Origin of the sequence: Marinobacter antarcticus (genome assembly GCF_900142385.1) — a bacterium.
GTDB lineage: Bacteria > Pseudomonadota > Gammaproteobacteria > Pseudomonadales > Oleiphilaceae > Marinobacter > Marinobacter antarcticus.
The window spans coordinates 915,872-973,542 of record NZ_FRAQ01000001.1 but is presented as its reverse complement, the minus strand read 5'-3'; the positions used below and the strand labels follow the sequence as shown (position 1 = coordinate 973,542).

The 57,671-nt window shown below is 56.0% G+C and carries 52 protein-coding genes (1 of these 52 cut by a window edge); 28 read left to right on the top strand and 24 right to left on the bottom strand.

Annotated features, from left to right (window positions below):
- Positions 1 to 78 precede the first annotated feature (78 nt).
- The gene (gene yihA / locus BUA49_RS04535; RefSeq protein WP_072795881.1) at positions 79 to 717 is read left to right on the top strand and encodes a ribosome biogenesis GTP-binding protein YihA/YsxC; all 639 of its coding nucleotides are present in this window, start codon (positions 79 to 81) and stop codon (positions 715 to 717) included.
- Between the two features lie 195 nt (positions 718 to 912).
- Here the strand turns inward: yihA and BUA49_RS04530 are convergent, their stop codons facing one another.
- On the bottom strand, positions 913 to 1,593 hold the full coding sequence (locus tag BUA49_RS04530; protein ID WP_072797660.1) for a TetR/AcrR family transcriptional regulator: 681 nt from the start codon (positions 1,591 to 1,593) through the stop codon (positions 913 to 915).
- A 177-nt stretch (positions 1,594 to 1,770) separates the two neighbouring features.
- Here BUA49_RS04530 and BUA49_RS04525 point away from each other — a divergent pair, with 177 nt between their 5' ends.
- Genes BUA49_RS04525 through coaD form a run of 4 tightly spaced genes read left to right on the top strand, consistent with a single transcriptional unit; the run spans position 1,771 to position 6,081 of the window.
- Complete coding sequence (locus BUA49_RS04525) at positions 1,771 to 3,216, top strand: coniferyl aldehyde dehydrogenase (RefSeq protein WP_072795879.1); 1,446 nt, start codon at positions 1,771 to 1,773, stop codon at positions 3,214 to 3,216.
- A gap of 53 nt (positions 3,217 to 3,269) precedes the next feature.
- Positions 3,270 to 3,905, top strand: coding sequence for a hypothetical protein (locus BUA49_RS04520; protein WP_072795877.1), 636 nt, complete (start codon positions 3,270 to 3,272; stop codon positions 3,903 to 3,905).
- A 55-nt stretch (positions 3,906 to 3,960) separates the two neighbouring features.
- Positions 3,961 to 5,553 carry a GMC family oxidoreductase gene (locus BUA49_RS04515; protein ID WP_072795875.1) on the top strand — a complete coding sequence of 531 codons (1,593 nt, stop codon included), beginning with the start codon at positions 3,961 to 3,963 and terminating at the stop codon, positions 5,551 to 5,553.
- Positions 5,554 to 5,598: 45 nt separating this feature from the next.
- Positions 5,599 to 6,081, top strand: coding sequence for a pantetheine-phosphate adenylyltransferase (gene coaD / locus BUA49_RS04510; RefSeq protein ID WP_072795873.1), 483 nt, complete (start codon positions 5,599 to 5,601; stop codon positions 6,079 to 6,081).
- Positions 6,082 to 6,139: 58 nt separating this feature from the next.
- Here coaD and BUA49_RS04505 read toward each other — a convergent pair whose 3' ends face one another.
- From BUA49_RS04505 to BUA49_RS04485, 5 genes are all read right to left on the bottom strand, one after another.
- Entirely contained in the window at positions 6,140 to 7,426 is a 1,287-nt protein-coding gene (locus BUA49_RS04505; protein WP_139248737.1) for a DUF945 family protein, read from the bottom strand.
- Positions 7,427 to 7,448: 22 nt separating this feature from the next.
- Entirely contained in the window at positions 7,449 to 9,590 is a 2,142-nt protein-coding gene (gene ppk1, locus BUA49_RS04500; protein WP_072795871.1) for a polyphosphate kinase 1, read from the bottom strand.
- Between the two features lie 62 nt (positions 9,591 to 9,652).
- Complete coding sequence (gene hemB / locus BUA49_RS04495; protein ID WP_072795869.1) at positions 9,653 to 10,669, bottom strand: porphobilinogen synthase; 1,017 nt, start codon at positions 10,667 to 10,669, stop codon at positions 9,653 to 9,655.
- A gap of 173 nt (positions 10,670 to 10,842) precedes the next feature.
- Positions 10,843 to 11,874, bottom strand: coding sequence for a lipase secretion chaperone (locus BUA49_RS04490; RefSeq protein ID WP_072797657.1), 1,032 nt, complete (start codon positions 11,872 to 11,874; stop codon positions 10,843 to 10,845).
- Between the two features lie 160 nt (positions 11,875 to 12,034).
- The gene (locus tag BUA49_RS04485) at positions 12,035 to 12,256 is read right to left on the bottom strand and encodes a hypothetical protein (RefSeq protein ID WP_072797655.1); all 222 of its coding nucleotides are present in this window, start codon (positions 12,254 to 12,256) and stop codon (positions 12,035 to 12,037) included.
- A 268-nt stretch (positions 12,257 to 12,524) separates the two neighbouring features.
- On the opposite strand from BUA49_RS04485, the gene BUA49_RS04480 reads away from it, so the two are divergent.
- From BUA49_RS04480 to panP, 4 genes are all read left to right on the top strand, one after another.
- A complete protein-coding gene (locus BUA49_RS04480) occupies positions 12,525 to 13,157 on the top strand; it encodes a TetR/AcrR family transcriptional regulator (RefSeq protein ID WP_072795868.1) in 633 nt (210 codons plus the stop codon).
- Positions 13,158 to 13,159: 2 nt separating this feature from the next.
- Entirely contained in the window at positions 13,160 to 14,860 is a 1,701-nt protein-coding gene (locus BUA49_RS04475) for an acyl-CoA dehydrogenase family protein (RefSeq protein WP_072795866.1), read from the top strand.
- 102 nt (positions 14,861 to 14,962) lie between these two features.
- On the top strand, positions 14,963 to 15,403 hold the full coding sequence (locus tag BUA49_RS04470) for a DUF503 domain-containing protein (RefSeq protein ID WP_228704401.1): 441 nt from the start codon (positions 14,963 to 14,965) through the stop codon (positions 15,401 to 15,403).
- A gap of 174 nt (positions 15,404 to 15,577) precedes the next feature.
- Positions 15,578 to 17,254 carry a pyridoxal-dependent aspartate 1-decarboxylase PanP gene (panP, locus tag BUA49_RS04465; RefSeq protein WP_072795864.1) on the top strand — a complete coding sequence of 559 codons (1,677 nt, stop codon included), beginning with the start codon at positions 15,578 to 15,580 and terminating at the stop codon, positions 17,252 to 17,254.
- A gap of 169 nt (positions 17,255 to 17,423) precedes the next feature.
- Here the strand turns inward: panP and BUA49_RS04460 are convergent, their stop codons facing one another.
- On the bottom strand, positions 17,424 to 17,690 hold the full coding sequence (locus BUA49_RS04460) for a hypothetical protein (RefSeq protein ID WP_072795863.1): 267 nt from the start codon (positions 17,688 to 17,690) through the stop codon (positions 17,424 to 17,426).
- Positions 17,691 to 17,787: 97 nt separating this feature from the next.
- A complete protein-coding gene (locus BUA49_RS04455; RefSeq protein ID WP_072795861.1) occupies positions 17,788 to 19,347 on the bottom strand; it encodes an inorganic phosphate transporter in 1,560 nt (519 codons plus the stop codon).
- A gap of 202 nt (positions 19,348 to 19,549) precedes the next feature.
- Between BUA49_RS04455 and BUA49_RS04450 the strand changes: the two genes are divergently transcribed.
- The 3 genes from BUA49_RS04450 to BUA49_RS04440 all read left to right on the top strand — a co-directional run bounded on the left by BUA49_RS04450 (position 19,550) and on the right by BUA49_RS04440 (position 23,807).
- Positions 19,550 to 20,653 carry a GGDEF domain-containing protein gene (locus BUA49_RS04450; RefSeq protein ID WP_072795859.1) on the top strand — a complete coding sequence of 368 codons (1,104 nt, stop codon included), beginning with the start codon at positions 19,550 to 19,552 and terminating at the stop codon, positions 20,651 to 20,653.
- A 77-nt stretch (positions 20,654 to 20,730) separates the two neighbouring features.
- Positions 20,731 to 21,183, top strand: coding sequence for a flavodoxin domain-containing protein (locus tag BUA49_RS04445; protein WP_072795857.1), 453 nt, complete (start codon positions 20,731 to 20,733; stop codon positions 21,181 to 21,183).
- A gap of 62 nt (positions 21,184 to 21,245) precedes the next feature.
- The gene (locus BUA49_RS04440) at positions 21,246 to 23,807 is read left to right on the top strand and encodes an EAL domain-containing protein (RefSeq protein ID WP_072795855.1); all 2,562 of its coding nucleotides are present in this window, start codon (positions 21,246 to 21,248) and stop codon (positions 23,805 to 23,807) included.
- 6 nt (positions 23,808 to 23,813) lie between these two features.
- Here BUA49_RS04440 and tesB read toward each other — a convergent pair whose 3' ends face one another.
- The 3 genes from tesB to rd form a co-directional block, all read right to left on the bottom strand.
- On the bottom strand, positions 23,814 to 24,668 hold the full coding sequence (gene tesB / locus BUA49_RS04435) for an acyl-CoA thioesterase II (RefSeq protein ID WP_072795853.1): 855 nt from the start codon (positions 24,666 to 24,668) through the stop codon (positions 23,814 to 23,816).
- Between the two features lie 92 nt (positions 24,669 to 24,760).
- Positions 24,761 to 25,915, bottom strand: a complete 1,155-nt coding sequence (locus BUA49_RS04430; protein WP_072795850.1) for an NAD(P)/FAD-dependent oxidoreductase — start codon at positions 25,913 to 25,915, stop codon at positions 24,761 to 24,763.
- 19 nt (positions 25,916 to 25,934) lie between these two features.
- The gene (gene rd / locus BUA49_RS04425) at positions 25,935 to 26,102 is read right to left on the bottom strand and encodes a rubredoxin (protein ID WP_072795848.1); all 168 of its coding nucleotides are present in this window, start codon (positions 26,100 to 26,102) and stop codon (positions 25,935 to 25,937) included.
- A 269-nt stretch (positions 26,103 to 26,371) separates the two neighbouring features.
- Between rd and BUA49_RS04420 the strand changes: the two genes are divergently transcribed.
- The 5 genes from BUA49_RS04420 to phoR all read left to right on the top strand — a co-directional run bounded on the left by BUA49_RS04420 (position 26,372) and on the right by phoR (position 30,616).
- The gene (locus BUA49_RS04420; protein ID WP_072795846.1) at positions 26,372 to 26,929 is read left to right on the top strand and encodes a hypoxanthine-guanine phosphoribosyltransferase; all 558 of its coding nucleotides are present in this window, start codon (positions 26,372 to 26,374) and stop codon (positions 26,927 to 26,929) included.
- Positions 26,910 to 27,497 carry a chorismate--pyruvate lyase family protein gene (locus tag BUA49_RS04415; protein WP_072797652.1) on the top strand — a complete coding sequence of 196 codons (588 nt, stop codon included), beginning with the start codon at positions 26,910 to 26,912 and terminating at the stop codon, positions 27,495 to 27,497. Before BUA49_RS04420 ends, BUA49_RS04415 begins: the two co-directional genes overlap by 20 nt.
- Before the next feature lie 108 nt (positions 27,498 to 27,605).
- Positions 27,606 to 28,493 (top strand): 4-hydroxybenzoate octaprenyltransferase, encoded by an 888-nt coding sequence (gene ubiA, locus BUA49_RS04410; protein WP_072795845.1) that lies wholly within the window; start codon positions 27,606 to 27,608, stop codon positions 28,491 to 28,493.
- 80 nt (positions 28,494 to 28,573) lie between these two features.
- A complete protein-coding gene (gene phoB, locus BUA49_RS04405) occupies positions 28,574 to 29,266 on the top strand; it encodes a phosphate regulon transcriptional regulator PhoB (RefSeq protein ID WP_072795843.1) in 693 nt (230 codons plus the stop codon).
- Positions 29,267 to 29,308: 42 nt separating this feature from the next.
- Entirely contained in the window at positions 29,309 to 30,616 is a 1,308-nt protein-coding gene (phoR, locus tag BUA49_RS04400) for a phosphate regulon sensor histidine kinase PhoR (protein WP_072795841.1), read from the top strand.
- A gap of 24 nt (positions 30,617 to 30,640) precedes the next feature.
- Here the strand turns inward: phoR and BUA49_RS04395 are convergent, their stop codons facing one another.
- Positions 30,641 to 31,495 (bottom strand): response regulator, encoded by an 855-nt coding sequence (locus tag BUA49_RS04395; protein ID WP_072795839.1) that lies wholly within the window; start codon positions 31,493 to 31,495, stop codon positions 30,641 to 30,643.
- 246 nt (positions 31,496 to 31,741) lie between these two features.
- Between BUA49_RS04395 and BUA49_RS04390 the strand changes: the two genes are divergently transcribed.
- The 4 genes from BUA49_RS04390 to BUA49_RS04375 all read left to right on the top strand — a co-directional run bounded on the left by BUA49_RS04390 (position 31,742) and on the right by BUA49_RS04375 (position 35,750).
- Positions 31,742 to 32,995, top strand: a complete 1,254-nt coding sequence (locus BUA49_RS04390; RefSeq protein ID WP_072795838.1) for a lytic murein transglycosylase — start codon at positions 31,742 to 31,744, stop codon at positions 32,993 to 32,995.
- A 150-nt stretch (positions 32,996 to 33,145) separates the two neighbouring features.
- A complete protein-coding gene (locus BUA49_RS17850; protein WP_217650397.1) occupies positions 33,146 to 33,829 on the top strand; it encodes a THxN family PEP-CTERM protein in 684 nt (227 codons plus the stop codon).
- A gap of 191 nt (positions 33,830 to 34,020) precedes the next feature.
- Positions 34,021 to 35,052 carry a metal-dependent hydrolase gene (locus BUA49_RS04380; RefSeq protein WP_072795836.1) on the top strand — a complete coding sequence of 344 codons (1,032 nt, stop codon included), beginning with the start codon at positions 34,021 to 34,023 and terminating at the stop codon, positions 35,050 to 35,052.
- 5 nt (positions 35,053 to 35,057) lie between these two features.
- The gene (locus tag BUA49_RS04375) at positions 35,058 to 35,750 is read left to right on the top strand and encodes a pseudouridine synthase (RefSeq protein ID WP_072795834.1); all 693 of its coding nucleotides are present in this window, start codon (positions 35,058 to 35,060) and stop codon (positions 35,748 to 35,750) included.
- Positions 35,751 to 35,752: 2 nt separating this feature from the next.
- Here BUA49_RS04375 and BUA49_RS04370 read toward each other — a convergent pair whose 3' ends face one another.
- From BUA49_RS04370 to ilvD, 3 genes are read right to left on the bottom strand one after another with little or no spacing between them, the layout of a single operon-like run.
- Positions 35,753 to 36,232, bottom strand: coding sequence for an asparaginase domain-containing protein (locus BUA49_RS04370; protein WP_072795832.1), 480 nt, complete (start codon positions 36,230 to 36,232; stop codon positions 35,753 to 35,755).
- 47 nt (positions 36,233 to 36,279) lie between these two features.
- Entirely contained in the window at positions 36,280 to 37,224 is a 945-nt protein-coding gene (gene pbpG, locus BUA49_RS04365; protein WP_084063488.1) for a D-alanyl-D-alanine endopeptidase, read from the bottom strand.
- Positions 37,225 to 37,248: 24 nt separating this feature from the next.
- A complete protein-coding gene (ilvD, locus tag BUA49_RS04360) occupies positions 37,249 to 38,925 on the bottom strand; it encodes a dihydroxy-acid dehydratase (protein WP_072795828.1) in 1,677 nt (558 codons plus the stop codon).
- A gap of 127 nt (positions 38,926 to 39,052) precedes the next feature.
- Between ilvD and BUA49_RS04355 the strand changes: the two genes are divergently transcribed.
- A complete protein-coding gene (locus BUA49_RS04355; protein WP_072795826.1) occupies positions 39,053 to 41,452 on the top strand; it encodes a phosphoketolase family protein in 2,400 nt (799 codons plus the stop codon).
- Between the two features lie 3 nt (positions 41,453 to 41,455).
- Here the strand turns inward: BUA49_RS04355 and BUA49_RS04350 are convergent, their stop codons facing one another.
- The 7 genes from BUA49_RS04350 to cysZ form a co-directional block, all read right to left on the bottom strand.
- Positions 41,456 to 42,892 carry an alkaline phosphatase D family protein gene (locus BUA49_RS04350; RefSeq protein ID WP_084063487.1) on the bottom strand — a complete coding sequence of 479 codons (1,437 nt, stop codon included), beginning with the start codon at positions 42,890 to 42,892 and terminating at the stop codon, positions 41,456 to 41,458.
- 182 nt (positions 42,893 to 43,074) lie between these two features.
- Positions 43,075 to 43,650: a glutathione S-transferase family protein gene (locus tag BUA49_RS04345; RefSeq protein WP_072795825.1), complete on the bottom strand. Its 576-nt coding sequence runs from the start codon at positions 43,648 to 43,650 to the stop codon at positions 43,075 to 43,077.
- A gap of 151 nt (positions 43,651 to 43,801) precedes the next feature.
- Positions 43,802 to 44,008 (bottom strand): cold-shock protein, encoded by a 207-nt coding sequence (locus BUA49_RS04340; RefSeq protein WP_071265711.1) that lies wholly within the window; start codon positions 44,006 to 44,008, stop codon positions 43,802 to 43,804.
- A gap of 236 nt (positions 44,009 to 44,244) precedes the next feature.
- A complete protein-coding gene (gene crcB, locus BUA49_RS04335; protein WP_072795823.1) occupies positions 44,245 to 44,625 on the bottom strand; it encodes a fluoride efflux transporter CrcB in 381 nt (126 codons plus the stop codon).
- A 17-nt stretch (positions 44,626 to 44,642) separates the two neighbouring features.
- The gene (locus BUA49_RS04330) at positions 44,643 to 47,093 is read right to left on the bottom strand and encodes an acyl-CoA dehydrogenase (RefSeq protein ID WP_072795821.1); all 2,451 of its coding nucleotides are present in this window, start codon (positions 47,091 to 47,093) and stop codon (positions 44,643 to 44,645) included.
- 125 nt (positions 47,094 to 47,218) lie between these two features.
- Positions 47,219 to 50,119: an RNA polymerase-associated protein RapA gene (gene rapA / locus BUA49_RS04325; RefSeq protein ID WP_072795819.1), complete on the bottom strand. Its 2,901-nt coding sequence runs from the start codon at positions 50,117 to 50,119 to the stop codon at positions 47,219 to 47,221.
- 16 nt (positions 50,120 to 50,135) lie between these two features.
- Positions 50,136 to 50,885: a sulfate transporter CysZ gene (gene cysZ / locus BUA49_RS04320; protein WP_072795817.1), complete on the bottom strand. Its 750-nt coding sequence runs from the start codon at positions 50,883 to 50,885 to the stop codon at positions 50,136 to 50,138.
- A 97-nt stretch (positions 50,886 to 50,982) separates the two neighbouring features.
- Between cysZ and BUA49_RS04315 the strand changes: the two genes are divergently transcribed.
- The 6 genes from BUA49_RS04315 (at position 50,983) to BUA49_RS04290 (ending at position 56,485) form a co-directional block, all read left to right on the top strand.
- On the top strand, positions 50,983 to 51,387 hold the full coding sequence (locus BUA49_RS04315) for a VanZ family protein (RefSeq protein WP_072795815.1): 405 nt from the start codon (positions 50,983 to 50,985) through the stop codon (positions 51,385 to 51,387).
- A gap of 516 nt (positions 51,388 to 51,903) precedes the next feature.
- Entirely contained in the window at positions 51,904 to 53,007 is a 1,104-nt protein-coding gene (gene mnmH / locus BUA49_RS04310) for a tRNA 2-selenouridine(34) synthase MnmH (protein ID WP_072797650.1), read from the top strand.
- Between the two features lie 132 nt (positions 53,008 to 53,139).
- On the top strand, positions 53,140 to 53,973 hold the full coding sequence (locus BUA49_RS04305; RefSeq protein ID WP_072795813.1) for a mechanosensitive ion channel family protein: 834 nt from the start codon (positions 53,140 to 53,142) through the stop codon (positions 53,971 to 53,973).
- A gap of 172 nt (positions 53,974 to 54,145) precedes the next feature.
- On the top strand, positions 54,146 to 54,700 hold the full coding sequence (locus tag BUA49_RS04300; protein ID WP_072795811.1) for an aminoacyl-tRNA deacylase: 555 nt from the start codon (positions 54,146 to 54,148) through the stop codon (positions 54,698 to 54,700).
- A gap of 85 nt (positions 54,701 to 54,785) precedes the next feature.
- Positions 54,786 to 56,081, top strand: a complete 1,296-nt coding sequence (locus tag BUA49_RS04295) for an FAD-dependent monooxygenase (protein ID WP_072795809.1) — start codon at positions 54,786 to 54,788, stop codon at positions 56,079 to 56,081.
- A gap of 38 nt (positions 56,082 to 56,119) precedes the next feature.
- The gene (locus BUA49_RS04290; protein WP_072795807.1) at positions 56,120 to 56,485 is read left to right on the top strand and encodes a histidine triad nucleotide-binding protein; all 366 of its coding nucleotides are present in this window, start codon (positions 56,120 to 56,122) and stop codon (positions 56,483 to 56,485) included.
- Between the two features lie 2 nt (positions 56,486 to 56,487).
- On the opposite strand, the gene phoU is transcribed toward BUA49_RS04290, so the two are convergent.
- Together phoU and pstB are read right to left on the bottom strand one after the other, a co-directional pair.
- Positions 56,488 to 57,210 carry a phosphate signaling complex protein PhoU gene (phoU, locus tag BUA49_RS04285; RefSeq protein ID WP_072795805.1) on the bottom strand — a complete coding sequence of 241 codons (723 nt, stop codon included), beginning with the start codon at positions 57,208 to 57,210 and terminating at the stop codon, positions 56,488 to 56,490.
- Positions 57,211 to 57,243: 33 nt separating this feature from the next.
- Positions 57,244 to 57,671: the final stretch of a phosphate ABC transporter ATP-binding protein PstB gene (gene pstB, locus BUA49_RS04280; protein ID WP_072795804.1), read on the bottom strand. Its footprint extends 463 nt past the window's final position; only the last 428 of its 891 coding nucleotides appear in the window; its start codon lies off the right edge, out of view; the stop codon is at positions 57,244 to 57,246.

The window sequence follows — 57,671 nt, the reverse complement described above, 5'->3', positions numbered from 1 at the left end:
CCAAGCGTACCGCCCGGAATTGGTGTAGCATTATACATTAATCCCTGATAACTGAAATCCAAAGGAAAGCCAACCGCTGTGGACTCTGATCTGACTCAAAAAAGCCTCTCTTTTAACAGCGCCCGGTTCCTTGTCAGCGCGCCCAGATTGGAAGACTGCCCGCCAGACACGGGCGCTGAAGTCGCCTTTGCCGGGCGCTCGAACGCCGGAAAATCCAGCGCTCTGAACGCAATCACTGCGATTGGCAAGCTGGCCCGAACCAGTAAAACCCCAGGGCGCACACGCCTGATTAACTTTTTCTCCCTGAACCGTGAGCATACCCGACTGGTGGATCTGCCCGGATATGGCTACGCGAAAGTATCCCGGGATATGAAAGACGACTGGCAGAAACACCTCGGGCATTACCTGAACGACCGCCGTTGCCTGCGAGGCCTGGTTCTGGTTATGGATATTCGCCACCCGCTTACTGATTTTGACCAAATGATGGTGGAATGGTGCGAGCATAACAAGCTGCCACTGATGATTTTGGCAACCAAAGCCGACAAACTCAAATTCGGTCAGGCGAAAAACAGCATGCTGGACATTACCCGCAGGCTTGAGGCATTCACCTGTGTTAAACACCTTATCATGTTTTCATCCACCTCAAAGCGCGGCGTTGATGAGTGCCGGGCGGCGCTGATCAATTGGCTGGAAGGTTCCGAAGAGGCGCGGGGATAACACAGAAAAAACCGGCCTGTGAAAAAACAGGCCGGTAAAACGTCAGGGTTTGCGACGTGCTAAAACCTGAGAACTCACTCAGGGGACGCCAGAAATGTCCGGATTGCCGGCGCCACTCAATATGACAGGCTCTCCCGCAAAAGGTTCCGGGCCAGTTAAATTGTCACCTGCGTTTCGGCCCGGAAAGTGGCGTTTTCAGAACACCGAGACATCACGCTCCTCTTCTTGCTCCGGCATTGTTGGCCGGTACTTCTCCCGCAGCACCATAACCTGTTCACGGTAAGCCGGTGTCAGGTACGGAACCTCAAGCGTCAGCACCTGATAAATTCCCTGCTTCAGTTCATGAAGGGTCAGGCTGGCGGAGGCTTTCGCCGCATGGGCGGTCTTCAGAAATGCCATCCAGTTGGTGATCACAAGCCAGACATTCAGCGACATAGCCGCCCGGAGAGATTCCGGCTGCGGTTCTATGATGCCTGCATCTGCCAGCTTCTCGAATATCCGGCTTATAGCCGCGAGACATCGGTTGGTAAATTCCCGATAGTCGTTGCGCAGGCGCGGATCTCTGTCCAGCAGGTATTCCAGATCCCGGTGGAAAAACCGGTAGCTCCAAAGCCCATCAAACACCGACTCCAGATAAAACGTCATATCGTCCAGCGTCATGGTCCGGTTTTCCGGGATATCCAGATAAAAATCCACCAGTTTTTCGTATTCCTGGAATATCTCGTAAATAATGTCGGACTTGTTGCGGAAGTGGTAATAAAGATTGCCCGGCGAAATTGCCAGGTACGCAGCTATATGGTTCGTTGTAACGTCTCGCTCGCCCTGTTCATTAAACAGCTCAAGGCTGGACAGCAGTATCTTGTCTCTGGTCTTCATAAGCTCATCGGCGTTTGTTGTTTTACAGGTCACACATGGCCTGACTCGCCATTGGGTCCCGCTTGACTACCTAGAGTATATACTCTAATAATACTCCCCAGTGCAAATTGAGCGTTTTTCCGCCAACATAAAACAAAGGCTGCCGCCGCGGAGCGACGGCGCCGAAAGGAGGACACCATGGGTGCCAGCGTTGTTCAGCTCACTGAGAGCAAAAAACACATTCAGCATACTCACCGGGTGTTCGAGGATCAGAAAAAGGCGTTTCACAATAACCCGGCGCCGTCGCTGACGGAACGCCAGGAAAACCTGAAGCGCCTCAAGCAGGCTCTGCTGACTTACCAGGATCGCCTTCTGGAAGCCATAGACCGGGATTTCTCATGCCGCTCGCGGGACGAGTCCCTGATTGCAGAAGTCATGCCTTCAATTCAGGGCATCAACTACACCCTGAAAAACCTTGAAGGCTGGATGAAACCTTCCCGCCGGCACGTTTCCATACTGTTCCAGCCCGCCAGCAACAAGGTCTGTTACCAGCCAAAAGGCGTTGTGGGCGTGATTGTGCCGTGGAACTACCCGCTTTACCTGGCGGTCGGGCCGCTGATTGCATCGCTTGCCGCAGGCAATCGCACGATGATCAAGATGTCCGAATTCACACCTCACACCTCTGCGCTGTTCAAAGAGCTTATTGCGGCAAGCTTCCCGGAAGATCTGGTGTCGGTTATCAATGGCGAAGCCGATGTTGCTGCGGACTTTTCCTCCCGGCCATTCGATCACATGCTGTTCACCGGCTCCACTTCCGTTGGCAAACTGGTGATGCGCGCGGCTTCCGAAAACCTGACACCGGTTACCCTGGAGTTGGGCGGCAAATCACCGGCCATCGTTTCTCCCGATGTCCCTATGGAGGACGCGGCTCAGCGCATTGCTTTTGGCAAGGCATTCAACGCCGGCCAGACCTGCGTGGCACCGGATTACGTGCTCTGCCCTGCTGATCGCACTCAGGCCTTCGTAGACGAGTTCCGCGCCCAGTTCTCGGAGATGTACCCTTCGCTGCGCGATAACGACGACTACACAGCCATTATTAATGAGCGCCAGTACAGCCGCCTGCAAGGCTACCTGGAGGATGCCAGAGCCAAGGGCGCAGAGCTGATCGAAATCAACCCGGCGCAGGAAAACATGGGCGACGGTACCCATAAGATCCCGGTGACACTGGTACTGAAAACCACACCAGACATGAAGCTCATGCAGGATGAGATCTTCGGTCCTATCCTCCCGATCGTGAGCTATGACAGTCTCGATGAGGCAATCCAGTACATTAATGATCGCCCGCGCCCACTGGCACTGTATTTTTTCGGCTACGATCGCAGCCAGCAGCATCAGGTAATCGATAGCACACTCTCGGGCGGCATGTGCATTAACGATTCGCTGATGCACGTCGCTCAAGACGACCTGCCATTTGGTGGTGTAGGCGATTCCGGCATGGGCCACTATCACGGCAAGGAAGGCTTCCTGACCTTCTCGCATCAGCGCGCCATTTTTGCCAAACAGAAGTTCAACAGCGGAAAGTTCGTCTATCCTCCTTACGGAACATCCGTCCACAAAATGGTTTACAAATTCTTTATCCGCTAAGCCTCCTGCGTCGCGCCGGCGCTCGCCACAAACAGAACAAGAACGAGCCAATTATGACCGACTACCTCGACCCTCCCGAAGGACAGGATCCTCTATCCCTGAACCGGCGCAGCTTTCTGCGCACCGGGCTGGGTGGCGCCTTATTTCTGGGCACCGTCAGTGTAACCGCCGGCCTTAGCGGATGCTCAACAGCTCCGGCCGGCCGGCTTGGCGCCGTTGAAACGCGGATGGACGCCCGTTATCAGTTCCGGTTTCTGACAACTGATGATATCGATCTGTTTGAAGCTCTGCTTCCGGCCATCCTCGGTTCCGCGCTTCCAGAGCAACCCAACGCCAGGCGCATGGTTATTGCCGGCACGGTCGAGCGCATTGATGCAGGCATTCACAAATTCGGGCCGGCCAACCAGAAAGAGCTCAGACAACTTTTTGATCTGCTCAACTTCGGCTTTACCCGGATCACCATCGCACGGGTCTGGTCATCCTGGCCCAACGCCACCACAGAGCAGGCTAATGCATTTCTGGAGCGCTGGCGCTCAAGCAGTATCGGGCTATTCAATAACGGCTACATGGCCCTCACTAAAATCAGCAACGTGGCGTTTTACGGCTACCAGGAGAACTGGCACCTTACTGGTTATCCCGGGCCGCCTGAGTGGGCGGTACAAGCCCTGCCACAATTCCGCGACGCCTGATTTTCAGCCTGCAGCCTTGCCCTGCTGTTTTAGCCTTATAACGGAGCCACCAACCATGTCCTTCAAAGATCGTATTGCCCAAGGCCTGGAATCCGGCTGGAAAGTCACCGATGGCGCCACCCTTACCGAAAACATTACGGCTGAAGCCGATGTCGTTATCGTCGGAACAGGCGCCGGCGGCGGCACAACGGCCGAAATTCTCGCCAAAAGCGGTCTCTCCGTCATCCTGGTAGAAGAGGGCCGACTGTATTATCAGAAAGACTTCAAAATGGACGAACTCACGTCCTATGCAAATCTTTACCAGGAAGGTATGAGCCGCGTCACCAAAGACGGTGCCATTGCTATTCTGCAGGGCCGATGTGTGGGAGGTTCAACAACGGTCAACTGGACCAGTAGCTTTCGCACTCCAGACGCAACTCTCAACTACTGGGGCAAGCGTTTTGGCCTTGAGGCGCTGAGCCCGGACGCCATGGCGCCCTGGTTTGACGGCCGTGAAGTGCGCCACTCCATGTCGCCCTGGGAGATGGACCCGAACCTCAACAACGACGCGTTGCGCCGGGGCTGTGAAAAGCTCGGCTACAGCTGGCAAATTATCCCGCGCAATGTGAAAGGTTGCTGGAATCTCGGGTACTGCGGCGTGGGTTGCCCGACCAACGCGAAACAGGGCGCGCTGATGACCACCATTCCCGGAGCACTGGACAACAACGCCCGGCTGTTTCATGGTCTGCGCGCCGAACGACTGGTAATGAATCAGGATCGAATTGACTCCCTGCAGGCCAGCGCCATGGCCAGCGACGGCATTACTCCGACGGGCATTCAGGTCACGCTGAAAGCAAAGCACTTTGTGGTAGCCGCCAGCGCCATAGGCTCGCCTGGCTTGCTATTACGCTCCAAACTGCCCGACCCCTATGAGCGAGTGGGCAAGCGTTCGTTTCTGCACCCGGTTAACGCCAGTGTTGCGCACATGCCGAAGCTGGTAGATCCGTTTTATGGCGCGCCCCAATCCATCTATTCCGACGAGTTCAACTTCCGTAACGGCGTGGATGGTGAGGTAGGCTACAAGCTTGAAGTGCCACCGCTGCACCCGGCCATGTCTGCCGGTGTTATTCCCGGCCACGGCGACACCCAGGCAAAAAACCTGGCCGGCCTGCCGTGGATGCAGTCTGTTATCGCGCTGTTACGGGACGGTTTTCACGAGGACAGTCCCGGCGGCACCGTATCGCTTCGTGATGACGGCAGCCCGGTGCTGGATTACCCGATCACTGACTACCTCTGGAAAGGCCTCCGTAACGCTTTTTACACCATGGCTGAAATTCAGTTTGCAGCTGGCGCTGATCGGGTTCGCCTGATGCACCTGGACTCCGACTGGTATTCCAGCTGGGCCGCTGCCAAAGCCGCTATTAACGGCTTTGCCATGGAGCCCCATCGGGTTCGCCTGTTCACAGCACACCAGATGGGCGGCTGCGGTATGGGAAGCAACCCGGAGGAATCGGTGGTCAACGGTTTTGGCGAGCACCATCACGTCAGCAATCTCAGCGTACACGACGCTTCGGTTTTCCCGACCAGTATTGGCGCCAATCCGCAGCTGTCGGTTTATGCATTAGCCGCAAGGAATAGCACCCACCTGGCACAGCGCCTACAGAAATAGCTGGAATACTGATATTCTCGACGCCTGTTAAATAAGGAGCTGTACATGCCTAAAGTCATTTACCCGGGCACCTTTGACCCCATCACCAATGGGCATACGGATCTCATCGAACGTGCCAGCCGCATGTTTGATGAGGTCGTCGTTGCTGTTGCCTACAACTCGAAGAAGCAGCCATTGTTTAATCTGGAGGAGCGCTGTGAGCTGGTTCGGAAGGCAACGGCCCACATCCCGAACGCCAGCGTGACCGGCTTCAGTTATCTGCTCGCCGATTTCGTCCGTGATCAGGGTGCTACGGTTATTCTCCGTGGCCTGCGGGCAGTTTCCGATTTCGAGTATGAGTTCCAGCTTGCAGACATGAATCGCCGCCTGGCACCGGAACTGGAAAGCGTGTTCCTGACTCCTTCCAATCATCTCTCCTATATTTCCTCAAGCCTGATCCGGGAGATCGCTTCTCTGGGGGGGGACGTGTCCGAGTTCGTTGACCCCGTTGTAGAAGCGGCCCTGAAAAAGAAATTCAGCGAAGCCTGAAACATCCGCTGGCAATAAAAAAAGCCCCGGCCGGGGCTTTTTTTAGCTTGAAGCCGCCTTAAAATAACGGTGGCAACGGGATTTCCTGACCGTTAACGTTTACTACCATGTCGTTCAGCCGCGCCGACAATACCAAGCGATCACCCTCCGGCACTAGCAGTCCCTGCTTGATCAAAGGCGCAAGCTGCATACGCACAGCGGGATAATCTTCGGCCAGTACCGAAGGCACACTCAGGTTCATTTCTCCGGTTAGCTGCTGCATCACCATCAGCATTTCCGCTTTCTGATCTTCTGGAAGCTCGGGATGGCTGATTATTACGTTGCCGGTTACCTGCCCTTCAGGCGTATCCAGGGTTAATTCAGGGAATCCGACCGAAAACCCAGCGGCTGCCATATCGCGCATGGCTGTATTAACCTGCCCCATGGCCGCCATCTGCCGCTCAAAAGCCTCGCGGCTACCAGCATCCGGTGCCAGCGCCATACCTTGCATCTCTGCCATACTGGTTGTCAGCAAGCTCCAACTCGCCACGTCCAGGTTTTCCAGAGCGAACGCCAGTTTATGCGGACCATAGGCCTGGTCTTCAAAACGGACTTGCCCGGCCTCAATCGACAGCTGCGAATCCATGCGCTGCCCGTTGGCATTTGCCTCAGTGCTGCTGCGCACCAGCAATTCCTCGATCGTTACCGGGGATACCTCCGGGGACATCAGCGCGACAGAGGCAATCGACGCTTCCATGGTTCCCGTCCAGACATCGCCATTCAGATGAGACATACTCTGCTCAATACGGAAATCATTGATGCGGATGTTCATATCGGGCCCGGAGAGGCTCAGCTGCGGCCAGACTATCAATGCTTCAGCCTGCGAACCGGCGTCACTGATTTCAATCCGGGCAACACCACCACTGGTGCTGAGTGACTCACCGCTTTCGGGGCTTGTAATGGCCATTGCCGGAGCTTCCAGCTCAAGCACAGCAGTACCCCAAAGGCGTGTTTCCAAAGTCAGCCTTGGTCGCTCCTGAAACCAGTCGGAACCTTCAGGCGCCCAGCCTTCAACCGGTTCAAAATCCATAAAACTGCCGGTCAGACCGTGAGTCACATTGGCTCGGTACTCAATCCGGCGGGTTTCACCGTTCTCCGGGTTCAGCACCGTTGCAGTACCGTCCAGTTCCGCGCCGAAAAAGCCCCGGCGATAGTCTTCTGTTTGCATCTGTACGAACGGCTGCGCCTGATTCAGCTCACGGGTTACCTCTTGCCACTGCTGCTCCGTTACGTAACCCACTGCCCAAGGCATTGCGCCGGCGACAACCACTATGCCGGCGCCGGCAATTATCCATTTTGCTTTCAAAAATTCTCTCCGTCTGAAAATGTCAGGATTTGCCGGTCAGGCGTTCCAGCAATACCAGTTGCGATGCCACACGCTCTTCGCCTTCGGCCGGCTGGTTCTGAATATAGCTGCCATCCGGCTGCAACATCCAGGACTGGCAATTGTCCGAAAGGTAAGTATCCAGATCTTCGCGCACCCGCGCTATCAGCTCCGGATCTTCAATCGGAAACGCCGTCTCAACCCGGCTCAGCAAGTTACGCTCCATGCCGTCGGCGCTTGAGCAGTAAACATCGGGTTTACCATCGTTTCCAAAGTAATAAACCCGGGTGTGCTCCAGGAATCGTCCCAAAATGGAACGCACCCGGATGGAGTCCGACAGACCGGGCACCCCGGGCCTGAGGCTGCATATGCCACGAACAATGAGATCAATTTCCACACCGGCCTGAGAGGCCCGGTACAGAGCCTTGATGAGCTGAATTTCAGTTAGCGCATTGATCTTGATAATGATGCGCCCTTTATCGCCCAGCTCGGCTTCACGCTCAATCAGGCTGAGCAATCTTTTGTGGAGCGTAAACGGCGCATGGAACAGTTTCTTGATCTTCAGCGCCTTGCCCATACCGGTTAACTGCTGGAACAACTTGTTAACGTCGTCCCCAATGGACTCGTCACAGGTCATGAAGCTGTAATCGGTATAAAGGCGCGCGTTGTCCGCATGATAGTTGCCGGTTCCCAAGTGAACATAGCGGCGCAGACGACCTTCCTCACGGCGCACCACCAGGATCATCTTGGCGTGGGTTTTATACCCCACAACGCCATACACCACGATTACGCCGGCTTCCTGCAGCCGGCTTGCCAGCTCCAGGTTCTCAGCCTCGCTGAATCGTGCCCGCAACTCAACAACGGCGGTTACCTCTTTGCCACGCCGGGCTGCGTCTGCCAGGGCTTCAACAATCTCCGAATTGGCGCCGGAACGATAAAGAGTCTGCCGGATCGCCAGAACCTGCGGATCCTTAGCTGCCTGGCGCAGCAAATCCACTACCGGACTGAAGTTCTGGAAGGGATGGTGCAGCAGGATCGGCCGTTTGCGAATGGCATCAAATATGGTTTCCTTACTGCGGATCTGCTTGGGTATGGTGGGCGAGAAGCCCGAATAGGTCAGATCAGGACGATCCACAAGGCTGTTAACCGCCAGCAATCGGGTGAGGTTCACCGGCCCGTTGACCTGATACACATCTTTTTCCGCCAGGCCGAATTCCGTTAGCAGGAACTGTACGAGCTCCTGCGGGCAGTTATCCGCCACTTCCAGCCGCACACCGTCGCCAAACCGGCGGCTGAGCAACTCGCCGCGCAGGGCGGATGCCAGATCTTCAAAGTCGTCTTCCAGCTCCAGGTCAGCATTGCGGGTGAGCCGGAACTGGTAGCAGCCCTTGATTTCCATACCGGGGAACAGCTCATCGGTGTGGGCGTGAATCATCGAGGACAGAAAAACCAGATTCTCTCCACCGTTGCAGATCTCATCCGGCAGGCGCACCAGTCTTGGCAGTGAGCGCGGAGCCGGCACTATGGCCATGCCGGTCTCACGACCAAAAGCATCTTTGCCGTCGAGTTCAACAATAAAGTTAAGGCTTTTGTTCACCAGGCGCGGAAACGGGTGTGACGGATCCAGCCCGATGGGACTCACCACCGGAAGAATTTCGTCCTCGAAATAATTTCGCACCCACTCCGCCTGCTCCGGAGTCCACTCCCGGCGCCGCACAAAGTGAATGTTCTCTTTTTCCATCTCCGGGATCAGGACATGGTTCAGAATGTCGTACTGCTCATCGATATACTCATGAGCAACACGGCTGATTTCACCCAGCGCCTGTTCCGGCATGATGCCGTCGGCACCCAAGGTCTCCCGGCCGTACTTGATCTGCTGGCGCAGGCCAGCCACCCGTATTTCAAAGAACTCATCCATGTTACTGCTGAAGATACAGCAGAAAATCAGCCGGTTAATCAGCGGATGGGTAGTATCAAGCGCTTGTTTCAGCACCCGGTAATTGAACTGAAGCTGGCTCAGCTCACGATTGAAGTAATTTTCACTGGCCTCCAGGTTGATCACTTCACCCACGGGCGGGACTTCAACCGGAGCTGGAACACTATGCTCCCCGTCCCCAGTCAGTTTCGTGCCGATTTCCGTTGTCATGACTTTCTATTCCTGTCTGATTTACCGCCAGCCGATCCCCGGCGGATGATCCGTTAGCGGCTTCAGCGCCCCTGATTCCGCATCAGGCGGGCAGCACGCACTGCGTAATACGTAAGAATTCCATCAGCTCCGGCTCGCCGCATGGCCATCAGGCTTTCCATCATAACCGTGTCACCATCAAGCCAGCCATTCTGCTCCGCTGCCATATGCATGGCGTATTCGCCGCTGACCTGGTACACAAATGTTGGCACCTGCAACTCGGTTTTCACCCGGTGCACGATATCCAGATACGGCATGCCGGGTTTGATCATTACCATATCCGCGCCCTCAGCCAGATCCATCATCACTTCATGAATCGCCTCGTTGCTGTTGGCCGGATCCATCTGATAAGTGGCCTTGTTGCCCTTACCCAGGTTTGCGGCCGAACCAACCGCGTCCCGGAACGGCCCGTAATAGCCAGATGCGTACTTGGCAGAATAGGCCAGAATGCGAGTATTCACATGCCCTGCAGACTCCAGCGCATCACGCATGGCGGCAACGCGCCCATCCATCATATCGGAGGGCGCAACAATATCTGCACCGGCGTCCGCGTGGGACAGCGCCTGATTCACCAGCGCCTCTACGGTGATATCGTTCAATACATAACCATCGTTATCGATGATGCCATCCTGGCCATGGGTGGTGAACGGATCCAGTGCTACATCGGTGATTACACCCAGCTCAGGGTAGGCCTTTTTCAGCGCCCGGACGGTTCGCTGCGCCAGCCCGTCAGCATCCCAGGCACCGGAGCCGGACAGGTTTTTCTTCTCCACCGAGACCACGGGGAACAGAGCAATCGCGGGAATGCCCAGCTCAACCACTTCTGCCGCCTGCTCAACCAGCAGATCAATACTCAGACGATCCACGCCCGGCATGGATGGCACCCGCTCACGCTGCCCTTCACCTTCCAGTACAAAAACCGGGTAGATCAGGTTGTCCGGCGTCAGCTGGTTTTCCCTCACCAGCCGACGAGAAAAATCACTGGCCCGGTTACGACGCAGACGGGTAGCGGGGAAAGAGCGGGGTATTGATAACGACACAGAAAACCTCCTGAATAGCACTGCAAAGCGTTGGATCAGAAATCCTGGCGCACTGGCGCCTCCGTTTTCACCATCATACACCTCAGAGGCCTCTGGTTGCAGGATTCCGCCGGATACAGGTACAGAATCAGGAGCACAAGGAGGCCGCAGCCGGGGCTTTCCGGAAGACTCGATTACTGAATGGAATCCAGCGCTTTGGCCCGGACACGCTCGGTTTCACTGAAATACTTCTCGCGCAACCGGGCCAGGCTCTCTTCGCGCTCAGGCTCCGCCAAGCCGGATGCCTTCAGAGCATCACGCTCCTTTGCATAAGACTGCCAGCGCAGGCGCCAGTCCTTCTGCTCGGCATCCAGGTCCGCCAGCCTTTGCGCGGCCTCATCGCCAAATTCTTTCTGGCGCCAGGCGCGCAGGGCTTCCGGATCACTAGCCAGGGCCTCACGTGCCTGTTCGTAGCGTGAGAACTTGCGAGTGTCCTGGCGGGCCTGCCGCATGGGCTCAGGCAAAGCCATTTCTGCCGCGGAAAGGGCCTCCTCGCGCTCTTGCTCAGTCAGGCCCTTGTCTCTGCCAATGCTCAGTTTTTTGAGCTGATAACGGTCTATCGCCTCTTCATCGGCAAAGAAAGCCTCGGCGGTACCCGCGTCCATCCAGATTCTGCGCAGTGCTTGTATCTCTGCCATTCGTCGCTCAATCTCATCCGGCCCGGAAGCTCCTGCACCCCCATAAGCCGCCTCCAGATCCGACAACGCAAGCTTGTAATCCAGATATCGGCCAAGGGTGCCAAGTGCCTGCCCTCTTGCAGGCTCTTCCAGAGCCGACAGCGCAAGCCGGATTCTGGCCACCAGTTGCGACAGCGTTTCTTCGCCCAGAGCAGACAGGTAGTATTCAAACAGCTGCCGCAACTCGCCCGAAGGAACAAGGTTGCCAAAGCGATCCGTTTTCGCCCAGCCGTCCGGTTCTGACGTTCCCACCAGAGACGATGGCTGCTGATCCGGCACACTGGACTCAGCGGAATCAACGACCAATTTTGAAGGCGATTGCTGGCGCGCTGCTGAAACACCATCGCCACCTGTCGTTACATCTGCAGAGTCGTCAGAAGGGCGGGGGGAGACGGGTTGATCCTGAGCACCACCGGCAAGCAGCCAGAGTGCAATCACTACAGCTATAATCACCGGTACGATAAAGGAGAGCCTGGAAACAGATTTCATGATAATTGGCAGATCCGGCATGTCGGTGGCTTGACTGCAGTCCCGGAAACCGGGAGTGAGACGCATTGCACAGGCAATAATAGACAGCACCGGAGCGTTTTACCGAGACAGACCGCAAAAACAGGCCGGGCTTTACAGCCCCGGCCTGTAAAAACAATGTTCAGAGAGAGCGATGGTTAAAGTCCGCCTCCACCTTGCGTGGCGAATCCGCACGGAAAGATGTCTCAACTTCCTGGATTCTGCCACCCTGGCTCAGGAACGCTTCGATATCCTGCTGTAACTGCGCCCGCACCCGCGCCCGGCCTGCGATCGAATGGGCATCGTCACCCTCGTTACCCCAGTTCCCGGATTGCTCCAGGTTGCTTTCGTCGAGCTCACTCATGGTTTTCTCCTTCAACGAAAACGGTGTTACAAGTGCTGTCATCCCGCTAGGGGCCGCACTCCGTCTCGACCAGCCGCTACTGCAGCATCGTCTTGACGCCTTTATAATCTGCTTTTCATTACAACGCTATTTACGACCAACAAATTTTTTGTAAAGTTTTGTAACTTACTATAACTTCATGAATTTGAATGGCAAAATACAGACACAAAAGAAGTGTTTGCGTTGCCACAAAGAATGAATAACAATTCACTAATTGCAGGGAGCCGGGATGGCTTATCGTGAAACGGAAAAAATGCGGCAGCGCAAAGCTGCGGCGCGCCAACGGATCGCTGAATGCACCTATCAGTGCGTTACAGAAGGCGGCTTCCGAACTGCAAAAATTACCCGTGTTGCACAGCTCGCAGGTGTGGCCACGGGAACGATCTATCGTCATTACGAGTCAAAAGAAGACTTGTTTGCCGAAATATTCCGCCTCGCCACACAGCGCGAAGTGGACAAGGTAGCGGAAGCTCTGGCAGCACCAGGAAACGCGACGGTGCGGCTGGAAAAGGCATTGCGGCAATTTGCCGAACGCGCATTGAAAGGCCCTGTGATGGCCTGGTCACTCATTGCCGAACCGGTTGACCCGAAAGTGGAAGAAGAGCGGCTGGCTTACCGGAAGGCGTACGCCAACCTGTTTGAACAGGCGATTCGCGAAGGCATCGAAGAAGGATGCATTCCGGATCAGGATGCGCGCCTGAGCAGCACCTGCCTTGTAGGTGCTATCGCGGAAAGCCTGGTCGGCCCGCTTTCACCATCCCAGGCCGGCCAGGAAACCGCAGACGAAACTGATAACAACGACCCGCTGGTCAACACCATCATCCGCTTTTGCATACAGGGGTTGACCGGCACCAGGAGGTAGCCATGAACGCCCCGCAACCCAGGCCCGGAAAACCCACAGATGAAAACGGTGACCGCTATCTGGCGGCCACCCACAAAGTGGTCAATCAGCCGCCCGCGCTGGAAAACTATAACCTGTATGAGCAGGACGTTGCACTTCAGGAAGCCGTGCAGCGCGAAGGCGCCGGAAAAGCGGCAAGCGACCTGAAAGCCTTTGGCGCCTTTGCCGGCGACGCTGCAACTATCGATCTGGGTTTTCGGGCCAATAATAACAAGCCGGTGTTCAATACCCACGACCGCTTTGGCCATCGCATCGACGAAGTGGATTTCCACCCTTCGTACCACGAACTGATGCGCATCGCCTTTGAAGGCGGCCTTCACAGCAGCCCCTGGACAGACCCGGGCAAGGGCGCACACGTAACCCGTGCTGCCAAATACTACATGCACTCCCAGGTGGAAGCTGCACACTGCTGCCCGGTCACCATGACCTTTGCCGCCATTCCCTCCATCCGCAAGCAGCCAGAACTGGCGTCGCTCTGGGAGTCCCGGACACTGGCCAACAGCTACGACTCACGCAACGTACCAGACAATGAGAAAAGCTCGGTTACCATCGGTATGGCGATGACCGAAAAACAGGGTGGCAGCGACGTTCGCGCCAACAGCACCCTGGCTTATCCCGCAGGGACCAATGGTCCGGGCCAGGCTTATGAACTGGTCGGCCACAAATGGTTTGTCTCAGCCCCTATGTGCGACGCCTTTCTGGTACTGGCCCAGGCACCCGGCGGATTGTCCTGCTTCCTGATGCCACGCTGGCGCCCCGACGGCACCAAAAACCCCTGGCAGGTACAGCGCCTGAAAAACAAAATGGGCAACGTCGCCAACGCCTCCAGCGAAGTAGAACTGCGCGGCGCACTGGCCTGGATGATCGGCGAAGAAGGCCGTGGCGTGCCCACCATCATAGAAATGGTCGCCATGACCCGCTTCGACTGCATGATTGGCAGCTCAGCCGGCATGCGCCAGGCCGTAGCCCAGGCCACACATCATTGCCGCCACCGCAGCGCCTTCGGAAGCCGGCTCAGCGACCAGCCGCTGATGCAGAACGTGCTTGCCGACCTGGCCCTGGAAAACGAAGCCGCCCTCACCTACACCATGCGTATCGCTCGCGCTCTGGACAACCAGGATCAGGAACACGAACGCCTGCTAGCCCGCCTTGCGACACCTGTAGGCAAATACTGGATCTGCAAACGCGCACCCAACCACGCCTACGAATCGATGGAATGCATCGGCGGCAGCGGCGTCATGGAAGACTGCATCATGCCCCGCCTGTTCCGTGAATCCCCAGTTAACGCCATCTGGGAAGGCAGCGGCAACGTCCAGTGTCTGGACACCCTGCGCGCCATCCAGAAAGAACCAGAAACCCTCGACGCCTTCTTCCATGAAGCCGCCAAGGCAAAAGGCGCAGATCGTCGCTTTGACCAGTTCCTCGCGCAACTGCAGAACGACTTCGCCGACATCAGCGATTTCCAATACCGCGCCCGCAACCTGGTAGACCGGATGGCTTTGATCATGCAGGCATCCCTGCTGCTCCGCAGCTCCGATAAAACCGTCGCTGACGCCTTCTGCGCCTCCAGGCTGCAATCCAATGGCGGCATGAACTACGGCAACCTGCCCTCAGGCATCGATGCTGCGGCTATTATCAAGCGGGCAACGCCTGTAGTAGGCTAGCGCTGGTGTTCGTCGAGGCGTAAAAGACTAACTTGGCGGACTCCACCTGAACCGATCGAGAACCGGCGAGGCAAGGCTTTCCAAAACTGTGCGGAGCCAAGGATGGCGGAGCCCAAGCGTCACATGGATGTGCCGCAAGGAGCGTGTTTTGGAAAGCCTTGCCTCGCCGGTTCCAGCACCAAAGCCGGAAAATCTATGTCCGAAGCACTCAGAAGACTACTGAAAGAAGGCAACGCGCCTCAACACAGCACCGCGATTACACCCCACGTAGGCGTACTCACCCTGCATTTCCAGCTCTACGGCTGCGAAGACCTCAAAGCCAAACGCAAAGTCTTCACAACCCTGCGCGCCGTATGGGGCAAAGAGCCCGACCTGGCTGTGGCAGAAACCGCTGATCTCGAAGCCCTCGATTGCGCCACATGGACCATAGCTGCCCTCGGCACCTCCTCGCAGCAGATAACCCAGCGCCTCGACCAGGTAGAAAAAGCCATCCAGGAAAAAGTTGATGCCGCCATACTCGACATTCACCGGGAGATTCTCTGATGAAGCTCTGTGGTACAACACCGCCGCAGCCCGTATACTACGCCACCTCAAGGATGCCAGACTGCCTGCAGACGACAGGCGACAAGTAACCAACGCCGGAATCAGACTCCGGCTTGTATCCGCCGGGCATTCGGAACCGGCCCTGCGGATAACCACTGATTGTGTGTGGTATCTATGACCGGCAAGAAAAAATCCGCTCAGGCCTCAATCGAAGCCATGTATCGCGTATTCACTGTGCCCGAGGCACCGGAGTCCACGCTTAGCCGGATTGACCAGAACATTTCCCGCAATCTTGCAGGCTTCTTGCAGGAGCATATCGTTGCGGTTGAACGGGATCTTGCAGACGTCGAGAAGAACTTCTCCGACTATGCCATCCCGGAAAAACCTGTGTTCGTTTCCGAGCAAGCCCAGTTCCTGCTCGACAAGCTGGTTGCCAACTCCGTTCATACCGCCTCACCAGCCTTCATTGGCCACATGACCTCAGCGCTGCCCTACTTTATGCTGCCGCTGTCCAAAATCATGATCGCTTTGAACCAGAATCTGGTGAAAACCGAAACCTCCAAGGCTTTTACTCCCATGGAGCGGCAGGTACTCGGCATGATTCACCGGTTGGTTTATCAAGAAGACGGTGCCTTTTACCGGAAGTGGATGCACGACCCCCGTTACGCCCTCGGGGCCATGTGCTCCGGTGGCACCGTCGCGAACCTCACTGCACTCTGGGTTGCCCGCAACCGCGCTTTCCCGGCTGAAGGCAGCTTCCGAGGCCTGCATCAGGAAGGCCTGTTCCGCGCCCTGAAATACTACGGTTACGAGGGTGCAGCCATCGTGGTATCCCGCCGTGGCCACTATTCTCTGAGCAAAGCTGCCGATGTGTTAGGCCTTGGCCGCGAATCACTGGTGGCCGTGGATACCGACGACAGCAACCGGATCCAGACCGACGCCCTGCGCGACAAATGCCTGGAATTGCAGAAACAGAAAATCAAGGTTATGGCAATCTGCGGCGTAGCCGGCACCACCGAGACCGGCAACGTAGACCCGCTGGACGCCATGGCGGATATCGCCCGGGAATTCGGTGCTCACTTCCACGTGGACGCCGCCTGGGGAGGGCCAACGCTTTTCTCCAGAACCTATCGCCACCTGCTGCGAGGCATCGAGAAGGCAGACTCCGTCACCTTTGATGCCCACAAACAGCTTTACGTACCCATGGGTGTAGGACTGGTTGTCTTCAAAGACCCGAGCCTGGCAAGTGCGGTTGAGCACCATGCCCAGTATATCATCCGGAAAGGCTCCCGCGACCTGGGCACGACCACGCTGGAAGGCTCACGCCCCGGCATGTCCATGCTGATCCATTCAGGCCTGAAAATCCTGGCCCGGGAAGGCTACGAAATACTGATTGATCAAGGCATTGAAAAGGCGGCCACCTTCGCCGAGATGATCGAGGCGCAGCCGGATTTCGAGCTGATTACCCGGCCCGAGTTGAACATTCTCACCTACCGTTACTGCCCGGACAACGTGCAGCAGGCGCTGGCGCTGGCGGATCCGCTTCAGACGGAAAAACTCAATACCTGCCTGAACAGAATCACCAAGTTTATCCAGAAAACGCAACGGGAACGCGGCAAGGCGTTTGTTTCCAGAACCCGGTTGGAACCTGCCTGTTACTACAACTTCCCATGCATTGTTTTCCGGGTGGTTCTGGCAAACCCTCTGACCACACCCAAAATCCTGGCGGACATTCTGGAAGAGCAGCGAGAGCTTTCAGGAGAAGAAGGGATTCAGGACGAAATCAGAATACTGCATCAAATGGCGGATGCGGTGCTTAAACAGCGCCAGCAGAGTCAAAAACTGGCCTGAATGTTTGGTTTATCCGTCAGAGACCGCGAGGGAGATGGGCCGGCTTCCAAAACACGCTGTGAATACATCCGTGTAAGCTCGGCTCCGCCATCCATGGCTCCGCACGGTTTTGGAAGCCGGCCCATCTCCCTCGCTCTGAGCTAGCCTTGAGCCCTCACCGAAATCCAACTCAGTAAAGCGCTTCTTCGTCGTCCAGCACTTCGTGGATGATATCCAGGAACATGCGATCCGCTTCGCTCCACTTTTCCGGAATACGAATGGTGGTATTAGAGCTGATCTCCCGGGCGATCAGCTCGTCGGCATCGGCCTCTGAGCGATACTTGCGGGCAATGTCTACGGACTTCACCGCAATCGTCGGATCGCTCAGTACCTTCTTGATGAACACTCGCAGCTCATTAATCACCCTGGCCTGACGGCTTTCAACCGGTGTACTCATAACTCACCCTCCGGGCAAATGAATTCTCGGGAAGCATGCAGCTCCCTCGGCAGACGTACAGTATGACCAAACCCGCGCGTTACAACCAGCCAGTGCGTCAGACGAAGAGCCCGCGCAGAGTGAAAAACAGTATCGCAGCCATAATCGCTGAGGCGGGCACCGTAATAATCCAGGCTGCCGCTATACGCACCAGGTGCGATCGCTTAACCATTTCTTCTTTGTAGATTTTCTTGAGCCGCTTACGATCCGACTTGGTCAGCGGCACTTGTTGCTTCCTCTTGGCCCTTTTCAGGAGCTTTTCCATTTCCTCAACGGATGCATTCCGGAAATCATCAAGGAACGGCTTGAGGCGTTCCTGATCGTCAACGGCCCGCTCCTCCATGATCTTGTGCAGTTGGGTCGCATAATTGGATTTCAGATACTCACGCAGGAAGCCAACACCGAAAACACCACCAATGGCGATGTGTGTGGAACTAACAGGCAGGCCAAGCTGCGAGGCAAGAATAACCGTCAGTGCCGCCGAAAGAGCAATACAAAACGCACGGGTTTTATCCAGTTCGGTAATCTCACTGCCCACGGTTTTGATCAGGCGCGGGCCAAACAGCATAAGGCCGACAGTCAAGCCCAGGGCACCAATCATCATGACCCACAGGGGAATGCTTGAAGCGGTTACCACTTCGCCGTTAGACAAAACATCATTGATCGCCGCAAGTGGACCAATGGCGTTGGCTACGTCGTTAGCACCGTGGGCGAAGCTCAGCAGTGCAGCAGCAAATATCAGCGGCCAGGTGAAAAGAGTATTAACCCCACTAGCGCTGTTTTCCATGGTAGCTGCGCGGCGCGAGGCCAGAGAGCGCACAACAAAGAAGGCAATCACAGCGGCACCCAGGCCAACCAAAGAGGCTTCAAGAAAGTCGACCTTGATGATTTTTTTGACACCCTTGACCATCAGATAAGTGCCAAACGCCCAAGCCATGATGGCTACAAGCCAGGGTACAAACTTACGAGCAGCGGGTATGACGTTTTTCTGGTACAGCACCGTTTTTTTGATGACGAACAGGAAAAGAGCTGCCAAGGCACCGCCAAGCACCGGAGAAATAACCCAGCTTGCGGCAATCTTGCCCATAACGGCCCAGTCCGCAATGCCCCAGCCACCAGCCGCAATGCCCGCTCCGAGTACGCCACCCACGATGGAGTGCGTCGTGGAGACCGGAGCGCCCATCCAGGTCGCCAGGTTGAGCCACAGAGCGCCCGCCAGCAATGCTGCCGTCATTAGCCAGACAAAGGCTCGCCCATCTTCCAGGCTTGAAGGATCAATAATGCCACCCTTGATGGTGGAGACTACATCGCCACCCGCAATCAGCGCGCCAGCTGACTCAAAAACGCCCGCAAGGATAACGGCGGCACCCAGAGACAATGCTCCGGAACCAACGGCAGGGCCAACGTTGTTCGCAACGTCATTAGCACCGATATTGATGGCCATATAACCGCCAATGACAGCGGCAGCCATAAGCAGCGTGCTGTTGGGCATACTGTCACTGAAGGAGCCTACAACCAGCCAGACTCCCAGCAGAAACAACAGACTGAGCCCGATCCGGTATCGTTCTGTAGAGTTGCTGGTAAGAAGGGTGTCCAGGAATCCGCTTGAACGGGCCATAACAGAAAAGGTCTCAATTAGTCTGAATGAAGAACGAACCGATGCATTGCGCGCAACTATAGATTTTTTGACATAAAATTGAAACAAATGTGCTACAGCACGATCCGGTCACAGGATACACCTGCAATGGATGCATACCTGCCATTGCCTGTTCCATAATGATCAATAACACCGGAATGGTGCGTATTCAGACAGGGCCGCTATGACCAGAGATTCATCCTCGGGCTACCAAGCCGCGCGAAAACGGGAAGATGCCCAGGTTTCACGGGTGCTGACTTGGCTGTCACTTACCGCCATCATGTTCCTTGTCGGCTTTGGTTCAAAAGCCTGGTATTCCGACCACAGCAGTCATGCTTTGATTCTTTGGGCCTTTATCCTTCCGGTGCTGGCAAACATGGCCTGGTTTGCACAAACGGGCAATCGTGTTGTGCAAAAAGGCGGGCTACTGGTCGTTATCAGCATACTCTTTACCTACCTGATCGCCTCAGGCGGGGAAGGTAATACCGGCCCCCTCTGGTTTTATGTATTTCCGCCCCTGTTGTTCTTCCTGACCAACCTGAAGACCGGCACCATGATCCTGCTACTGGTTTATCTGGTGGCCGTTGTTGTGTTTCAATTCCCCAATCTGCCATTCGTGCTGGCAGAGTACGATAGCGACTTCAAAATCCGTTTTTTTGCCTCGTTGATCTTTGAATCGATTTTCTGTTTTGTCCTGGAGGCAAGCAGATTGAAGGCCCGCAATGAACTTCTGGACCTGGCTCTAACCCACGAACACGCTGCCAAAACCGATGAACTTACCGGGCTTTCCAACCGCCGGGACATTGTGAACCGGTTGTCGGAAGAGTTTTCACGGTACCAACGCTCCGGACATCACTTCTCCATTGCCCTGATTGACCTGGATCTGTTCAAGAACGTCAACGACCAGTATGGACACAACGCAGGCGATGCGGCCCTGAAGCAATTCTCCCACCTTGTGCAGACCGTCATCCGCCAGACAGATGTTGCGGCCCGCTGGGGTGGCGAAGAGTTTCTGCTACTGCTGCCGGATACCTCCCTGATTCCGGCACTCACGTTGGCTGAGCGCTTACGCAGCGAAGTGGCGCTAAACAACTTCAGTTTTAACAGGCAGGATTTGCCGATCACCATGAGTGCGGGCATCTGCTCCATCGCCCAGGCCAATTCCATCGACGACATGCTCAGGCAGGCAGACTTGCAGCTCTACAGCGCCAAAGAAGCTGGCCGCAACCGGATTGCGCCGCGGGTTCGCAGCCAGAATACAGATACCCGGAGCGAACCAAGCGCTTGAGGCCGTTTACTCCGGCCGCTATCATCCAGCGCTGAAAGTAACCCGGCAATCCGCTCTTGCAATGAACAGGTACCTTCATGACAGACATTCGAATTCTGGTAGGCAGCGTCTACGGTGGCGCGCTGATGACCGCAATAGCCATCAAGCAGGCGCTGGACGCCGACGGTTACTCGGTATCCGTTCTGGAGAACCCGGTGCTAGACGATATAACGTCTGATGCAGTCCCACTACTTGTGTGTACTTCTACGACAGGCCAAGGGGAAATCCCCGGCAACCTGCTGCCTTTCTATGTGGCCTTGCGTGAACAGCTCCCGCAGCAACCGGGCAGGCCTTTCGGTGTCATCGTGCTGGGAGACAGCTCCTACGGCGATACCTTTTGCGGTGCCGGCGAGCTTATAGAAGAAGCACTTTACGAAACTGCTGCCCGGAAGGTTGGCGAAACCCTGTGCATTGATGCGCTGGAAACCCAGGAACCTGAAAGCGAAGCTTTGCCCTGGGTGCGTGAATGGGTATCCGCTGCATTAGCATGAGTGCGGCTTGAGTCGCTATTGCCTGCAGCCCTTACTGATTCGAATAACAACGACGGTGAACAGTGACAAAGCTCCAATGGTCTCGCGCTCTGGCAGCACTGATACTGCTTCTGCCTCTGGCCTTCAGCTGCCAGGGCGACGAGAAATTCCGTTTCCCCAGTGTCGAGCTTCTGCGCGTGCCGCCGGGCGCGCAGTTATCTCTGGACGAAGCAGCTGCCTCCGGCGACTGGCAGACTCTTGAAAACAGCAGTCCGAATTTTGGTTATAGCCGAGATACTACCTGGTTCCGCTTTGACGTTCCCGCCGAAAGCCAGATTGATTTGCTTGAAATTACCTACTCGCAACTGGATCACATCGCGTTTTATCTTATTGCGAATGGCGAACTTGCCGAGACATTTACTACCGGGGATCGCTATCCGTTTACCCAACGACCTATTCTTAATCGCCACTTTCTGTTCCCTTTCAGCTCAGAGACCAGCGATAACCGGCAGATCCTTCTGGAGGTTCGCACCACCGGCACCTTGCAGGTTCCGATGGTTCTTTGGAACACACAGGCTTTTTTTGAACACGCCTCCGTTGAAGAGCAGCTGCACGCCGTTTATTACGGCATATTGATCAGCGTTATATTCTTCAACCTTTTCGTCTTTATCGCGCTTCGCGAACACGTTTACCTACTCTATGTGCTCTCTACGCTCGGCTACCTGTTATTGATTGGTAATCTGAACGGCACCGCATTCCATTTGATCTGGCCAGGAAACCCAGAGCTGCAAAACCGAGCCACACTGTTCACCGTGCCACTTGCAGTAATGTTTACCCTACTGTTCTCGCGATCCTTTCTCAGACTCAAACAAACCGGCCCCTTGCTCAACCGCATTGTGCTTGGTTTCGTTACGCTGAACGCAGCCATGGTAATAATCACGGGCCTCATTGATTACAACAGCGCCATCAGGCTAACCGTCGCCATAGCCATTCCAAGCACCCTGCTGCTCACTATAATCGGCCCTCTGCAATGGGTGCGAAGGAACCCTCAAGCCGGTTATTACACCATAGCCTCTGGGGCGCTTTCCCTTGGTAGCGCCATTACCGCCGCCAACAAGTACGGACTGCTTCCCAACAACTTCATTACCACTTACGGCATGGAGATTGGCTCTGCGCTTGAGGCAATACTGCTGGCTCTGGCCCTGGCAGCGCGGCTGTACCAAGAGCGTCAGGACAAGGTAAAAGCCCGCGAAGCAGAGCTTGCTGCCATGACAGCAAGGCGTTCAGCTGAACTCAAACTGATTGAGAGCGCCCTGCACAACTCGCTTACCGGCCTGCCCAATCGCGCCAGTTTCGAAATGCAGGCGAACGATCTGATTCGTCAGGCGCCGGACACGCGGCACGGCATTGTCGTAATTCACCTGAACAACCTGAAGTCTGTGACCAAAACTCTGGGGCACCAGAACAGCGACCGAATACTCGAACTGGCTGCAAGGAGCCTGAATGCAATCACACGCGAGCTTCCTGGCATCATTTCCCTGGGGCAACATAACGGGCGCAATTTTTTCGTAGCCTGTCTCGATCCGGAGACCTTTGCCTGCGTGGTAGATGCAAGTATTTCAGAAAACGCACGCAGATCTGTTTTATCTGCGCTGGAAGCCATTCGTAGCCCGATTGATTATCTTGGCATGCAGGTTCCACTAAACGCCCAGCTTGGCGTCGCTGTCTCGCCGATTCATGGCGCTGATGCCACATCATTGATTCGCAGGGCCGTTATAGCGGAGGGCTCAGATCGCGCGCAAGAGCGCGGAATCGCTTATTACAAGCTTTCCAGAGACTCCTTCAGCGCTGGCAGACTTACGATGGCATCAGAGTTGCAAAAAGCTCTTGCAAATAATGAGCTCAAGCTCTACCTGCAACCGAAACTGAATCTCGCAACCGGACAAATTGCGGGGCTGGAGGCACTTATACGCTGGCCGGAACGCAACCCGTCCGTGGGGGCTGATGAAATCATCATGCTGGCAGAGCAGACAGGTCTGATCAAACCACTGACCCGCTGGGCACTGGAGCAGTCCCTGCAGCTCAGAAACTGTCTTCTGGAGAATGGGCAACGTTTCAAACTCTCGGTAAACATCTCTCCCAATAACCTTCGGGAACCGGATTTCCCACTGTTCGTGAAACGACTAATGAGCGCTCACCCACAGCACGGAGGCGCTATCATCTTTGAGATTACCGAAACATCGATGATGCAAGATCCTGTCAACGCTTTAAAAGCGCTTAACTCACTGACAAATGCGGGCATTCCGGTTTCCATTGACGACTTCGGGTCCGGTTACTCATCGCTCTCTTACATCAAACAGTTGCCCGCCAGTGAAATCAAGATCGACCGTTCGCTCATCACAGATCTGGCCACCCGTGAGGAAGACAGGGTTATTGTCCAGACCACCATCGACATGTGTCACAGCCTGGGCTACCTGGTTGTTGCGGAAGGCGTGGAAGATGAGGCAACTGCGAACCTGCTGAAGGGGATGGGGTGCGACATGATTCAGGGCTATCTGCTGAGCCGCCCTCTGCCGCTTGAAAAAATGCTTACCTGGCTCACCGACAGGCACGAAGCGGCCTCCATGCAGCGCGCGCCGGGATAAGAGCCGTCAGCGCTGGCGAATAAGCGCTTCCTGTGTTGTAGACGCCACCAGAACGCCATCCTGATTGAAAAAATTGCCACGATTAAAGCCACGGCCGGAAGAAGCACTTGGGCTGTCTTTGTCATAAAGCAGCCAGTCCTCCATGCGGAAATCCCGGTGGAACCAGATAGCATGATCAAGGCTTGCGATCTGTAGCCCCTTGTTCATAAAGGACACACCATGGGGATTGAGGGATGTCCCTAGAAACGAAAAGTCCGATGCGTAAGTAAGCAGGCAGCGGTGCAGAACCGGATCATCCGGCAGCGACCCGAGAGCGCGAATCCAGCTCTGTTTGTGGGGCGGGCGCTTTTCAGGCTGAAGCGGGTTCATCGGGTTAACCGGGCGAATTTCGATGGGGCGGTCACGGGTCATGATCTCCCGCAATTTCTCTGGCACCTGCGACGCCATCAACTTGCCCCACTCCTGCTCGGAGCGCAGAGTTTCAGGGTCTGGCGCGTCGGGCATCTCAGCCTGGTGCTCGAAACCCTCTTCAGTAGCATGAAATGACATGGAACCGGTCAGAATTTCCTTGCCATCCTGGCGGGCGATTACCCGGCGAACCGCAAAGCTCCGACCATCGCGCACCCGCTGAACCTCGTAATCGATAGGCATATGCTGGTTGCCCGGGCGCAGAAAATAAGCATGCATAGAATGGCAGAGGCGGCCCTCAACGGTGTGGCTGGCAGCCATCAGCGCCTGCCCGAGAACCTGCCCTCCAAATACATGGGGGAACCCCAGATCCTGACTGTCGCCCCGATAGTGATCATCGCCATTGGGGGACAGATACAGCAGCTCCACCAGTTTTTTTGTAACTTCAAGCATGCCTGCTCCTGTTGATTCGTTAGCACACGAAGGAGTTTCTACCCCAAGCGGGGAGTTTTCGCAACGAAAAGTGCCCGTAGAAGGCAGGGCATTCAAGAATGAATGGGCGGTACGACTTTGGACAACGCCTGTTTTTCCAATGCAAATCGGCCAGTAACCGCAAAACCCAGCACATCGCCTTCCGCATTTTTGAACAGGGCTTTTACATGGGTGCCATCCTGCTCAGCTTCCCAGCCACCTTCAGCACCTGACGGGGGCGGGCAGACAGCAGCCGGGCAACAAGGAGTTTTAATCATCACCGGCATGGTGCCGTAGCTCACTTCGGTTCGCTCACCGACAAGCGTTTTTGCCAGAGCACGGGCACAGGCCATCAGAGGCAGAACATAAAGCAGTACATGACCGTCCACTTCCGCGCAATCGCCCAAGGCATAGACATCCTGAACCGAGGTTTCCAGTGCCCGGTTCACCTTGACTCCACGGCCTGCGTCGATTCCGGCGGCGCGGGCCAGCTCCGTGCGGGGCCGCAGCCCCACCGCAGAAATCACAAGGTCCGCCTGAAGTTTTTCACCATTGGCCAGGAGCAGGGTTACACCCGTTTCTGCCGCCTCGATCCGTTCAACCACCGTTTCCAGATGGAAGCGCACACCCAGTGATTCAAGCTCTGCCTGCACCGCATTGGCGGCGACTGGCGGCAGCAGGCTCGGCATGACGGCATCAGAAGGAGCAATCACCACCACCTCGTAGCCGCCATTCCGCAGATCGTTCGCAAATTCACAGCCAATAAGCCCGGCACCCATAATGGCCACACGGCTTCCCGGCTTCAGTGCCTTGCGGAAGGCTCGGTAATCCTCCAGATCGTTGATCGGGAATACCCGCTCCTGGGCATCACCCGGCATGGTCAGGCGAATGACGTCCGCGCCCCAGGCAAGCACCAGCTTGCTGTACAACAGGCTCTCGCCGTCCAGCAATAACCTGTGACCTTCCGCGTCTATACCGGTCACCGTTGTATAGGTGCGCAATTCCAGATTCAGCTGCTCAGCCATGGCTTCAGTCGCAGCCTGAGCCAGACCGTCTGCATCCTTGCCTTTGGTGAACCCGGTAGACAGCATGGGCTTGGAGTAGCTGACGCCATCATCAGCGGTCACCATTACAATCCGGGTTTCCTTGTCCTGCTTACGGATTTCCCGGGCCAGGGAATAACCCGCCAAACCGGTTCCGACAATAACGATGGGGGCCTGCTCTGTCATAACCATGCTCCGTTCGGGCTCAGCCGATCTCGATCATTTCAAAATCTTCCTTACCCACACCACAGTCGGGGCAGACCCAGTCCTCGGGTACATCGTCCCATGCAGTTCCAGGCTCAATACCATCCTCCGGCCAGCCTTCCGCTTCATCATAGACCAGGCCACATACCACGCACTGCCACTTCTTCATAAACAATCTCTCCGCCACACGCTTGTGGCCGCCATATTAATTGTCGAACAATACCTCAACAAGTGTTTTTATACCGACAGACAGCGAAGCCCGCCTTACCGGTTAATTTCCAAGCCTTGCTGTGCCATGATAACTGGCACACCCGGATTGACCAATGCCGGTGCCGACGCACCCACAAAGCTTTTTCTGCCAACTGTCGGTATTGCACCCCCTCCCCTCCGCCGACCCTCTCCGGTATAATCGCCGGTTTTACGACAGGACCGACCGTTATGAGCGATACCGTCGCCGAAATGAATCAGGTTATGGCCGAAGCTGATTGCCTGGTTGGTGAGCAACAGGTGCAGACTGCTATCCGCAATCTGGCCGACGACATTACCGGCCGCCTAAAAGACTGCAACCCCCTGCTGCTTTGTGTAATGAACGGCGGGCTGATCTTTACCGGCCAACTGCTGCCTCAACTCAGGTTCCCTGTGCAGGCGGAATACCTTCATGCCACGCGCTATCGGCAGGAAACAACTGGCGGTATTCTTGAATGGAAACTTCAACCTGAAGCCAATATGAAAGATCGCATTGTGCTGATTGTTGACGACATTCTTGATGAAGGCACAACCCTGTGCGCCATTGCCGATTACTGCCTGACTCATGGTGCGAAGCAGGTGCTGACAGCCGTGCTGGTCGACAAGCAACATGACCGCAAAGCCCGCCCTGACCTCAAAGCGGATTTCACCGGGCTAAATGTTGAAGACCGCTTCCTGTTTGGCTACGGCATGGATTACAAAGGTTACTGGCGTAATGCGCCTGGGATTTATGCCGTCAAAGGTCTCTGATATCGATACCTGCGAAGACAACGCCAGCCTGATCATTCCGCCAACCGATTGGTACCGGTCTCTCATCGCGGCCGGGCTCCGCAATCCAGCGGTTCATGGCCCGGCACGGCAATGGCTGCAAGTGCAGGGCTCCTTTACCCGGGCCCTGCAGAAACAGTGTGCAAGCTCGTTTCACGTGGAAGTGCAGCGGGAAGGCTTTGCTGCACCGACCCTTGAAGAAGCCAGGCGCCTCGGAATCCCCTTGCGCCAACAGGCGTGGATCCGCGAAGTGCGCCTTTGCGGGGACGGCAAACCCTGGGTTCTCGCACGCACGGTTATCCCCCTCGCCTGTCTGACAGGTGAGGGCCGCCGCCTTATTCATCTTGGTAGCAAACCTCTGGGCGCTTATCTGTTCAGCAGCCGGGGTTGGCAACGCGGGCCGCTTGAAACCGGGCTTTGCAACCACCGGAGTCGCTGCTTGTCGAAAACCGGCGTGCCTGAAATTGCACGCCGCTCCCTGTTCAGAAACCAAAAAAGTGCCCTGCTGGTGGGCGAATACCTGCTACCGGTTCTTTACCGCCAGAGCTGACGAGCCGCCGAAAAGCACTCTGGCTTTCACCCCTGCCCGCACACTGGCTATAATCCCTGCACTTTCGTTTTACAGACATTTTTTAAACACCCGCAAACGGATAGACCCATGCTGCCTGATTCCGTGCCAGAACACATACGGAGCCGACTTGCCGATTACGCACAGTTGCTGCGCATCAACCGCCCTATCGGCACATTGCTCCTGCTCTGGCCTACCTACTGGGCCCTCTGGCTTGCCGGTGACGGCAGCCCCGGCATTGGAAATGTCGTCATCTTTACCTTGGGCGTCTTCTTCATGCGCGCCGCCGGTTGTGCTATCAATGACTTTGCCGACCGGGACTGGGACAAGCACGTCGAACGCACCAAAGACCGTCCGTTGACCACCGGCCGGGTAAAGCCCTGGGAAGCAGTCGCCTTGTTTGGCGGCCTGTGCATCGTCTCGTTTCTGATGGTGGTGCTGTTCACCAACACCCTCACGCTCTACCTGTCCTTTGGCGGAGCCGTGCTGGCGTTTATCTACCCCTTCACCAAACGCTACACCCACCTGCCCCAGCTGTTCCTGGGCGCCGCCTTCTCCTGGGCCATCCCAATGGCATGGGCCGCCGAAGCCGGCGAGCTCAGCCAGGTCACCTGGCTACTGTTCACCGCCAACGTGCTCTGGACAGTCGCTTACGACACTTTTTATGCCATGGTTGATCGCGACGATGATCTCAAGGTCGGCATCAAATCCACGGCCATCCTCTTCGGCGACGCGGACCTTGCCATCATCGGCGTACTTCAGGCCATGGTTGTACTCATCCTCATCATCGTAGGCCACCGCAGTGAGCTGGGAACCTTCTATTATCTGGGGCTGGTTGTCATGGCCGGCCTGTTTATCTACCACCAGTACCTGGCTAAAGATCGCCAACGCGACGGCTGTTTCAAGGCATTTCTGAACAACAATTGGGCGGGATTTGCTGTTTTTACTGGTCTGGTTATGGACCTGATTCTTTCCTGACCAAGCCTGTCATATACTTGTAACACTGGGACGTTGTAATAGGTCAGTAACAAATCAAGGTCTGAAACAGGATATAGATTATGTCTGGAAAAACCGTCCTGATTGTCGACGACGAATCCGCCATCCGCGAAATGATCGCCGTCGCGCTGGAGATGGCCGATTACGAATGCATGGAAGCCGCAGACGCCCGTGAAGCCCACGCCCTGATTATCGACAGGCAGCCCGATATCATACTGCTGGACTGGATGCTGCCCGGCGCCAGTGGCATAGAGCTTGCCAGGCGCCTTAAGAAAGACGAGACCACCGCAGACATCCCCATCATCATGCTTACCGCCAAGGTCGAGGAAGACAATAAAATCCGTGGCCTGGAAGTTGGCGCTGATGATTACATCACCAAACCATTCAGCCCCCGAGAACTTGTCGCCCGCCTGAAAGCCGTACTTCGCCGCGCAACGCCTCCCGGTATCGATGCCCCCATTGATGTAGACGGGCTGACACTGGACCCTTCAAGTCATCGCGTTACCGCAAACGATAGCTCGCTTAACATAGGGCCTACAGAGTACCGCCTGCTGCAATTTTTCATGACGCATCAGGAACGTGTGCATACTCGCTCACAGCTTCTGGACCAGGTATGGGGCGGCAACGTTTACGTTGAAGAGCGTACCGTCGATGTGCACATTCGGCGGCTGCGCAAAGCCCTGGGGGAACGCCACGACTATCTTATTCAGACAGTGAGAGGCGCCGGTTACCGATTCTCTACCCAGCCCGCCTGACAGGCCGGTAAAAACCACAAGAGCAATACAAGGCAGCCTTTCATGCAGCAAAACTGGTCGCGGAACCTGCGCTACACGCTTGCTGGCCTCGCAGGCACCACTCTTGTTGGCCTGTATCTGGGATATCCGGTTTACGGGCTGACCGCCGGGCTGGGAATCTATTTTCTGTGGACGCTTAATCAGACCCGCCGCCTGGGGCAATGGCTGGCAAATCCGGATGCCGCCGATGAAGCGCCCCAGAGTCTGGGTATGTGGGGTGACCTTTTCGAAAAGCTGCACAAACTCAACCAGAACTATCTGCAAACCCGGGATCGGCTGCGGGCAAGAATCGACCGCATACAGGAATCTACCAATGCCATGCATGATGGCGTCGTCATGACCGACGCAAGCGGCGCCATGGAATGGTGGAACGGGGCGGCAGAGCATCTTCTCGGGTTTCGGCGCAATTCGGATCAAGGGCAATACATCTATAATCTCATCCGCACACCGGTCTTCAAATCCTACTTTGACGCCAAAGACTACCGCGAGCCCCTGGAACTCCATTCACCTGCCAAACCCCACATCCATTTGCAGATCCAGATTAGCCTGTTCGGGGAGGATGATCGCCTCATCGTAGCCAAGGATGTCACTCGCCTGCACCAGCTGGAGCTGATGCGCAGGGATTTCGTCAGTAACGTTTCCCATGAAATGCGGACTCCGCTGACGGTAATCAGCGGCTACCTGGAGACTCTGGTGGACAACGCCGATGAGCTCCCGGCCAAATGGCGGCGAGCGGTCAACACTATGGCCACCCAGTCTTATCGCATGGAGGCTCTGATTACCGATCTCATTCTGCTATCCAGAATCGAAACCGGTGAGCAGACAGTAAATGATGCAACAACGGACGTTAACAAGCTGATCCGGCAGATCTGTCAGGATGCCCGGACACTCAGCGGCGAAAACCAGCATGAGATTTCCTTCGAGGCCTCCGATCCGCATCGGCTGAAGGGCGATGAAAGCCAACTGCGCAGCGCCTTCTCCAACCTGATATTCAACGCCGTCAAATACACACCCGCCCGGGGCAGTATCACCGTATCCTGGTTCACCAACAGTTTGGGTGGACACCTGTCGGTAAAAGATACAGGCGCCGGTATCGATCAGGTTCATATTCCCAGGTTAACCGAGCGCTTTTACCGCGCTGACCCCAGCCGGCACAAGGATACCGGAGGCACTGGTCTGGGTCTGGCCATCGTAAAGCACGTACTGATCAACCACGATGGTAGTCTGGAGGTACGCAGCCGACTTGGTGAAGGCAGCGAATTTGTCTGTCATTTTCCGGTGGAACGGCTGGTTGAAGGCCCCGCAGAGTAACTCCTCCCGGATGGGGGATGGAACTCAGCGCTGGCCGGCCCGGAAGCGGGCTACAAAGCGGGAAAGGTCCTCCAGCTTTTTCGGATCCTCATCCACAAACCGGATAGTGACGCTGACAAAATCAGTATCCCGGCGCTTGTCTACCGCCTGCAACTGGTGCACATAGCCGTTTAGCCGCGCCATCTGCCCATCGCCTGTTTCTATATCAACCACCGCCTGGTCCAGGATTCCCGGAAAGACCTGATCCCGCTTTGCGATCACTCGCACTTCCGTCAGATTAATATCCTTGACCACTGACTTCAGAGTACTCTCTGCAAAGCGGATCGAGGCCAGGCTCATACTGCCTTTTGTCACGGCCGGCCTTGAGCCTTCCGGCGACGGAGGTGAGGAGGCCGCGGAGGGCACGGGTTCCCGTTTTTGCGTAAGCAGAGCAGCCGACTCCTTGAACGCATCGGTTGGCCCCGCCATGGATTTGCCACTCCGGTCCATGGCCGCTGTCAGGGTTCTCCCCATCACCTTGATGATTTTTTTGCTCAGGCCTTCCGGGCTGAAAGGCTTGCCAAGGTATTCAGAGGCGCCTTCCTTCACTGCCTCAATCACATGATCCTTGTCGCCACGGCTGGTAATCATGATGAAAGGGGTCTTCTCGTATTGAGGTTGCTGGCGCATCCACTGCAGCAACTCAATGCCGGACATCTCCGGCATTTCCCAGTCACACAGAATCAGATCAAATGTCGTCCGGGACATAAGCGACTGCGCCCTGCGGCCATTCTGGGCGTCGGTGGTTTCTATAACCGGAAAACGCTGGCGTATCGTTCGCTTAACCAGATCTCTCACAAAACTGGCGTCATCAACCACCAGCGCTTTCAGCATTGCCATGTGTCGAACTCTTGTAAATGTATCGCCCAACTATAGATCAAAGGCCCGCAAGGGAAACCCGCAAGCTACAAAAAACCACAAACTTCGAACACGAAAACAGACATACACAGCGCTTCAGAAAACCCTGGAACCAACAGGTTAAAGAACTGTCACTCCTCGCAGCCCCGCAAAGTGTTTCCCTGAACGTAAAACACGCTACCATGGGCTTGGTATCGTCCACACCTTTTACCCTGACCGAGGTTCCACGTGCTGACCAAGTTTGCAAGGATTCTGCCTAAACGGCATATGGTGTGCCGTCTCTCTGTATCCGCTCTTCTGGCCACTTCCGCACTGCCGGCGCTGGCAGAGAGTGCTGTCCTTCCTAAAGCACCCGACGGCTTTGAAGAGTGCAAGCTGCAGTTGCAGGAAAAAGCCATTGCGGCCGGAGTCAGCGCCAAGACGGCCCAAGAGGTGATGACGAAGGTTCAGCATATAGACCGGGTAATCGAGCTAGACCGCAGGCAGCCGGAATTCACCACCACCTTTGCAGACTACCTGAACCGTCGGGTTAACGACGACAGGGTGAACAAGGGTCGTGAGCTAATCAAAGAACACAGCGCGCTGCTGAAAAGGGTGACCGAAGCAACCGGCGTGCCTGCACCCTATCTCGTTGCCTTCTGGGGGCTGGAAACCAACTTCGGCAGCTACTTCGGGAAAATGTCGGTACCAGACTCACTGACAACCCTGGCCTGTGATGCCCGCCGCAGTACTTTCTTTACCACGCAGCTGATCGCCGCACTGCGCATTATTGATGAAGGCGCCATACCGGCAGATCAGATGGAAGGATCCTGGGCCGGCGCCATGGGCCACGTACAGTTCATGCCCACCGTATTCCTGAAGCATGCCGTAGATGCCGATGGTGATGGGCGCCGAGATCTCTGGAACAGCCTGCCAGACGCCATGATGTCGGCCGGGCGTTTTCTCCAGTCCATGAACTGGGACGGAGATTATCGCTGGGGCCGGGAGGCCCTGCTGCCTGAGAACTTTGACTACTCTCTGGCCGACGGCCGGCGCCTTGAACTGAGCAAATGGCGGGAGCTGGGTGTTACCGATGCCTTCGGCAAACCCCTTGCCCGGGAAGATATTACCGCTGCACTGATTGTCCCGGCCGGCCATCAAGGGCCTGCCTTTCTGGCGTATCACAACTTCAAGGTGATCATGGGCTGGAACCGTTCGGAGTTTTATGCCATCGCTGTCGGCCATCTGGCCGATCGTATCGCCGGTGCCGGGATGCTCCAGAATCCTCCTCCAGTGGATACTCCTGCACTCTCAAGAGACACCGTCCTTGAACTTCAGGCTGCTCTCAATGAACGTGGATACGATGCCGGCAAGCCGGATGGAATTACCGGACCCGCAACCCGCTCTGCGATCCGCAAGTATCAGCATGATGAAGGACTGATCGCTGATGGCTTTCCTGGGCAGGAATTGCTGGACAAGCTAGAGGTGGGTGAAACACAGTAGCTGTCGAAATCCTTTACAGGCCAAAAACCAACCAATCACAAGCTGTTGTTATTTATGATTATTTGTTGTTGGCATGAAAATAGCTTTAGGTAACAACATGCGACACAAACTGAGTGTGTTGTTCCACTATTTAAAGCTAGGAGTTATGCCATGAAGATGTTGGCGAAAGGATCCTTTGGTGCACTGCTGTTGACAGCTGCTATGAGTGTTGCGGCGTTTCCGGTTAACGTAACGTCGATTGACGGTACATTCGAGAACGTTAACAGCGGTGTCAACGGCGGCGGCACAAGCCTGATTGATTGGGGCAACAACAGCAGCAGCTATGAATTCATAGGCGCATCACCACTCCCGACCATTAATGACGAAACCCCTTTCGAACTTGGCACACTGAGACACACTAATAATCAAAACGATGCGGGGTCTGGAAGCCTCACTTCGACGGATCTTGCCATCACTCTTGGCTTTGGTTCAGAAGCAGCGGCAGGTACGTTTATCTTTGCTCATGACGAAACAGCAGACAACGGCACAAACCTCGAATGTGGTTTTTACTTCTTTGGTTGCTGGTACTACACAGATTTGGAGAATGCCCCAGTTGACGACACGATTACACAAACTGGCGCCTCAGTCGCAAGCTCCAGCTTTATTCTCGGCGGCTTCGAATACTCGCTGGAATTGCTTGGCCTGAACGCTGTCGGCAGCACTCCCGAAAATACCGTTCGTGACTACAACTTGACGGCTAAACTAACTGCAACAGCTGTACCCGAGCCCGGCACCCTGGCCCTGCTCGGCCTGGGCCTTGCCGGCCTCGGCATGGCACGTCGCCGCAAAGCCTGATTGGCTGACGCGCTAACAGGAACTCCATAGTCCTGTAGTGCACAGAGTACAAAGCTGACACCCCGCGCTTTCATCAAGCCCGGGGTGTCAGCTTTTTTAACACCTGTTTTATTGGCAATTCTTTCTAACCGTGATCTGAACTCCCATTCCGAGCATAATACTCACCATCACTTTCTACTTTTGCGGAATTCATGGACTCAATCACTCAGGCCGCCCTTGGCGCCTCAATCGCGGGCCTTGTGGCAGGCAAAACTCTCGGGCGACCAGTTCTGCTCACCGGCGCATTGCTGGCCACGCTGCCCGATCTTGATGTGCTGATTGATTACGGCACAGCAGTCGCTAACTTTACCCAGCACCGTGGATTCAGCCACTCACTGTTCGTGCTTGCACCTCTGTCGCTGCTGCTTGCCGGCCTACTCTGGCGCTGGAAGCCGGACCCGGGGTTCCCGCGCTGGCTGTTACTCACCGCGTTGATACTCATGACGCACCCGCTACTGGATACCTTTACCACCTACGGCACACAGCTTTTCTGGCCGCTTGGCAGGCCACTTGCCATCAGCAGTATCTTTATTATCGACCCGCTGTATACGCTTCCACTGCTGGCCGGCTGCATCGCCTTTTTAATGCGCCCTCCGGCGCTGCGGGCCATAACGGCTGGCCTGCTTCTGTCCACCGCGTATCTCGGCTGGTCGTTTGTGGCGCAGCAGGTCATTACCGAGCGTGTACAGCCCGCACTCGCCAAAGCCGGCTTCGCTGACGCCGAACTCCTCGTTCAGCCTATGCCCTTCAACACGGTTCTCTGGCGCGCCACCGCGATCACTGATCAGCAAAGGGTAGAAATCGTTACCGGCTTTCTGGATGGCGACGCCCCCTTAACACTTGAATATTTCCCCCGCCAGCCGGAGCTGGCGAGCACCGTCTCGCAATTACCGGAAACCCGTCGCCTTGAGTGGTTCACCCGGGGCTTCCTCGATTACAAAAAGACTTCAGACGGCGAAATCACCGCTACCGACGTTCGTCTGGGCATACCAGGGGCGCATCCTTTCACCTTCGTTCTGGCCAACGAGCAGGATGGCGCAATTACCCCAGGCGATGGCGGAAGAAGACCGAGGCCCGCCATAAATACCGGTGCACTGCCTCTACTCTGGGCCCGCACCACCGGAACTATTCCCGTGCTCTGCCTTGCCAGCCTTGCAACGCCAGCCGTCGGCCAGGAGTGCTGAAAAACATGCGTCTTGATCAGTTTATTGCCACGAGCTCATCACTTTCACGCAAAGAAGCCAGGCGCGCCGTACATGCCGGTAACGTCGAGGTAGATGGTGAGGTCTGGAAAGGTACCGGTAAACACGTGCCAGCCGGCGCTCATGTCCTACTGGAAGGAAGGCAGCTCACTCTGCAGGGTGAGCGCTATCTGATGCTCAACAAGCCTGCAGGCGTCGTCAGTGCGACCCGCGACAGCGATCACCCCACAGCGTTGGATCTTCTGCCGACAGAGCTGACCCGCAACCTTCACATTGCCGGCCGGCTGGATGCCGACACCACAGGCTTACTGTTGCTGACATCCGACGGGCAATGGTCTCACAGGATCACTTCACCCAGAGTAGACTGCCCTAAAACCTACCGGATAAACCTGAGCACCTCTATTTCAGATTCCGCCATCAAAACTCTGGAAACCGGCGTTATGCTTCATAACGACAGCAAGCCGACAAAGCCCGCGCAGGTAAAGGTTCTGGAGCAGAAGCTAATCGAGTTAACGATTTCAGAAGGGCGTTACCACCAGGTCAAACGCATGTTGGCAGCGGTAGGCAATCATGTGGAAGCTCTGCATCGGCAAAGCATAGGGAACATTACTCTCGACCCGGCACTGAAGCCCGGAGCTTACCGGGAGCTGACAGACCTGGAAGTCGCCTCGGCGGACTGACCTTAGGTGCGTTCGAAACGCTGGGCTTTCAGGTTTTTGCGCACGGCACCTGCCTCAAATACCTCTCCGTTCATGGCGATATAGACTCCGGGCGGCAAAAGCTGAACAGCCGCCCACGCAAAACCAATATTGAAGACCGCATCGCTGCGACGCATTCGCGCTGGCTGCATGGCCCCCGTAAGAACAATGGTTTTGTCATTCAGAGACGACAGCGCCTGGGCAGTTGCAGCCATCGTGTCAGTGCCGTGGGTAATCAGAACACGGCTACTGTCACAGGCCGTGACGGCCGCAAGAACCAGCCCTCGATCCCCATCGGTCATCTCCAGGCTGTCTTTACGTAACAGGCCCTGCAGGCGGTAACCCTTGTGGATATTGGATTCCGCCAGGAGTTCCGGCACCAAAGACTCACCGATTTCAAATTCGCTGTTGGCGTCAAAATACACCTTGTCGATGGTGCCGCCAGTGGTAAAGATCCGGATCATGGGGTTTCTGCCCTGTTCAGCTTGCTGCGCGTTATTTCGCGCGCATTTTAATTCAGAGCGGCAGTGGTGCTGTGAGCCGCCGAGTTGTAGGCAGCATTCTTCTCTTGTGCGTATTGCCGCGCAGCTTTCGCCACCTGCCCGCTAGCACCGGTATCCAGCCAGCGCTTGATACGTCCGGCATCCCCCATGGGCGACCGGGTGCCCAGAGAATCCAGAAGAACCGTAACCACTCTCTTGCCATTCATTTGGGAAATCATCACGAGACAGCGCCCGGCTTCCGAAAGATAGCCGGTTTTGCTCAACCCCACACCCCAGCTTTCACGGTGCACCAGAGCGTTGGTATTGCCAAAGGACAAACTGTACCGGGGCTTGCGGAACTGACCACGAAAATAATCGGTTGTGGTGTACTCCCGAATCTCCGGATAGTCTGCGGCCGCATTAACCAGCCTTACCAGATCCCCCGCAGTTGAGAGATTCTCCGCCGAAAGCCCGGTCGGATCCACAAAGCGGGTGCCCGTCATGCCAAGGGCTTTTGCCTTGGCGTTCATGGCTTCAATAAACCCATCGAAACCACCTGGATGGCTTCGGGCGAGCGTGTAGGCGGCAAAGTTCTCTGACGACATCAGCGCAATGCGCAGCACATCGGCACGACGCATCTGCGAGCCAATCCGGATGCGGCTGTAGGCATTGGCCGCAGCAGGCGTATGACGTTTCTGGAAGACCAGCCATTCATTCAGCGGTGCTCCGGACTCGAGCACCACCAGGGCTGTCATCACTTTGGTAATGGAGGCAATAGGCACGGAGCGATCGGCGTTTTTACCAAATACCAGATCATTACTGCCGGCCAAGGCCACTGCCGCGTTGACAGACGCCAGGTTCGGGCCCTGGATATCAACATCGGATTTGCCGGTATCTTTCTGATGGGCGTGAACCAATATCGGCAGGCTGAAGACCAGCCACAACACCATCCTCGCCATATTCTTTGTATTCATCTATTACGCTCTATCTTGACGGTTTCAGGGCAGATCGGTAACTGCGCCAGTGGAGGCAGAGCTTACGGTGCGGGCGTATTTTGCCAGCACGCCCCGGGTAAAGCGTGGCTGGGGTGCTACCCAGGCTGCACGCCGGCGTTCCAGCTCCTGCGCTGATACATCCAGCTCAATGCTGTTGGCTACCGCATCAATGGTAATTGTATCGCCATCCTCAACCAGCGCAATGGGGCCACCGCTTGCAGCTTCGGGAGTAATGTGGCCAACCACAAATCCGTGGCTACCGCCGGAAAAACGACCGTCAGTAATCAGTGCCACATCATTGCCCAGACCCTTGCCCATGATCGCCGACGTAGGCGTCAGCATTTCACGCATACCCGGACCACCTTTAGGGCCTTCGTAACGAATAACCAGCACGTCACCGGCAACGACGGTGCCGTCCATAATCCGTTCCTGGGCTTCCTCTTCAGAATGGAATACCCGAGCGCGACCGGAAAAGTGAGTACCCTCTTTACCGGTAATCTTGGCCACCGAGCCTTCAGGAGCCAGGTTGCCGTAGAGAATACGCAAATGACTATCCGCTTTAACGGGGTTATCAAACGCGTGAATAATGTCCTGGGCCTCCGGATAGGGCGCAACAGACGCCAGGTTTTCGGCCAGCGTCTGCCCGGTTACGGTCAGGCAATCCCCATGCAGAAGCCCCCGCTCCAGCAGCATTTTCATCAGGGGCTGAATGCCGCCGATCGCCACCAGTTCCGACATCATGTAATGCCCGCTCGGGCGCAAATCTGCCAGCACGGGGACACGCTTGCCAATCTCGACGAAGTCATCGAGGCTGAGCTCAACACCCACTGTGCTGGCCATCGCCAGAAGATGCAGAACCGCGTTGGTTGAGCCGCCCAGGGCGATCACCACCGCAATGGCATTTTCAAATGCCTCACGGGTCATGATGTTCGAGGGCTTGATGTCCTTGTCAAGAAGGTTCAGAACCGCTGCACCTGCGGCTCGGCAGTCGTCCATCTTATTGGTGGAAACTGCATTCTGCGCTGAACTGCCTGGCAGGCTCATGCCCATGGCTTCGATCGCGGACGCCATGGTATTGGCGGTGTACATGCCACCACAGGAACCCGGGCCGGGTATGGCCGTTTCCTCAATCTGTTTTACTTCGATCAGATCAAGGTCTCCGCGGGCATGGGCACCCACCGCCTCGAATACCGAAACAATATCGGTGTGATTCTTACCGGGCAAAATCGTGCCGCCATACACAAACACTGACGGCCGGTTCAGCCGGGCCAAACCCATCATGCAGCCCGGCATATTCTTGTCACAGCCGCCGATGGCAACCAGTCCATCAAATCCCTCGCAGCCTGCCACGGTTTCTATGGAGTCCGCGATGACTTCCCGGGAAACCAGGGAGTACTTCATACCCAGGGTGCCATTGGCAATGCCGTCGGAAACGGTGATGGTATTGAAGATCAACGCTTTGCCACCGGCCGCATCGGCTCCGGCCGAAGAAGCCTCCGCCAGCTCATTGATGTGCATATTACACGGCGTCAGATTGCTCCAGGTAGATGCAATACCAATCTGGGGTTTGCGGAAATCGTCGTCGGTGAAGCCGACGGCCCGGAGCATGGCCCGGCTCGCGGACTTGCCAATACCGTCCACCACGGGGGCGGAATAACGGCGGCGTTTGTCATCGGTCATCAGTCTCTCCTTAAAAAACGTTCACACACCACAGCTGCCGGAAGCCTGTCCGACTGACCTGCATCAAGCGGCTTGTTGTCCGCGTGTCTTACACTCGTTGAAAATAATCAGGCCGTGGAGGCACACTATGTCATCACCCATTTCGCCATCAGCGGCTTGCCCCGACTATGAATTGTGGCGCCAAGGCTACGGCGTCATCCAGCATACCGAAACTACTTGCGATCATGTACACATTCTCGCTTCGCGTCTTGTTGCTGCCGGCCACCAACCTGATACCGCAACAGTCTATCGCAAGCTTGCAGATCTTGACCGGCTGACCAGCGCCGGTCTCTGGCTGGTTGTGCATATGACCTATGCAAACCGCGTTGACAGCTCCGGCGCCCAGCTAGCAGCGCGGGACTTCAAGTGCAATCCCGAGGGCCATACCGGCGGTGCACTGAATATGGTGCCTGCTTACGCGGCCTACCTGGCACTCAATAACCTGACCGGACAGACCCGGAGTTGGCTGATGGGCCAAGGGCATTGTGTAGCAGCCATAGATGCGCTGAACGTGCTAACTGGCAATTTGCTCCCGGAACAGCATGCACGTTACACAGGAACAGACGGGCTATCACGGATGGTAGCGGATTTTTACAGCTACCAGCAAAAACCCGATGGTAGTATGGCTGCGCCATTGGGCAGCCACGTTAACCCATACACAGCGGGCGGTATTATTGAGGGCGGCTATCTGGGCTTTGCCGAGCTTCAATACGCCCATATGCCGTTGCCAGGAGAATCTCTGGTGGCATTTCTTTCCGACGGCGCCGCCGAAGAGCAGCGCGGCGGCGACTGGGTTCCGCGCTGGTGGCGGGCAGCTGACTGCGGGCCGGTAACGCCAGTTATGATTGCCAATGGCCGCCGTATCGAGCAACGCACTGAGCTGGGCACACGCGAAGGGCTTGAGCGATTCGAGATGCATCTGGCAGCCCGGGGGTTTGATCCATTTCGGTTTGATGGTCGCGACCCGGCCGCGTTTGTCTGCGCACTGGCAGAAATGGAGCATTCGCTGCAATACCGGAGCGCCCGCGCCCTTGACGGCGAACTGGACTACCCGATTCGTATCCCCTACGGCATTGCAGAAACGGTCAAAGGCTTTGGCTTTTATGGGGCAGGGCTTAACGCCGCTCACAACCTGCCGTTGCCGGGCAATCCGCGAATGGACGTCCGTGCCCGGGAGCTGTTCCGGGAACACGCATCCCGCTTGTGGGTCGCTCCGGACGAGCTTGCCGGCAGTGTGCTGCGCCTGAAGGAGCACGAACAACAGGCCCGGCCTCTGGAGCGTGACCATCCTCTGGCAAAACGCAACCCTCCAGACCTTGTCATACCAGCCATCGCTGCATGTCACGACCAGGTCTCCCCGATGCTGGCGGTGGATAATTTCTTCCGGGCTCTGGTCACGCAAAATCCTGATCTGCGAGCCCGGGTGGGCAACCCCGACGAACTTGCCAGTAATCGCCTGAACGGCGTTCTGGAAGATCTCAAGCATCGAGTAAACGACCCCGAAAACTCATCGGAGTCGGTACACGGAAAGATCATCACAGTGCTGAACGAGGAGGCGGTCGTTTCTGCCTGCCTGGCGAACAAAGCCGGGCTCAATCTGGTTGCCAGCTACGAAGCTTTCTGCGTGAAAATGCTCGGCGCCCTCCGGCAGGAGCTTATTTTTGCACGCCATCAGAAAGCCGCTGGCCGTCCTGCCCGCTGGCTTGGACTGCCGGTTATTGCCACATCTCACACCTGGGAAAACGGGAAAAACGAACAGTCCCATCAGGACACCACCTTCTGTGAAAGCCTGCTGGCGGAAATGAGCGATGTGTCCCGGGTTATCTTTCCCGCCGATTACAACAGCACCCTTGCGGTGCTTCCCTCGGTCTTTACCGGGCGGGGAAAAATCAGTTGCATGGTGATTCCAAAGCGGGAACGGCCTTGTGTTTTTGATGCCCGGGAAGCCGAAACGCTTGCCCGGCATGGTGCTCTGGTCGTTGATGAAGATACGTCCGGGGGTGAGCCGATACTGCTGATTGCCAACGGCGCCTACCAGCTGTCAGAGGCCATCCGCGCCTGTGAACGCCTGCGCGAGACCGGGACATCATTCCGCTTGGTCTATTTGCAGGAACCAGGACGTTTCCGCGAACCAAGAGACCCCCTGGAAGCGGAAAGCTGTATATCTGAGTTTGAGCGGGAACGCCCGTTTCCGAGCCGATTACACCGAAGGGTTGCGCTGACTCACATGCGGCCAGAAATCTTCCGTGGGCACCTGCATCCGCTCTTCCCGGACCCGGGCCACAGCAGAGTGCTGGGTTATATTAACCAGGGCGGTACGCTGAACGAGGCCGGCATGCTGTTTGCCAATCGCTGTTCCTGGGGCCACACGCTGGCGGCCTGCGCCAGCGTTATGGGCAAGCCCCCCGGTGAGTGGCTGTCCAGTGCCGAGCTGGCAGCTGTAGAAGGCCGCGGCGACCCTGTTCTGATCACACGCGGCCTGCCCTGACGGTCAGGTGACAACCGACTCCACTCGCCGGTTGCCCGCCCCGGGCCGAACGATTCGGCTCGTGCTGCGAGCTGTATCTATGGCGTAATCACGGGATTTGATTGTGTCGACAAAGTACCAGTCCGCCTTGGCTTCCTGAGCAGTAAAGGTCACGACCATATAACCGCGCTGATTGATGTTCAGGTAATCCAGATCATCTACCAGTACACCGATGCCTTGCTCTGCGCCACCAATCAGACTCTCGGGTAACTCCAGATACTCCTCAAGGCCCGGCGACGATACCGACGCTGTCGCGAACTCCACGCCAATCTGATCACCGTTTAAGTCTTTCAGGTTGTTGGCCCAAGCGTTATGGGTATCTCCAGCCAGTACCACAAGGTTTTTATTCAACTGCTTTGCGGTACCCAATACCACCTCACGCTCATACTGATAACCATCCCAGGCATCCAGGTTGTATGGGGCGACGGTATTTATCCGCGCCAACTCTTCGGGTGTCAGTGAGGGATCGTTTGCTTGCTGCCGACCTTTAAGCTGCGCCAGCTCCCCAAGCACCTGCCAAGTGGCGGAAGAGTACCCCATTTGGGCCTGCAGCCAGAGCAGCTGCTCGGCTCCGAGCAAGGTGCGGTTCGTGCTCCCCACATCCGCTATGAACCGGGCCTGGTCAAGCTGGCCTCCCGTCGTGAAGTAGTCCAGATAGTCCAGCTGTTCATCACGGCCCATGTGGCGGGTGTCCAGCATATGCAGGTCGACCAGGTCTCCGAATCGGAAGGTGCGGAAAATCGCCTCGTCATTGTCTTCAATGACCGGGCGGATCGGCATCCATTCAAAGTATGCCTGCAAGGCCTCAAGTTTACGGATGCCATAATCACCTTCGCTGGCGTTGTGGTTACCGGCACCGTTTTCCCAGGCGTCGTTGGCGACCTCATGGTCATCCCAAACCACGATAAACGGCACTTTGCTGTGCAACGTCTGAAGATCAGCATCGCCCCGATAAATACCGTAACGACGTCGGTAATCCTTCAGCCTGATCAGTTCCAGGTCGTTGTCCGCCGGGAATGTGTGATTCAGTGAAGCCGCATCTGCAGCGGCGTAGCTGTCCGCTGAACTGCTGTATTCATAAATATAGTCACCCAGATGCACCACGGCATCCAGATCATCGCGCTTGCTGATTTCGCGATAGACGTTGAAGTAGCCAGCCGGGTAGTTCGCGCAGGAAACCACTGCCAGCCGAACCAAATCCACGCTACCCTCGGGCAACGTCAGCGTCGTGCCGACTGAAGACTGACTGTCGGAAGTAAGGAACCGGTAGTAATACGTCTGGCCTGCCGAAAGACGCCGCACATCCACTTTCACCGTAAAATCGTGAGCCTTTTTGGCGTCTGCGGTACCGGACACCCAGTGCCCGAAACGCAACTGCGCGCGCCTTGAGGGCGCTACCATAGAACCTAGTCTGCTTGAGTTAAGAACACATTGCCGAATTGCGACAACACGATGTCAAATTACGACACGCAAACAGGCAATCGAGCATTGCCTTCAGAATGGCAAAATACTAGCGGGGAGAATGACGGGGAAATGAGAGGTGATAGGGTGCCCGTCAAGCCGGGCACCCTGCGGTGTGTCGTTTACGACTGCCGCGGGTCTGATTCGGCAACCCAGGGTTTGGTTTTTCGGCTGTCACGAAACGCAAGCAGGCTTTCAATACCGGTGAAATCCACAAGGTCACGGAAATCCAGCCAGTCCACCAGGCAATAGAGGCACATTGCAGGGTAATTCCAATGTTCAAACTGACCGTCTTCCACCTGAGCGGCGAGGGTGCGCATGGTGGTCATAATGCGCTCACGCTGCAGATCAAAAAACAACACGCCCGGAGCATCTACATCCAGCCCGGAGCGTCTGGCCAACAGCAGGATGACAGCTGAGTCGTTGGCGCCATCAATCAGGGTTAGCTGGTTCTGCTGATCCCAGGTGAGAGGATCCCTGCCCTGCTTGGCGCTGATATAACGGGAAATAATGCGTGAGTCATAGATCTCCTGTCCATCGCTTTCCAGTACGGGTATTTTAAGGGCCGGATTGTTACGCCTGATTTCATCACGGTCTGCGCCGTAAATATCAAGGTTAACGAAGTCGTAACGCTCTTCATCGAGCAGGATGCGGATGCGCCGAACGTATGGCGAGGTAGTTGATCCAATCAGCTTCATAAACTCTCCGGTTGTATAACCCAGTAATACTCTGTGTCCGACTGAAATGTACCACATCAAAGCCCTGGCGCAGGAAAAATACCGGACTTTCACAACGAAAAAAGGCAGCCGAAGCTGCCTTTTTGGCGATTACTACTCTATCCGTGCGGGATTAGAGAGGAGTAACGTTTTCCGCCTGAGGGCCTTTCTGGCCCTGAGTAACGGTAAACTCGACTTGCTGGCCTTCTGCCAGAGTCTTGAAACCGCTGCCCTGAATAGCGCTGTAGTGAACAAAAACGTCCGGGCCGCCTTCACGAGTGATAAAGCCAAAGCCTTTAGCTTCGTTGAAGAACTTAACAGTACCGGTAGTAGTAGACATACTTAAACTTCCTGAAATCAATCATATTATCTGCTGCCATTCACTGAATGTGGCCGGTCAGCGTTTTACGGAAATACAGAACTCGCGGAATCAAAAACAGGACGGTCACTACTAACTGCGGAGTACGTCTTATTCATGAAATGCTTTACTGAATCTTTCCTTCATCAAATACTTTACTCCTGAATCACCGACTTGCCAAGTAGATTTGAAATAAAATTTGTAGGTAATAATACCCATCAGCCCTTCACCAGACCGAAGGTGTAAATACCCAGCGCGGTCATCAGAATGGAACCCACAACATGTACGAGAATGCCGGTGATGGCCATTGCCCATTTACCGTCCTGAATCGCTGCAAACATTTCCAGGGAAAACGTGGAAAAGGTCGTCAGCGCACCACACAGACCAGTGATGGCAAACAGGCGCCACTCTGGCGCCAGTGCACTGCCATGGCTAAAGTAGCCGATCAGTAAACCAACCAGCCAACCACCACTGAGGTTGGCTGCCACGGTGCCAAATGGAATCGCGTGATAGCTGCTGTTCAGCCACAGCCCCAGCAGCCAACGCAGATTGGCGCCGATAACAGCGCCGACACTAACGGCAAAAAACGATAACCACATGGCGGCCTGCCGTCCTGTTACGCGGGATTGTGGTCAATCACGGTTTCCTTGTTACGGGCAAACTCATCAAACGGAAAATCATCCACGGTGAGCATTTCCAGCACCACCACTTCGTACTCGCGCATGAAGTCCGCTTCTTCTTTGGTGTAGATGCCCGCTTCCAGCGCCGCCTCAAACCGCTCTTCCGGATGCAACGCAGTCATGGGCAGTTCACCTTTGGCGTAGGCCTTGGTGGCTTTACGATAGAGCTGCTCAGCCTTGTCGTAGTCCTTCAACAAGCCGTTGTATGAGGCCACCGGGTTTTTCACTGAACCTTCACCTTCTGTCGTCCAGGTACTGGCAAGCAGCTTGTGACGAATGGGCGTGTCGGTGGAAATGAACCGGGCAAGCTTGCGCGCCTGATCATCATGGGGATTGCCCCAGCTCCGGCCCAAAGGCAGAGTGACCGCACGCAGAACCAGTGCTACCGCTCGATTCGGAAGGTTCTGGAGAAACGCATCCAGGGCTTCTTCGGTACGATGCAGCAACAAACCAAGACTGTATTGCATCACTTCTTTTTCACCTTCCACCGGCTGTGTTTCATGCCAGTTCTTGAGCACCATAGACGCCAGGTACAGGTTGGACAGCATGTCGCCGAGACGCGCGGAAATGAGCTCACGCATTTTCAGTTCACTACCAAGCGTGGTCATGGCGGCATCCGAACACAAGCCAAAGGCAGCACTGAAGCGCGCAACAGCCTGAGCATACTTTCGGCTGGCGCTGTCGAACGGAACATCCGCACGGCCAAGGCCGAGCGCCTGAGTAAAGGCTCGGGCCGAGTTGCCGAAAATCAGGCCGGCGTGGCCGAAGAAGGCATCATCGAACGCATGGATATCATCGTTATCTTTGGCAGCCAGTTCTTTGAGCACGTATGGATGGCAGCGGATAGCTCCCTGACCGAATATCATCAGGCTGCGGGTCATGATGTTTGCACCTTCCACCGTAATCGATACGGCGGAACCGCTAAAGCCAATACCCAGATAGTTACGCGGCCCAAGGGTCACCGTTTTACCACCGTGAACATCCATGGCATCGGTGAGTATCTCACGCTGCATTTCGGTCAGGTGATACTTGAGAATCGCCGACGGAACGGCCGGCTTTTCGCCTTTGTCAATCATGTTGGCGGTGTGGTTGACCGCCGCCTGTGCAATGTACGTTTTGGCTGCAATGCGCGCCAGTGGCTCCTGCACGCCCTCCATGTCCGCCACCGGCGTATTGAACTGACGGCGGATGCGGGTGAAACCGCCGGCTGTGCCCACTGAGTAGGCAGCCGCACCCGCAGCGCCGGAGGGCAGCGTGATACAACGGCCTACAGAGAGGCACTCAACCAGCATACGCCAGCCCTGCCCGGCCATTTCCAGTCCACCGATAATGTAATCCAGCGGTATAAATACGTCCTTGCCAATGATCGGGCCGTTCAGGAAGGGACTGCCGATGGGGCAGTGACGGCGGCCGATTTCCATACCCTTGGTATCGCGGGGTATCAGCGCACAGGTAATGCCATAGTCTTTTGTATCGCCTAGCAGCCCATCCGGATCAAACATCCGGAACGCCAGGCCAACAACGGTTGCAATGGGCGCAAGAGTAATCCAGCGCTTTTCAAAATCCAGCTTGATACCAACAACTTCCTTACCATCTATCTCACGCTTGCACACGATGCCGGCATCCGGCAAAGAGGTTGCATCCGAGCCCGCGCGGGGACCAGTGAGACCAAAACAGGGAATTTCCCGGCCATCGGCCAGACGCGGCAAATAATGGTTCTTCTGCTCATCAGTACCGTACTTGACCAGCAACTCACCAGGGCCGAGAGAGTTAGGCACGCCAACAGACACCATGAGCATTTCATTGGCAGCAATCTTCTGCAGCACTGCTGTCTGGGCCTTGGCGGAGAAGCCCAGCCCGCCGTATTCTTTGGGGATAATCATTCCGAAGAACTTCTCGTTCTTGAGAAAATCCCAAAGCTCTTTCGGAAGATCAGCGCGCTCAACGGCAATATCCCAGGCATCACACATGGATATAGCGTGAACGCACTGATTATCTACGAAGGCCTGCTCTTCTTCACTCAGGCCCGTATGGCGGTTGATCAACAGGTTGTGCCAATCTGGACGACCGGTAAACAACTCACCGTCCCAGCCTACCGTGCCTGCCTCAAGAGCCACCTTTTCGGTGTCGGAGACCTTCGGGGCAACCTTTTTGAACATGGCAAAAACACGTGGCGTGAGCCAGCTCTGACGCAGAGCTGGCAAGCCGGCGGCAGCAGTAACAGCGGCTCCGACAAAAAGAACCAGAGCCAGCCATCCTGATGCAAAAAGCATCGACAGCACACCAACCACAACCATTACACCAATAGCCGGCCGGGCACCGGATTCACGCCGCATGACAACCAACAAGGCTACCAGCGCCACCAGAAACAGAATAAAAGTCATCATAGGTTCTCTCTGTCATCCATGGTTTAAGACTACAAATTGTTACGTTTACGGTATCTCATCAGATGAGTACTGACCAGCGTGCACAGCAGCATCCAAGGGTTAACAGCTTCTCAAAACACACGTGCTCAGGCGGTGACGATAACCCGTATACCTTCCAGCGCCAGGCTGGCATGCCCGATAGCCTCGCGGGCGGCATCCAGCTGATTGCGGAAATAATCGATTTCCTCTTCGCGAATGGCCGGGTTCACTCTTTTCAGGGCTTCCAGCCTGCGAATCTCTGGCTCAAAGTTCGCCACCAACTGCTCCAGTGCCTTTTGTTTCATAGGCTCCAGATGCGGTGCAGACAGGCGCTCCACATGATCGACCATGGTTTCCACCTGCGGACGGATCTGCGGCACAACCGCCTGCGCGGTACGCCGACGGATATTTGAACAAAGGTCGTTGAGACGATCATGAGGAAGGGCGGCGGAAAGCTCTTTGCCGTTCACATCCACCAGCAGCCGCAGGGGCGAGACCGGCAGATAACGAGTCAGGTGCAAAGCTTCAGGCGCCGGGCAGTGCACTGTGAACAGCGCTTCCATCAACAAAGTGCCCGGCGGCAGTGCCTTGACTGACAAGCTGGCCAGAGCGGCCTTGCCCAACCCGGAGCTGGTAACCGAGTCCATCACACCCGTTACCATGGGATGCTCCCAACTCATAAACGCAATATCTTCGCGCTCCAGCGCATGCTGGCGATCCCAGGTGACGGTTACGCCGTCTTCCGGCAGTTCGGCGACGTGGCCAGCCTGATACTGCTCGCCTGGGCGCAGAATATCTGCACGTTCAGAATGGTCTTCGACATCCACCCCGAGAATGTCGAAGGCTTCCATCATATAATCGCGTACCTGAACTGGACCTTCTTCCTCTTCAATACCAGCAATCAGCGAATCGGCTATATCGCGGCGACAGGAGTTGAGCTCGATCAGCGCATCGCGGCCATTCTGCAGAAGCGTTTTCAGCCGCGCCGTCTCGATGGCGGAGGCTTCAACCAGGCTATCCAGCACGGAAGACTCGCCATCGACAGCGTTTTTCCACTGTTCGCCAACCTTTTCCTGCACCGCCACGCCGACAGCGCAGCTTTCGGAAAACGCATTCAGGCCTTCCTGGAACCAGCGGTACTGAACCTCCTGCGAGGTATTGCAGAGATAGGGAATATGGATATCAATGGTTTCAGTCTGGCCAATACGGTCAAGACGCCCGATGCGCTGTTCAAGCAGATCCGGGTTGGCAGGCAGATCAAACAGCACCAGATGGTGGGCAAACTGGAAGTTACGCCCTTCACTGCCTATTTCTGAACAGATCAGCGCCTGAGCACCCTGTTCATCGTCGGCAAAATAGGCAGCGGCGCGGTCCCGCTCCACGAGGCTCAGGTGTTCATGGAACGCGGCACTGCGAATGCCGGCACGGAGCTGAAGGTAGTGCTCCAGCGCCATGGCAGTTTCGGCCATGGCGCAGATAACCACGACTTTGGCGGGGCGTAAGCCCGCCAGTTTTTTCTCCAGCCAGACAACCCTCGGGTCGTCTGCCAGCCACTGCTCTTCAGGCACGGATTGCTCCGGGGCTAACCCAGGATAGCCAAACTCCTGGCCCTGATACATGGCAGGGCACTCCAGCGGAACGGCATTGGCCCGGCGCTCGGGAAAGCCCTGTATCGCTGCCCGGGTATTACGGAACAGCACCCGCCCTGTGCCATGGCGGTCGAGCATTGCGTCGATGATGGCCTGGCGCGGCGAATCGCCCTTCAGCAACTCCGCCAGTTCATCGCCCAGCCAGGCCTCCAGCGCCTTGCGGTCGTCTTCATGGATGTCCAAGCCTTCATCCTGCAAGCGCCGCACTACGCTATTGATCGTTTCATACTGCTGCTCTTCTTCCTGAAACGCCTGCAAGTCGTGAAACCGCGCCGGGTCGAGCAGGCGAAGCCGGGCAAAGTGGCTGGCCACACCCACCTGCTCCGGCGTTGCTGTCAGCAATAACAGACCTTCACTGGCTGCCGAGAGCTCCTCCACTACCTGGTATTCAGGGCTGACGCTTTCAGGGCTCCAGGCCAGATGATGAGCCTCATCCACAATCATCAGATCCCAGCCGGCTTTCAGTGCGTCCTTACTTGCCTTCTGACTGTTGACCAGGAAATCGAGGCTGCACAACACCAGCTGGTCGCTTTCAAAGGGATTAACGGAAGACTCCCCCCCGAAGATGTGATTCACCAGGGCATCGACATCATCTTCGCTTTCTTCCAGGGCGTCATAGCGACTCTGGTCAACAATGGAAAAACGCAGATTGAAGCGCCGCAGCATCTCCACAAGCCACTGATGAGTCAGCGAATCGGGCACCACGATCAAGGCTCGCCGGGCCCGGCCAGTCTGCAACTGGTAATGCAGAATAAGGCCGGCTTCAATGGTTTTACCCAGGCCCACCTCGTCCGCAAGGAGCACTCGTGGTGCATGGCGCTTTGCTACTTCGTGAGCAATATAAACCTGGTGCTGCAAGTGCTGTGTGCGGGCACCAATCAGGCCCCGGGCAGGAGAAGCCCGCAACCGGTCCAGGTGCTGCAGGGTTGCAAAGCGCAGACGGAAGGCGCCGTTTCGATCAAACTGGCCGGCAAACAGGCGCTGATGAGGCGCTGAAAAATTGACGGAGCTGGCGAGTTTTACCTCAGATATCTGCTCAATCTTGTCGTCAAGCAGCTCGTCATTATCTGACTCTCTGTCATCTGAAAAGGCCTCGGCGTGATACATCAGCACGCCACCAACATCCTCTACCGCGCGCACCAGGTACCTGGTGCCGCCGAAGGTCTCGATTTCCTCGCCAATCTGATAAATTATGCGAGAAAGTGGGGCATTATCAATAGCGTAGGTGCGCTCTTCATCCGCCGCAGGAAACCCGAGGGTAACCCGACGGCCGGAAATATCTGTCACTATGCCCAGCCCCAAGGCTGTATCACTATGGCTTACCCAGCGCTGACCAATAACAAATTCCGATGCGTCCAAAAAACCTCCAGTCTCATTAATTTCGTGTTGCGCCGTTTTCACGCACCCAATAGGCGGTCGCACCGCAAACGGCTGCGGGAACAACAACCAGGTTCAGAATCGGCACCATGGCTGCCAGAGCCACTGGCAGCCCGAACCCCAGTGCAGAGAGCCGGGTGTCGGCAAGCAGCTCGCGCAACGCACGAAAGCTCACTTTGTGGTTATCTGCGGGGTAATCTACATACTGCAACGCCATCATCCAGCTGTTGAACATAAACCACAGCACAGCCGCAACCAGATTGACCACCGGGATCAAGCCGATAATAAACAGGCCGATAGCCCGGGGCAGGTAATAGATGATTTTCTGCACTTCGCGCCAGAGCGCCCTGGGAATGTCCTTTATAATGCCCGCCCAGCCTTCGTCTGGGCTGACTTCCTGCCCGGTCAGGTGCTTTTCAGTGAGCTCCGCCAGATAACCATAAAACGGGGACCCAATCAGGTTGGCGATGATTACAAAGCCGTACGCCAACATCAGCAGGATCACAGCTCCATAAAGGATCCAGAACAGCCAGTCCAATGCCTGCAGCCAGGCCCAGTCGGGCAGCCAGCCCATAGCGGTGGCAATCAGAACACCAAAGAGCTCGCCCAGAAAATAGAACAGCAAACCGAAGAGAAGAATGTTGATTACAAGCGGAATCACGACAAATAGTCGCAGGCCGGGCTGACGTATCAGACGAAAACCCTCACCCAGGTAGCCCAGTCCACGAAAAAAGTTACCCCTGAGCATCGCTGAATAGCCCTCCGTGTCGATGACAGTGACGGGGTGCACAGCATATCATGTTGAAAACCTTCACACAGCCAGAGAACTCTGACGGATTTCACCAATGGCAACACTGAAACACCAACTGACAACTCTACTGCACTTCCGACCACTGTGGCGTCTTGCTCTGCTGCTATCGGTGATTGCCATTGGCTTTCTGGCAACCACAAGCAGCAGCTATCCAATTCCGTCGGCACCCAGCGACAAGGTGAATCACATGGTCGCCTTTATCGAACTCACGATTTTGACCCGCCTGTCATGGCCCGGTCTCCGCGCCGTCTGGTTTGCACCTTTACTGCTGGGTTTCGGGCTGTGCATTGAGGCCGTTCAGGCGAATCTGCCTTACCGGGACTTCTCTCTGGCGGACATCGCTGCCGATGGCGCCGGAATACTGATTGGGCTTCTACCCTGGCCAGGCTTACGCAGAACCGGCCGAAGAGACTTGAGAGATTCGCCCGAATCCTTGTGAGACATCTCGCACATCCCTGTAAGACCTTGCAGTGACTTTGCGTACGCGGCAGTGGTTTGTGGTGCTCGGAAGACACCTAACCCATTGTTATGTATAACTTATAGAAAACACAACATCCAGACACGTTCCGCAAGCGTGCAGAGCTCACACGTTTCCATGCACCCGCTTGGTATAGTGATGTTGTGAAGGATGACATGGAAAAGGACGACGCACTGGACGCACCCCGGGACGGAATGCGGGGAGAGGCACGGAGGCAGGGATACTTCGCCTAAGGGATAACTATTCGGATCGCCGGCTCGGATGCCGGCACCAAGGAGTGGCACAAGGATTTGCAACACGGCTGTTGCACTCAGCGCAAGGATGCGCCGACCTGTTCCGGTAAAGGGCAGCCTCAGGGTTGCCCTTTTTTTGTGTCGGGCCTCTGGGCAGCCCCTTCAGAACACCGCGACCAGAAAGCAGGAAAAGCTCACATCCGTTATACTGCCGCCACACTTTGGCAAGCGATTGAGCCCTCAAATGGCAAGCAGACCCGATACCGACAACTACCTTTCCCTGTTCCTGAACGACACCCCGTTGATGGATGTACGGGCACCCGTGGAATTCGCCAGAGGCAGCTTCCCGGGCGCTGAGAACGCGCCTCTGATGAACGACGATGAACGGCACCGGGTAGGCATCTGTTACAAGGAAAAAGGTCAGGATGAGGCAATCCGGCTCGGCCACCAACTGGTTTCCGGCGATATCAAAGCCCAGCGCATTGAAGCCTGGAAGCGGTTTATAGCGCGCCATCCGGAGGGCTATCTGTTTTGCTTCCGTGGTGGTTTACGATCCAGGCTCACCCAGCAGTGGATCCAGGAGGCGGGCATTGATTACCCTCTCGTCAAAGACGGCTACAAAGCTCTGCGCCGGTTTCTTATCGACAGTCTCGACAACCTCATTGAGTCCGGTGATTTCCGCATAATCAGCGGGCGCACAGGAACCGGCAAAACCCGTGTACTGCAGCATCTTCCGAACCCGGTGGATCTGGAAGGTCTGGCCAATCACCGGGGCTCGAGCTTCGGACGCCAGGTAACACCTCAACCTTCACAGATAGATTTCGAAAACCGCTTGGCTGTTGCCATGTTGAAGGCCCACCACTTGAATGATGGGCCGGTTTATCTGGAAGATGAAAGCCGTCTGGTTGGTCGCTGCGCCATGCCGGATGCCCTGCAAGAAAGGATAGCTCATGCGCCACTGCTTATTCTTGAGCAAACGTTAGAGGACCGCACTCGCATCATCCGGGAAGACTATGTGGAAAACATGTCCGCTGATTATATGAGTCGTGATGGTGAAGAAGCCGGCTGGCTGAACTTCCGCGACTACCTTCTTGGCGCCCTCGACCGCATAAGCAAGCGCCTGGGCGGTGAACGCCACGGCAAGCTGCGCAGTTTCATGGAACAGGCGCTGGCGCAACAGGAAAGCAGCGGAGATGTTCACGGTCACGACGCCTGGATTCAGCCTCTGCTTCAAGACTATTACGACCCTATGTACGACTATCAGCTCGGCCGGAAACAGGGGCGGATACTTGTCCGTGGAGGCCCGGATGCCGTTGTCGGGTGGGCCAGTGACAATGCCACTGCGTAGCGAATAAGCGTTCAAATAGCGGCTCTGATTTACCCCGATCATTTTGTCTGCTATATACAACCTTGAACACATCCGGCCACGTTATACTGATGGCGTAAACTATAATAAACAGGAATCAACAAGGAATCTCTTATGGAAGATCTGCTTGGCGCTGACGGGCGCGCCTCTGAATACGTGGACCAGGCCATTGCGCTGGTCATGACCTATGCCCCGAAAGTGTTGCTGGCCATCATCACGCTGATTATCGGTATGTGGCTGATCAATCGCTTTGTGAGAGTGCTGGACTCAAAGCTTGGCAAAAAAGACCCCACCCTGAACACATTTTTATGTGGACTTTTCAGTGCCATTCTCAAGATTCTTCTGCTCATCTCTGTCGCTTCCATGGTCGGTATTGCCACCACGTCCTTTATTGCCATTATTGGTGCTGCAGGTCTTGCTGTAGGCTTGGCATTACAGGGCAGCCTGGGGAACTTTGCGGGCGGCGTACTGATTCTGCTTTTCAAGCCGTTCAAGGTGGGTGATGTTATCGAAGCACAGGGATTCCTCGGTTCGGTGCGTGAAATCAGCATTCTCTACACGATTGTCGACACCTTCGATAACCGCCGCGTGGTGATCCCTAACGGTCAGCTGTCCAACTCCAGCCTGACCAACATGAGCGTCTATGATACGCGCCGCTGCGATATGTCCTTTGGCATCGGCTACAGCGATGATATCGACAAAGCCAAAGCCATCGTGCTGCGACTGATCTCTGAAGACGAGCGCGCCATGAAAGATCCGGCCCCTCTCGTGGTTGTTGGTAGTCTGGGCGATAGCTCGGTAAACCTGACCGTGCGTGCCTGGACCAAGGCCGGGGACCTGTGGCCATTCAACTGGGATATGCAAGAGCGCGTGAAAAAAGCGTTTGATGCGGAAGGTATCTCCATTCCCTTTCCCCAGCGCGACGTACACATGTACAAAACCGAGTGAAGTAGCAATCCGTATTGCACAGATACAACCAGTTACTCGCAAACTGCACAACCTCAGCTAAGCTGACCAATAATGGCGGGACTGAACGGCCCCGCCAAGCCGTCGCCGGAGCAGGACAAGCACTCAATCAACCGCTCCGGATTGCTGTCATTGCTGGTAGGAGGCTGTCACTGTGCCGATACAGCAGCTTAAAGAGTTTCTTGCGGAGGCAGATGTTGAATACATGTGCCTCACTCACCCTCCCGCGTTCACCGCTCAGGAGCTTGCTCATCACGTGAAAATTGCGGGTGACAAGGTCGTTAAAACCGTGATTATCGAACTGGATGGAAAAATGGCAATGCTGGTCATGCCGGCAACCTGGCGTGTTCGCTGGGACAGCCTTTCCCGCATCCTCGACACGGATTTCGTCGATCTTGCCGACGAGCAGGCGTTTCAGGATCGCTTCCCAGACTGCGAAGTCGGCGCCATGCCGCCCTTCGGCAACCTGTTCGGTATGACTGTCTACTGCGCAGAACCGCTGACAGCGCAGCCCGAACTTGCCTTTGCTGCTGGAAGCCATACCGAAACCCTGCACATGAAAACCCGGGATTTCCTGAACCTGGTTCAACCAATGGTGCTCAACCAGGGCTTCATCAAGCCTGGAGCCCGGAAGCCTGCCTGGCTAGTGAAAGCACGCCATCCGCATGGTGAGGAATCAAAGCAGCGGGTGTCCGGCATGGCTGTCTGATGGTGCTTTTACAACCGGCTTGATCCCGGTCGCTTGTCTGATCTTTGCCATCGCGTAAACTGTGGGCATCAGACAGGAATCCGATATGACCCAAGCTTTTGATATTGTGATTGTTGGCGCCGGCATGGTCGGCGCCGCCCTCGCCACCGGTCTCGGGCGGGAAGGCTTCAGTGTAGCGATGGTTGATCGCGCCCCGGCCCCGACGTTCGACCCGGAGGCAGCTCCCGACATACGCGTGTCTGCCCTGAGTGCAGGCAGTGAGCGCTACCTGCGAAGCCTGGGTGCCTGGGATCACATCCTCGGCATGCGCGTAACGCCCTATCGCCGGCTCGCGGTTTGGGATGAAACACGGCACCCTCTGAGCGACCTGCTACCCCGCGCATCAAACAAGGTGGAGTTCAACGCCGCCGGACTGAATACCTCGCACCTTGGCCATATCGTTGAAAACTCGGTGACCCAGCAAGGCCTCTGGCATGCCGCTGAAGCCGAACCCTCGGTCACCATATTGGCCGGCAATGGCATATCCAGCATTGCCCAAACAGCTGAACTGGCTACGGTTACTCTGGAGGATGGCCAGCAACTGACCACCGCACTGGTTATTGGCGCCGACGGTGCACAGTCCCGGGTACGAGACATGGCAGGAATAGGCGTTACGAGGAATCAGTACGGTCAGCAGGCCATGGTAATTTCAGTGCGCTATCAGGGCCCGATAGAAGACATCACCTGGCAGGGCTTTTATCCTTCTGGCCCGAGAGCTTTCCTGCCGCTATACAGTGCAGGCGCTGATTACCCGGGCGAGAGCCGCGCTTCATTGGTGTGGTACGACTCACCGGAGGAGATCGCCCGCCTTAAAAGCCTGAGCAATGACGCACTGATGGCGGAAATACAGCTTGGCTTTCCGGCAGAGCTGCCGCATCTTACCCATATCGAGGATCGCGCCAGCTTTCCTATCGCCCGCCAGCATGCCAAGCAATACTTTGCCGGTCGCATTGTGCTCACCGGGGACGCCGCCCACACCATTAACCCCTTGGCAGGCCAGGGTGTTAATCTCGGCTTTCAGGATGCCCAATGCCTGCAAAGCGTTCTGAAGGAAGCCCGACGAGCGGGTGAAGATCTGGCCAAGCCCTCGCGACTGGCCAGCTACGAGCAGCAACGGCGCCCGGCAAACCGACGCATGATGTTTGCCATGGACGCGTTCTATCACCTGTTCAGCAACCGGTTTCCGCCGTTCCATCTACTCCGGAACCTCGGCCTGGGAACCGTCCGCGCCCTGCCCTTTGCCCGTAACCGGGTGGCCCGCTATGCCATGGGCATCGACGACGAACTACCGGCGGTCATCAGGCAACTTGCGTCCAGCCTGCCAGGCCTGAACCAGCCTTAAATATCTGAACAACCATGTGACAATAAAAGGGAGCCAATATGTCCGAGACCATTTTCACTAAAATCATAAACCGCGAAATACCGGCGGATATCGTCTATGAAGACGACATCAGCTTGGCCTTTCGCGATATCAATCCCCAGGCACCGGTGCATCTGCTGGTCATTCCGAAAAGAGCAATCGCCACCATCAATGACATGGTAGAAGGGGATCGTGAACTGGTTGGCCACCTTTACTGGGTAGCCGCCAAGCTCGCTAAAGAAATGGGCTTTGCCGAAGACGGCTATCGCACCGTGATGAACTGTGGTGAAAACTCCGGCCAGACCGTGTTCCACATTCACCTTCACCTGCTGGCAGGAAAGCCCCTCGGCTGGCCTCCTTATACCGACAAAATGAAGCAGGCCTGAGCTTAACGCCCCACAACCCGCTCGGCTTCTTCCATGGGTGTGTGGCGGACATCTTCACCCTTGACCATGAAGATCACGTTCTCGGCAATGTTGCAGGCGTGATCTCCCACCCGCTCCAGTGCCCGCAGAACCCACATCACCGACATACAGCGTGAAATATTGCGGGCATCTTCCATCATGAAGGTCAGCAGAGTTCGGGCTGCGCCTTGGTATTCCTCATCCACCCGTTTGTCTTCCTTCATTACCCGCAGAGCCTGTTCGGAATCCAGCCTGGCAAACGCATCCAATGAGTCGTGGAGCATTCCCATTACATGGGCGCCAATATGGCGCACCTCCACATAGCCCTGGGGCGACTGACCTTCCTCGCTGAGTTTGATCGCAAACTTAGCGATTTTCTTGGCCTCGTCGCCCACCCGCTCCAGGTCTGCAACCATTCGGATCACCGAAATCACCAGCCTCAAATCACGGGCGGTCGGCTGACGACGGGCGATGATGAGCATGGCTTCTTCATCAACATCCATCTCCATCCTGTCCACCAGCTTATCTTTGGCCCGTATTTCTTCCGCCAAATAGCCATTACCATCAACCAGAGCTTTAACGGCGCTGTCGATCTGGGTTTCCACCAAACCACCCATTTTCAGGAAACGGGTTTTCAGGGCCATCAGTTCGTCATTGAACTTGTTCGAAATATGATCGCCGTAAACATCGTCCTTTTTATCTGGCATAGCTATATCCTCCAATGTTCAACCGTACCGGGATTAACCAAAACGCCCGGTGATGTAGGATTCGGTGAGCTGGTGCTCAGGTGAGGTGAACACCTTGTCAGTTTCGTTCACTTCAACCAGGTGGCCCAGGTGGAAATATGCAGTGCGATGAGACACCCGAGCCGCCTGCTGCATGGAGTGAGTCACAATGACGATGGTATAGCTTTCGGACATCTCGGCTATCAGTTCTTCCACCCGTGCAGTTGCAATCGGATCAAGGGCCGAACATGGCTCGTCCATCAGGATCACTTCCGGGCTGACGGCAATGGCGCGGGCAATGCACAGGCGCTGCTGCTGGCCGCCAGACATGCCCGTTGCCGTGGCGTCCAGACGGTCTTTGGCCTCATTCCACAAGCCAGCCTTGCGAAGACTGTTTTCGACAATGTCGTCAAGCTCGGACTTTCGATTTGCCAGCCCGTGAA

What these genes read in the sequence shown, in the direction of transcription:
- BUA49_RS04530 (WP_072797660.1), bottom strand. Translation starts at nt 1,593, where the DNA reads ATGAAGACCAGAGACAAGATACTGCTGTCCAGCCTTGAGCTGTTTAAT.
- BUA49_RS04525 (WP_072795879.1), top strand. Translation starts at nt 1,771, where the DNA reads ATGGGTGCCAGCGTTGTTCAGCTCACTGAGAGCAAAAAACACATTCAG.
- BUA49_RS04520 (WP_072795877.1), top strand. Translation starts at nt 3,270, where the DNA reads ATGACCGACTACCTCGACCCTCCCGAAGGACAGGATCCTCTATCCCTG.
- BUA49_RS04515 (WP_072795875.1), top strand. Translation starts at nt 3,961, where the DNA reads ATGTCCTTCAAAGATCGTATTGCCCAAGGCCTGGAATCCGGCTGGAAA.
- coaD (WP_072795873.1), top strand. Translation starts at nt 5,599, where the DNA reads ATGCCTAAAGTCATTTACCCGGGCACCTTTGACCCCATCACCAATGGG.
- ppk1 (WP_072795871.1), bottom strand. Translation starts at nt 9,590, where the DNA reads ATGACAACGGAAATCGGCACGAAACTGACTGGGGACGGGGAGCATAGT.
- BUA49_RS04490 (WP_072797657.1), bottom strand. Translation starts at nt 11,874, where the DNA reads ATGAAATCTGTTTCCAGGCTCTCCTTTATCGTACCGGTGATTATAGCT.
- BUA49_RS04485 (WP_072797655.1), bottom strand. Translation starts at nt 12,256, where the DNA reads ATGAGTGAGCTCGACGAAAGCAACCTGGAGCAATCCGGGAACTGGGGT.
- BUA49_RS04480 (WP_072795868.1), top strand. Translation starts at nt 12,525, where the DNA reads ATGGCTTATCGTGAAACGGAAAAAATGCGGCAGCGCAAAGCTGCGGCG.
- BUA49_RS04475 (WP_072795866.1), top strand. Translation starts at nt 13,160, where the DNA reads ATGAACGCCCCGCAACCCAGGCCCGGAAAACCCACAGATGAAAACGGT.
- BUA49_RS04470 (WP_228704401.1), top strand. Translation starts at nt 14,963, where the DNA reads ATGGCGGAGCCCAAGCGTCACATGGATGTGCCGCAAGGAGCGTGTTTT.
- panP (WP_072795864.1), top strand. Translation starts at nt 15,578, where the DNA reads ATGACCGGCAAGAAAAAATCCGCTCAGGCCTCAATCGAAGCCATGTAT.
- BUA49_RS04460 (WP_072795863.1), bottom strand. Translation starts at nt 17,690, where the DNA reads ATGAGTACACCGGTTGAAAGCCGTCAGGCCAGGGTGATTAATGAGCTG.
- BUA49_RS04455 (WP_072795861.1), bottom strand. Translation starts at nt 19,347, where the DNA reads ATGGCCCGTTCAAGCGGATTCCTGGACACCCTTCTTACCAGCAACTCT.
- BUA49_RS04450 (WP_072795859.1), top strand. Translation starts at nt 19,550, where the DNA reads ATGACCAGAGATTCATCCTCGGGCTACCAAGCCGCGCGAAAACGGGAA.
- BUA49_RS04445 (WP_072795857.1), top strand. Translation starts at nt 20,731, where the DNA reads ATGACAGACATTCGAATTCTGGTAGGCAGCGTCTACGGTGGCGCGCTG.
- tesB (WP_072795853.1), bottom strand. Translation starts at nt 24,668, where the DNA reads ATGCTTGAAGTTACAAAAAAACTGGTGGAGCTGCTGTATCTGTCCCCC.
- BUA49_RS04430 (WP_072795850.1), bottom strand. Translation starts at nt 25,915, where the DNA reads ATGACAGAGCAGGCCCCCATCGTTATTGTCGGAACCGGTTTGGCGGGT.
- rd (WP_072795848.1), bottom strand. Translation starts at nt 26,102, where the DNA reads ATGAAGAAGTGGCAGTGCGTGGTATGTGGCCTGGTCTATGATGAAGCG.
- BUA49_RS04420 (WP_072795846.1), top strand. Translation starts at nt 26,372, where the DNA reads ATGAGCGATACCGTCGCCGAAATGAATCAGGTTATGGCCGAAGCTGAT.
- BUA49_RS04415 (WP_072797652.1), top strand. Translation starts at nt 26,910, where the DNA reads ATGCCGTCAAAGGTCTCTGATATCGATACCTGCGAAGACAACGCCAGC.
- ubiA (WP_072795845.1), top strand. Translation starts at nt 27,606, where the DNA reads ATGCTGCCTGATTCCGTGCCAGAACACATACGGAGCCGACTTGCCGAT.
- phoB (WP_072795843.1), top strand. Translation starts at nt 28,574, where the DNA reads ATGTCTGGAAAAACCGTCCTGATTGTCGACGACGAATCCGCCATCCGC.
- phoR (WP_072795841.1), top strand. Translation starts at nt 29,309, where the DNA reads ATGCAGCAAAACTGGTCGCGGAACCTGCGCTACACGCTTGCTGGCCTC.
- BUA49_RS04395 (WP_072795839.1), bottom strand. Translation starts at nt 31,495, where the DNA reads ATGGCAATGCTGAAAGCGCTGGTGGTTGATGACGCCAGTTTTGTGAGA.
- BUA49_RS17850 (WP_217650397.1), top strand. Translation starts at nt 33,146, where the DNA reads ATGAAGATGTTGGCGAAAGGATCCTTTGGTGCACTGCTGTTGACAGCT.
- BUA49_RS04380 (WP_072795836.1), top strand. Translation starts at nt 34,021, where the DNA reads ATGGACTCAATCACTCAGGCCGCCCTTGGCGCCTCAATCGCGGGCCTT.
- BUA49_RS04375 (WP_072795834.1), top strand. Translation starts at nt 35,058, where the DNA reads ATGCGTCTTGATCAGTTTATTGCCACGAGCTCATCACTTTCACGCAAA.
- BUA49_RS04370 (WP_072795832.1), bottom strand. Translation starts at nt 36,232, where the DNA reads ATGATCCGGATCTTTACCACTGGCGGCACCATCGACAAGGTGTATTTT.
- pbpG (WP_084063488.1), bottom strand. Translation starts at nt 37,224, where the DNA reads ATGAATACAAAGAATATGGCGAGGATGGTGTTGTGGCTGGTCTTCAGC.
- ilvD (WP_072795828.1), bottom strand. Translation starts at nt 38,925, where the DNA reads ATGACCGATGACAAACGCCGCCGTTATTCCGCCCCCGTGGTGGACGGT.
- BUA49_RS04355 (WP_072795826.1), top strand. Translation starts at nt 39,053, where the DNA reads ATGTCATCACCCATTTCGCCATCAGCGGCTTGCCCCGACTATGAATTG.
- BUA49_RS04350 (WP_084063487.1), bottom strand. Translation starts at nt 42,892, where the DNA reads ATGGTAGCGCCCTCAAGGCGCGCGCAGTTGCGTTTCGGGCACTGGGTG.
- BUA49_RS04345 (WP_072795825.1), bottom strand. Translation starts at nt 43,650, where the DNA reads ATGAAGCTGATTGGATCAACTACCTCGCCATACGTTCGGCGCATCCGC.
- BUA49_RS04340 (WP_071265711.1), bottom strand. Translation starts at nt 44,008, where the DNA reads ATGTCTACTACTACCGGTACTGTTAAGTTCTTCAACGAAGCTAAAGGC.
- crcB (WP_072795823.1), bottom strand. Translation starts at nt 44,625, where the DNA reads ATGTGGTTATCGTTTTTTGCCGTTAGTGTCGGCGCTGTTATCGGCGCC.
- BUA49_RS04330 (WP_072795821.1), bottom strand. Translation starts at nt 47,093, where the DNA reads ATGATGACTTTTATTCTGTTTCTGGTGGCGCTGGTAGCCTTGTTGGTT.
- cysZ (WP_072795817.1), bottom strand. Translation starts at nt 50,885, where the DNA reads ATGCTCAGGGGTAACTTTTTTCGTGGACTGGGCTACCTGGGTGAGGGT.
- BUA49_RS04315 (WP_072795815.1), top strand. Translation starts at nt 50,983, where the DNA reads ATGGCAACACTGAAACACCAACTGACAACTCTACTGCACTTCCGACCA.
- mnmH (WP_072797650.1), top strand. Translation starts at nt 51,904, where the DNA reads ATGGCAAGCAGACCCGATACCGACAACTACCTTTCCCTGTTCCTGAAC.
- BUA49_RS04305 (WP_072795813.1), top strand. Translation starts at nt 53,140, where the DNA reads ATGGAAGATCTGCTTGGCGCTGACGGGCGCGCCTCTGAATACGTGGAC.
- BUA49_RS04295 (WP_072795809.1), top strand. Translation starts at nt 54,786, where the DNA reads ATGACCCAAGCTTTTGATATTGTGATTGTTGGCGCCGGCATGGTCGGC.
- BUA49_RS04290 (WP_072795807.1), top strand. Translation starts at nt 56,120, where the DNA reads ATGTCCGAGACCATTTTCACTAAAATCATAAACCGCGAAATACCGGCG.
- phoU (WP_072795805.1), bottom strand. Translation starts at nt 57,210, where the DNA reads ATGCCAGATAAAAAGGACGATGTTTACGGCGATCATATTTCGAACAAG.